Source organism: Paenibacillus sp. J22P15 (genome assembly GCF_056269345.1).
The window spans coordinates 172,865-229,829 of the sequence record NZ_JBWDNT010000004.1 but is presented as its reverse complement, the minus strand read 5'-3'; the positions used below and the strand labels follow the sequence as shown (position 1 = coordinate 229,829).

At 44.2% G+C, this 56,965-nt stretch carries 60 protein-coding genes and 1 other RNA gene (2 of these 61 cut by a window edge); 18 read left to right on the top strand and 43 right to left on the bottom strand.

Translation table 11 applies throughout. From position 1 onward, the window contains the following. From AC0YN6_RS12135 to AC0YN6_RS12125, 3 genes are all read right to left on the bottom strand, one after another. Positions 1-715, bottom strand: the 5' portion of a protein-coding gene (locus AC0YN6_RS12135) for a GNAT family N-acetyltransferase (RefSeq protein ID WP_475747103.1). The gene continues 485 nt to the left of window position 1, outside the view; the window shows 715 of its 1,200 coding nt (coding positions 1-715); it begins with the start codon at positions 713-715; the stop codon falls past the left edge of the window. A gap of 144 nt (positions 716-859) precedes the next feature. Continuing rightward, positions 860-1,162 (bottom strand): hypothetical protein, encoded by a 303-nt coding sequence (locus AC0YN6_RS12130; RefSeq protein WP_475747102.1) that lies wholly within the window; start codon positions 1,160-1,162, stop codon positions 860-862. A gap of 65 nt (positions 1,163-1,227) precedes the next feature. Further along, positions 1,228-1,422 (bottom strand): YwbE family protein, encoded by a 195-nt coding sequence (locus AC0YN6_RS12125; protein ID WP_475747101.1) that lies wholly within the window; start codon positions 1,420-1,422, stop codon positions 1,228-1,230. Positions 1,423-1,549: 127 nt separating this feature from the next. Between AC0YN6_RS12125 and AC0YN6_RS12120 the strand changes: the two genes are divergently transcribed. Next, the gene (locus AC0YN6_RS12120; RefSeq protein ID WP_475747100.1) at positions 1,550-3,334 is read left to right on the top strand and encodes a DEAD/DEAH box helicase; all 1,785 of its coding nucleotides are present in this window, start codon (positions 1,550-1,552) and stop codon (positions 3,332-3,334) included. Between the two features lie 132 nt (positions 3,335-3,466). On the opposite strand, the gene AC0YN6_RS12115 is transcribed toward AC0YN6_RS12120, so the two are convergent. From AC0YN6_RS12115 to AC0YN6_RS12105, 3 genes are all read right to left on the bottom strand, one after another. Then, entirely contained in the window at positions 3,467-4,264 is a 798-nt protein-coding gene (locus AC0YN6_RS12115; protein ID WP_475747099.1) for a Cof-type HAD-IIB family hydrolase, read from the bottom strand. A gap of 73 nt (positions 4,265-4,337) precedes the next feature. Continuing rightward, entirely contained in the window at positions 4,338-5,090 is a 753-nt protein-coding gene (locus tag AC0YN6_RS12110; RefSeq protein WP_475747098.1) for a pseudouridine synthase, read from the bottom strand. Then, positions 5,091-6,740, bottom strand: coding sequence for an RsmB/NOP family class I SAM-dependent RNA methyltransferase (locus tag AC0YN6_RS12105; protein WP_475747097.1), 1,650 nt, complete (start codon positions 6,738-6,740; stop codon positions 5,091-5,093). A 143-nt stretch (positions 6,741-6,883) separates the two neighbouring features. Between AC0YN6_RS12105 and AC0YN6_RS12100 the strand changes: the two genes are divergently transcribed. Together AC0YN6_RS12100 and AC0YN6_RS12095 are read left to right on the top strand one after the other, a co-directional pair. After that, a complete protein-coding gene (locus tag AC0YN6_RS12100) occupies positions 6,884-7,399 on the top strand; it encodes a thioredoxin family protein (protein WP_475747096.1) in 516 nt (171 codons plus the stop codon). Then, positions 7,396-7,932, top strand: coding sequence for a PCYCGC motif-containing (lipo)protein (locus tag AC0YN6_RS12095; RefSeq protein WP_475747095.1), 537 nt, complete (start codon positions 7,396-7,398; stop codon positions 7,930-7,932). The genes AC0YN6_RS12100 and AC0YN6_RS12095 overlap by 4 nt, the downstream gene beginning before the upstream one ends. A gap of 185 nt (positions 7,933-8,117) precedes the next feature. Here AC0YN6_RS12095 and yjbM read toward each other — a convergent pair whose 3' ends face one another. Further along, a complete protein-coding gene (yjbM, locus tag AC0YN6_RS12090) occupies positions 8,118-8,921 on the bottom strand; it encodes a GTP diphosphokinase (RefSeq protein WP_475747094.1) in 804 nt (267 codons plus the stop codon). Positions 8,922-8,938: 17 nt separating this feature from the next. Next, positions 8,939-10,036 carry a quinone-dependent dihydroorotate dehydrogenase gene (locus AC0YN6_RS12085; RefSeq protein WP_475747093.1) on the bottom strand — a complete coding sequence of 366 codons (1,098 nt, stop codon included), beginning with the start codon at positions 10,034-10,036 and terminating at the stop codon, positions 8,939-8,941. A 762-nt stretch (positions 10,037-10,798) separates the two neighbouring features. Between AC0YN6_RS12085 and AC0YN6_RS12080 the strand changes: the two genes are divergently transcribed. Then, entirely contained in the window at positions 10,799-10,939 is a 141-nt protein-coding gene (locus AC0YN6_RS12080) for a hypothetical protein (RefSeq protein WP_475747092.1), read from the top strand. A 5-nt stretch (positions 10,940-10,944) separates the two neighbouring features. Here AC0YN6_RS12080 and AC0YN6_RS12075 read toward each other — a convergent pair whose 3' ends face one another. The 3 genes from AC0YN6_RS12075 to AC0YN6_RS12065 form a co-directional block, all read right to left on the bottom strand. Further along, positions 10,945-12,345: a L,D-transpeptidase gene (locus tag AC0YN6_RS12075; RefSeq protein ID WP_475747091.1), complete on the bottom strand. Its 1,401-nt coding sequence runs from the start codon at positions 12,343-12,345 to the stop codon at positions 10,945-10,947. A 156-nt stretch (positions 12,346-12,501) separates the two neighbouring features. Then, complete coding sequence (locus AC0YN6_RS12070) at positions 12,502-12,738, bottom strand: ferredoxin (RefSeq protein WP_475747090.1); 237 nt, start codon at positions 12,736-12,738, stop codon at positions 12,502-12,504. Positions 12,739-12,794: 56 nt separating this feature from the next. Continuing rightward, positions 12,795-14,081 (bottom strand): DNA polymerase IV, encoded by a 1,287-nt coding sequence (locus tag AC0YN6_RS12065; RefSeq protein ID WP_475747089.1) that lies wholly within the window; start codon positions 14,079-14,081, stop codon positions 12,795-12,797. 203 nt (positions 14,082-14,284) lie between these two features. On the opposite strand from AC0YN6_RS12065, the gene cimA reads away from it, so the two are divergent. After that, positions 14,285-15,901 carry a citramalate synthase gene (gene cimA, locus AC0YN6_RS12060; RefSeq protein WP_475747088.1) on the top strand — a complete coding sequence of 539 codons (1,617 nt, stop codon included), beginning with the start codon at positions 14,285-14,287 and terminating at the stop codon, positions 15,899-15,901. Between the two features lie 113 nt (positions 15,902-16,014). Here cimA and AC0YN6_RS12055 read toward each other — a convergent pair whose 3' ends face one another. Then, the gene (locus AC0YN6_RS12055; RefSeq protein WP_475747087.1) at positions 16,015-16,554 is read right to left on the bottom strand and encodes a TlpA family protein disulfide reductase; all 540 of its coding nucleotides are present in this window, start codon (positions 16,552-16,554) and stop codon (positions 16,015-16,017) included. A gap of 248 nt (positions 16,555-16,802) precedes the next feature. Here AC0YN6_RS12055 and AC0YN6_RS12050 point away from each other — a divergent pair, with 248 nt between their 5' ends. Next, complete coding sequence (locus tag AC0YN6_RS12050) at positions 16,803-17,270, top strand: M67 family metallopeptidase (protein ID WP_475747086.1); 468 nt, start codon at positions 16,803-16,805, stop codon at positions 17,268-17,270. On the opposite strand, the gene AC0YN6_RS12045 is transcribed toward AC0YN6_RS12050, so the two are convergent. From AC0YN6_RS12045 to AC0YN6_RS12035, 3 genes are read right to left on the bottom strand one after another with little or no spacing between them, the layout of a single operon-like run. Beyond that, the gene (locus tag AC0YN6_RS12045) at positions 17,256-17,990 is read right to left on the bottom strand and encodes an exonuclease domain-containing protein (protein WP_475747085.1); all 735 of its coding nucleotides are present in this window, start codon (positions 17,988-17,990) and stop codon (positions 17,256-17,258) included. The two genes, AC0YN6_RS12050 and AC0YN6_RS12045, sit on opposite strands and share 15 nt — an antisense overlap. Before the next feature lie 12 nt (positions 17,991-18,002). Further along, positions 18,003-19,070: a DUF294 nucleotidyltransferase-like domain-containing protein gene (locus tag AC0YN6_RS12040; protein WP_475747084.1), complete on the bottom strand. Its 1,068-nt coding sequence runs from the start codon at positions 19,068-19,070 to the stop codon at positions 18,003-18,005. A gap of 43 nt (positions 19,071-19,113) precedes the next feature. Further along, entirely contained in the window at positions 19,114-20,478 is a 1,365-nt protein-coding gene (locus tag AC0YN6_RS12035) for an ammonium transporter (RefSeq protein WP_475747083.1), read from the bottom strand. Between the two features lie 436 nt (positions 20,479-20,914). On the opposite strand from AC0YN6_RS12035, the gene AC0YN6_RS12030 reads away from it, so the two are divergent. Next, positions 20,915-21,340, top strand: a complete 426-nt coding sequence (locus AC0YN6_RS12030) for a MerR family transcriptional regulator (protein WP_475747082.1) — start codon at positions 20,915-20,917, stop codon at positions 21,338-21,340. Positions 21,341-21,377: 37 nt separating this feature from the next. Continuing rightward, positions 21,378-22,058, top strand: a complete 681-nt coding sequence (locus AC0YN6_RS12025) for a zinc metallopeptidase (protein ID WP_475747081.1) — start codon at positions 21,378-21,380, stop codon at positions 22,056-22,058. Positions 22,059-22,152: 94 nt separating this feature from the next. Here the strand turns inward: AC0YN6_RS12025 and gltC are convergent, their stop codons facing one another. After that, complete coding sequence (gltC, locus tag AC0YN6_RS12020; RefSeq protein ID WP_475747080.1) at positions 22,153-23,046, bottom strand: glutamate biosynthesis transcriptional regulator GltC; 894 nt, start codon at positions 23,044-23,046, stop codon at positions 22,153-22,155. Positions 23,047-23,080: 34 nt separating this feature from the next. Continuing rightward, positions 23,081-23,728, bottom strand: coding sequence for a rhomboid family intramembrane serine protease (locus tag AC0YN6_RS12015; protein WP_475747079.1), 648 nt, complete (start codon positions 23,726-23,728; stop codon positions 23,081-23,083). A 102-nt stretch (positions 23,729-23,830) separates the two neighbouring features. On the opposite strand from AC0YN6_RS12015, the gene tpx reads away from it, so the two are divergent. Continuing rightward, positions 23,831-24,349, top strand: a complete 519-nt coding sequence (tpx, locus tag AC0YN6_RS12010; protein ID WP_475747078.1) for a thiol peroxidase — start codon at positions 23,831-23,833, stop codon at positions 24,347-24,349. An 83-nt stretch (positions 24,350-24,432) separates the two neighbouring features. On the opposite strand, the gene AC0YN6_RS12005 is transcribed toward tpx, so the two are convergent. The 4 genes from AC0YN6_RS12005 to cshA all read right to left on the bottom strand — a co-directional run bounded on the left by AC0YN6_RS12005 (position 24,433) and on the right by cshA (position 27,722). Further along, complete coding sequence (locus tag AC0YN6_RS12005) at positions 24,433-24,816, bottom strand: DUF1499 domain-containing protein (protein WP_475747077.1); 384 nt, start codon at positions 24,814-24,816, stop codon at positions 24,433-24,435. Between the two features lie 113 nt (positions 24,817-24,929). Further along, a non-coding RNA gene (gene ssrS / locus AC0YN6_RS12000) (6S RNA) lies at positions 24,930-25,112 on the bottom strand. A 47-nt stretch (positions 25,113-25,159) separates the two neighbouring features. Beyond that, positions 25,160-25,936 (bottom strand): YesL family protein, encoded by a 777-nt coding sequence (locus tag AC0YN6_RS11995; RefSeq protein ID WP_475747076.1) that lies wholly within the window; start codon positions 25,934-25,936, stop codon positions 25,160-25,162. Between the two features lie 184 nt (positions 25,937-26,120). Next, the gene (cshA, locus tag AC0YN6_RS11990; RefSeq protein ID WP_475747075.1) at positions 26,121-27,722 is read right to left on the bottom strand and encodes a degradosome RNA helicase CshA; all 1,602 of its coding nucleotides are present in this window, start codon (positions 27,720-27,722) and stop codon (positions 26,121-26,123) included. A 194-nt stretch (positions 27,723-27,916) separates the two neighbouring features. On the opposite strand from cshA, the gene AC0YN6_RS11985 reads away from it, so the two are divergent. The 3 genes from AC0YN6_RS11985 (at position 27,917) to AC0YN6_RS11975 (ending at position 30,476) form a co-directional block, all read left to right on the top strand. After that, on the top strand, positions 27,917-28,717 hold the full coding sequence (locus tag AC0YN6_RS11985; RefSeq protein WP_475747473.1) for a YitT family protein: 801 nt from the start codon (positions 27,917-27,919) through the stop codon (positions 28,715-28,717). A gap of 144 nt (positions 28,718-28,861) precedes the next feature. Beyond that, positions 28,862-29,050 carry a hypothetical protein gene (locus tag AC0YN6_RS11980; protein WP_082360949.1) on the top strand — a complete coding sequence of 63 codons (189 nt, stop codon included), beginning with the start codon at positions 28,862-28,864 and terminating at the stop codon, positions 29,048-29,050. A gap of 229 nt (positions 29,051-29,279) precedes the next feature. After that, complete coding sequence (locus AC0YN6_RS11975; RefSeq protein WP_475747074.1) at positions 29,280-30,476, top strand: putative glycoside hydrolase; 1,197 nt, start codon at positions 29,280-29,282, stop codon at positions 30,474-30,476. A gap of 79 nt (positions 30,477-30,555) precedes the next feature. On the opposite strand, the gene pfkA is transcribed toward AC0YN6_RS11975, so the two are convergent. The 3 genes from pfkA to AC0YN6_RS11960 are packed head-to-tail and all read right to left on the bottom strand — an operon-like array spanning position 30,556 to position 32,979. Continuing rightward, positions 30,556-31,524 carry a 6-phosphofructokinase gene (gene pfkA, locus AC0YN6_RS11970; protein ID WP_475747073.1) on the bottom strand — a complete coding sequence of 323 codons (969 nt, stop codon included), beginning with the start codon at positions 31,522-31,524 and terminating at the stop codon, positions 30,556-30,558. Positions 31,525-31,553: 29 nt separating this feature from the next. Then, positions 31,554-32,636: a tetraprenyl-beta-curcumene synthase family protein gene (locus AC0YN6_RS11965; RefSeq protein WP_475747072.1), complete on the bottom strand. Its 1,083-nt coding sequence runs from the start codon at positions 32,634-32,636 to the stop codon at positions 31,554-31,556. A 25-nt stretch (positions 32,637-32,661) separates the two neighbouring features. Continuing rightward, on the bottom strand, positions 32,662-32,979 hold the full coding sequence (locus AC0YN6_RS11960; RefSeq protein WP_475747071.1) for a hypothetical protein: 318 nt from the start codon (positions 32,977-32,979) through the stop codon (positions 32,662-32,664). Positions 32,980-33,113: 134 nt separating this feature from the next. Here AC0YN6_RS11960 and AC0YN6_RS11955 point away from each other — a divergent pair, with 134 nt between their 5' ends. Continuing rightward, positions 33,114-34,301 (top strand): MFS transporter, encoded by a 1,188-nt coding sequence (locus AC0YN6_RS11955; protein ID WP_475747070.1) that lies wholly within the window; start codon positions 33,114-33,116, stop codon positions 34,299-34,301. Positions 34,302-34,383: 82 nt separating this feature from the next. Here the strand turns inward: AC0YN6_RS11955 and AC0YN6_RS11950 are convergent, their stop codons facing one another. The 3 genes from AC0YN6_RS11950 to AC0YN6_RS11940 form a co-directional block, all read right to left on the bottom strand. Then, positions 34,384-35,103 (bottom strand): YebC/PmpR family DNA-binding transcriptional regulator, encoded by a 720-nt coding sequence (locus AC0YN6_RS11950; RefSeq protein ID WP_475747069.1) that lies wholly within the window; start codon positions 35,101-35,103, stop codon positions 34,384-34,386. 167 nt (positions 35,104-35,270) lie between these two features. Beyond that, complete coding sequence (locus tag AC0YN6_RS11945; protein WP_054024152.1) at positions 35,271-35,468, bottom strand: cold shock domain-containing protein; 198 nt, start codon at positions 35,466-35,468, stop codon at positions 35,271-35,273. Between the two features lie 84 nt (positions 35,469-35,552). After that, on the bottom strand, positions 35,553-36,254 hold the full coding sequence (locus AC0YN6_RS11940; RefSeq protein ID WP_475747068.1) for a class I SAM-dependent methyltransferase: 702 nt from the start codon (positions 36,252-36,254) through the stop codon (positions 35,553-35,555). 146 nt (positions 36,255-36,400) lie between these two features. On the opposite strand from AC0YN6_RS11940, the gene AC0YN6_RS11935 reads away from it, so the two are divergent. The 3 genes from AC0YN6_RS11935 (at position 36,401) to pepF (ending at position 38,939) form a co-directional block, all read left to right on the top strand. After that, positions 36,401-36,634: a hypothetical protein gene (locus AC0YN6_RS11935; protein WP_054024150.1), complete on the top strand. Its 234-nt coding sequence runs from the start codon at positions 36,401-36,403 to the stop codon at positions 36,632-36,634. Between the two features lie 134 nt (positions 36,635-36,768). Then, positions 36,769-36,951 (top strand): hypothetical protein, encoded by a 183-nt coding sequence (locus AC0YN6_RS11930; RefSeq protein ID WP_475747067.1) that lies wholly within the window; start codon positions 36,769-36,771, stop codon positions 36,949-36,951. 197 nt (positions 36,952-37,148) lie between these two features. Then, positions 37,149-38,939, top strand: a complete 1,791-nt coding sequence (pepF, locus tag AC0YN6_RS11925; protein ID WP_475747472.1) for an oligoendopeptidase F — start codon at positions 37,149-37,151, stop codon at positions 38,937-38,939. Between the two features lie 90 nt (positions 38,940-39,029). On the opposite strand, the gene AC0YN6_RS11920 is transcribed toward pepF, so the two are convergent. The 11 genes from AC0YN6_RS11920 to AC0YN6_RS11870 form a co-directional block, all read right to left on the bottom strand. Then, entirely contained in the window at positions 39,030-39,626 is a 597-nt protein-coding gene (locus AC0YN6_RS11920) for a GNAT family N-acetyltransferase (protein ID WP_475747066.1), read from the bottom strand. A 1,059-nt stretch (positions 39,627-40,685) separates the two neighbouring features. After that, positions 40,686-41,549 (bottom strand): DUF92 domain-containing protein, encoded by an 864-nt coding sequence (locus tag AC0YN6_RS11915; RefSeq protein WP_475747065.1) that lies wholly within the window; start codon positions 41,547-41,549, stop codon positions 40,686-40,688. A 42-nt stretch (positions 41,550-41,591) separates the two neighbouring features. Then, positions 41,592-42,335 (bottom strand): glycerophosphodiester phosphodiesterase, encoded by a 744-nt coding sequence (locus AC0YN6_RS11910; RefSeq protein ID WP_475747064.1) that lies wholly within the window; start codon positions 42,333-42,335, stop codon positions 41,592-41,594. 27 nt (positions 42,336-42,362) lie between these two features. Further along, a complete protein-coding gene (locus AC0YN6_RS11905) occupies positions 42,363-43,679 on the bottom strand; it encodes a CapA family protein (protein WP_475747063.1) in 1,317 nt (438 codons plus the stop codon). A gap of 100 nt (positions 43,680-43,779) precedes the next feature. Continuing rightward, positions 43,780-45,228 carry a protoporphyrinogen oxidase gene (gene hemG / locus AC0YN6_RS11900; protein WP_475747062.1) on the bottom strand — a complete coding sequence of 483 codons (1,449 nt, stop codon included), beginning with the start codon at positions 45,226-45,228 and terminating at the stop codon, positions 43,780-43,782. A 5-nt stretch (positions 45,229-45,233) separates the two neighbouring features. Next, on the bottom strand, positions 45,234-46,187 hold the full coding sequence (hemH, locus tag AC0YN6_RS11895; protein WP_475747061.1) for a ferrochelatase: 954 nt from the start codon (positions 46,185-46,187) through the stop codon (positions 45,234-45,236). Next, positions 46,180-47,250 (bottom strand): uroporphyrinogen decarboxylase, encoded by a 1,071-nt coding sequence (hemE, locus tag AC0YN6_RS11890; protein ID WP_475747060.1) that lies wholly within the window; start codon positions 47,248-47,250, stop codon positions 46,180-46,182. Before hemE ends, hemH begins: the two co-directional genes overlap by 8 nt. Positions 47,251-47,462: 212 nt before the next feature. Further along, complete coding sequence (locus AC0YN6_RS11885; RefSeq protein WP_475747059.1) at positions 47,463-48,152, bottom strand: hypothetical protein; 690 nt, start codon at positions 48,150-48,152, stop codon at positions 47,463-47,465. Positions 48,153-48,154: 2 nt separating this feature from the next. Beyond that, the gene (locus AC0YN6_RS11880; protein WP_475747058.1) at positions 48,155-48,757 is read right to left on the bottom strand and encodes a hypothetical protein; all 603 of its coding nucleotides are present in this window, start codon (positions 48,755-48,757) and stop codon (positions 48,155-48,157) included. Continuing rightward, positions 48,754-49,797 (bottom strand): type IV pilus biogenesis protein PilM, encoded by a 1,044-nt coding sequence (gene pilM, locus AC0YN6_RS11875; RefSeq protein WP_475747057.1) that lies wholly within the window; start codon positions 49,795-49,797, stop codon positions 48,754-48,756. Before pilM ends, AC0YN6_RS11880 begins: the two co-directional genes overlap by 4 nt. A gap of 35 nt (positions 49,798-49,832) precedes the next feature. Further along, positions 49,833-51,782, bottom strand: a complete 1,950-nt coding sequence (locus AC0YN6_RS11870; RefSeq protein ID WP_475747056.1) for a bactofilin family protein — start codon at positions 51,780-51,782, stop codon at positions 49,833-49,835. Positions 51,783-51,855: 73 nt separating this feature from the next. On the opposite strand from AC0YN6_RS11870, the gene AC0YN6_RS11865 reads away from it, so the two are divergent. Beyond that, positions 51,856-52,311, top strand: coding sequence for a prepilin-type N-terminal cleavage/methylation domain-containing protein (locus AC0YN6_RS11865; protein ID WP_475747055.1), 456 nt, complete (start codon positions 51,856-51,858; stop codon positions 52,309-52,311). A 20-nt stretch (positions 52,312-52,331) separates the two neighbouring features. Next, positions 52,332-52,838, top strand: coding sequence for a PulJ/GspJ family protein (locus tag AC0YN6_RS11860; protein WP_475747054.1), 507 nt, complete (start codon positions 52,332-52,334; stop codon positions 52,836-52,838). On the opposite strand, the gene AC0YN6_RS11855 is transcribed toward AC0YN6_RS11860, so the two are convergent. The 5 genes from AC0YN6_RS11855 to AC0YN6_RS11835 all read right to left on the bottom strand — a co-directional run. Beyond that, positions 52,835-53,608, bottom strand: a complete 774-nt coding sequence (locus AC0YN6_RS11855; protein WP_475747053.1) for a prepilin peptidase — start codon at positions 53,606-53,608, stop codon at positions 52,835-52,837. The genes AC0YN6_RS11860 and AC0YN6_RS11855 overlap by 4 nt on opposite strands. An 84-nt stretch (positions 53,609-53,692) precedes the next feature. Beyond that, positions 53,693-54,034: a prepilin-type N-terminal cleavage/methylation domain-containing protein gene (locus tag AC0YN6_RS11850; protein WP_475747052.1), complete on the bottom strand. Its 342-nt coding sequence runs from the start codon at positions 54,032-54,034 to the stop codon at positions 53,693-53,695. A 149-nt stretch (positions 54,035-54,183) separates the two neighbouring features. Further along, entirely contained in the window at positions 54,184-55,395 is a 1,212-nt protein-coding gene (locus AC0YN6_RS11845) for a type II secretion system F family protein (RefSeq protein ID WP_475747051.1), read from the bottom strand. Between the two features lie 34 nt (positions 55,396-55,429). Continuing rightward, a complete protein-coding gene (locus tag AC0YN6_RS11840) occupies positions 55,430-56,467 on the bottom strand; it encodes a type IV pilus twitching motility protein PilT (protein WP_475747050.1) in 1,038 nt (345 codons plus the stop codon). 34 nt (positions 56,468-56,501) lie between these two features. After that, positions 56,502-56,965: the 3' portion of a GspE/PulE family protein gene (locus AC0YN6_RS11835; RefSeq protein ID WP_475747049.1), read on the bottom strand. The gene runs 1,204 nt beyond the window's last position; the window shows 464 of its 1,668 coding nt (coding positions 1,205-1,668); the start codon falls outside the window, past its right edge — the gene reads right to left on this strand; it ends in the stop codon at positions 56,502-56,504.

Below are 56,965 nucleotides of genomic sequence, written 5' to 3'. Positions count from 1 at the left end.
TCGCCAGCTCATCATCTAGAGTGGCTGGCAGGCTGAAGGGTGATATTTTGAACACTGGTCGAATGCCTTTCCGCTCGTATAAATCCTCACAGGCTCTTATTTTCGCATCCAACTCCAGCGTGTGGCCATATACTGGATTGATCGAATTAGAGCGTTTTGTATATCCTTCCGCAAAACGAAGAAGCCAACCATCATACACGACGGTTTGTAAAGCTGGCCAGCCATTTAGACTCATTTCCTCCATTCGAAAATGAAGCATTTTGTTAATCGGCTGAATGTGATGCTGATCATGCCAAATAAAATCGTACAAGTACTGCTCCACTTTAAACGGATGCCCGTCCGCATCCACATAGGATGCATCATATTGCTCATTTGATAAATTCGCTATTGTGTCCAGAATCCGCTGCCGACTCTCGATTGCGTTTCTGACTAATTCATCTATGGAAGCAGAGCTCGCATATGCTTTCGCTATTTCGTTAAACTCATCAAAATTTAAGTGCTGTACCGTAAGCGGTAAGCCTGCTTGCACCTTTTGAATCGCCTCTGCAAAAAAATAATCATCCCACCGCAAAATATGCGCAACGACCTCACGAACCTGCCACTTGCCGACTGTCACGGATTGATTCCAAATCCGCTCATCATAGCTTGCCAAATTCGTTACAAACGTAATCCATCCACCAAAGGTGCGAAGCAGCTGCTCTTTCTCAGTAGACATTTGCAATTCCATCTCCTTATATCAATTGGTAAACTCATCCATACATTTATTTATCATACGAAATAAACCAATGAGTAGCGAGATGTTTTTGTTCCCTACACGAAAAAATAGCCGCCTAATCGGCAGCCGATTATGAATCCTATTTCATAACATTCCAAATCGTTCAAGCTGGTCAAGCTGATTTGCCTTCTTTAGTATTTCACGCTGCATCGGCCCTAGCAAATCAAAGTGTGGATACTCCGACCTAGCGTGAATATATCGAGGGTTAAGTCCGTTATCATAACACCAACGCGAGAGCTTCTCCATATCGGAGCAGCCTACCTTCGTCACCGTACGCATATCTGGAAATCTTGGGTCCAGCCAGTAATGCGTCAGAAAAGCAATCTCACCGCGAGCAACCGCTTCTTTCCATTGCTGCATCTCTTTTCTTTTTATGCCGAATGCCATACTATCTCGCTCCTTAGCGCTTAGACATTTCAGATCATGGTGAAACCGGTCATCCTTATGATTCTTTAGGCTAGAATGTTCTTGACTCTGCCAACTTGGCCATCTGCTAGCCTTACTTTAATGCCGTGTGGATGCTTGGGCGAATTAGTCAAAATATCTTTCACGACACCTCGTGTCAGCTTGCCAGTACGTTGATCCTGCTTTAAAACGATGTCTACCTGTAGGCCCGCTTTGATCGCGGAGCGCTCTGTTCCATTCATATTTATCATTCCTCTGCTGCTCTAATGTCGGCTTTTAGCATAGCATAAGCAAAGTAAAGATGCACATTATAAGGACAGCTGTTATACTTAACATCAAAAGATGTAAACGAAATGAGGAAATATATTAATGTCTAACGGATTTAACTCATTGGGTATTATTCCCAAGCTAAGCGAATTGCTTCACCATGATGGAATTATCGAACCGACTCCGGTTCAAAAGCAAGCGATTCCACTCCTGCTTAATGGGCAGGATGTCATTGCGCAAGCTCAAACGGGCACAGGCAAAACGATTGCGTTTGCTTTGCCTATTTTGCAACGTATTAATATAGAGAAAGAGCAAGTACAAGCTCTCATATTAACACCTACAAGGGAGCTTGCTATTCAAATTACGAGCGAGCTCAAAAAGTTAGTTCCTGCTGTTGGCGTAAGCGTGCTTGCTGCCTATGGCGGCCAAGACGTTGATGCTCAAATTCGCAAGCTGCAGCGCTCGCCGCATATCGTCGTAGCTACGCCAGGTCGTCTAATCGATCATATGAAACGTGAGACCGTCAGCCTTGGCAAACTGCAAATGCTCGTACTCGATGAGGCCGATCAAATGCTTCACATGGGCTTCCTGCCTGATGTAGAAAGCATTATTTCACAAACGCCTAAGGCTCGTCAAACGATGCTCTTCTCCGCAACAATGCCGGATGCGATTCGTAAACTGGCAGCGGATTATATGAAAACCCCTGTCGATATTCGCGTACGCAGCACAAACGTAACATTAGACAGCATCACGCAAATCGTATATGAGACGACAGATAGAAACAAACAACAGACACTTGTACATTTGCTTGAGCGTCATCAGCCTTATTTGGCCGTTATCTTTTGCCGGACGAAGGTACGCGCTAAGAAACTTAACAAAGAGCTTCAAGAAATTGGCATTGAATCGGATGAGCTGCATGGCGATCTGACGCAAGCCAAACGTGAGCAAGTCATGAAGCGCTTTAGAGATGCTAGGCTGCAAGTTCTCGTAGCGACCGATGTTGCTGCCCGTGGACTAGATGTTGAAGGTGTAACTCATGTTTACAACTATGACGTTCCGCAGGATGGTGAGCTGTACATCCACCGTATCGGCAGAACAGGACGAGCTGGTCAAGATGGCGCAGCAATTACACTAGCAACACCTTACGACAAAAACCATTTGCTCCTTATTGAACAGAGCATAAATGCTAAGCTGACTCGTCGTGCGATCGATAGTGAAGGTGTGGAAACATCTGTGCGGGCCCAATTCGGCGATCGGCCTGAGCGTGCTCGCAGCGCAGCTGGCAAAGGCGGTTCACGCGGTTCGAGCGGCAAGCCGTCCGAAGGTGGACGTCGCGGCGGTCGTGACCGCTCCGCTTCATCTGATCGCAATGCTAAGCCAGGCGGTCGTAGAGGCCAACGCGAGACTTTCCGTCCTGCAGCTGGCAAACGTAACGGTCGCACAGCTGAGGTTCGTGGAGAAGCTTCCGAAACAGCTGGCGAGAGCACTGGCTGGGCAGCACGTCGCGGTGAGCGATTCGAAAGTGCAAGTCCAGCTCGCGGCGGTGAACGCTCCGAAGGTCGCAGCAGTTCGGCTCGCGGTGGTCAACGTCCCGAAAGCCGTGGAGGCTCCGCTCGCGGCGGTGCAGCTCGCAGCGGCGGCTTTGGTGCCCCGCGCGGTGCTGAGCATGTTGCAGGACGTCCAGCTTCCAAGGTAGACAGCCCATGGGAATCTACACGCAACGATGCTAACAGAGCAAACAACCGCGGCGAACAACAAAGCACACGCGGCGGCAAACGAGGCAAACCGTCTCCAGGCGAGCGCAGCAGTGCACCATCAGGCGGCAACAGAAGCTCACGCGCTGGAAGCACATTCAATAAACCACGCGGCGGCGGACGCAGTAGGTAATCCGCGAACAACAGCGATCGGAAGAACATTCGACTGCGTAGTGAATTTGGGAACCAAATAGATCTGAATAGAAAGGGGCTATCCCATCGTCATCTTTGATGACTTTTGGGACAGCCCCTTTTTTTGTTGTTTCTAACTCCATGCGTGTTCATAAAGTGCTCTTGCCACGCCGTCCTCGCTATTCGAAAGCGCAACTGCATTAGCAGCGAGCTTAACTTCATCTGGCGAATTTCCCATTGCGATGCCCATGCCTGCAAATTGCAGCATCGTAATGTCATTATGATAATTGCCGATTGCGAGAATTCGGCTTCGATCTATACCTTTAATTTTTGCAAGCTGCTGCAATGCTTTGCCCTTATTTGCTTCCGTATGATGAACGTCAATAAAAAAATCACCGCTGCGAATCGAATGAAGATGCTTTGGCCATTCTGCCCATTCTGCTTGCACAACATCAATCTCTTCCTTGCTTCCGAATACTGTGAATTTCACGAGCCCATTCGGCAAGCCCGAACTAAAATCTTGAACTAAAGGATTTGCATTAAAATGACCATACATAGCTTGCGCTTCCGGCGTTACACTTTCGACCATCATGTCAAAAGCTGTGTTCAAATCAAAATGAATCGCATTTTCTCGGCAATATTGAATAAAACTTAATAAATGTTCAGGAAGCATATCAAATTGGTGGATCACTGAGCGATCATCCGCATTAATCGTTGCCGCTCCGTTATGAGTAATCACTGTCCCGCCAAGTCCAAGTTCCTGAAGCACCGGAAGTGCGCCAGACGGCCCTCGGCCTGTACATAAAACGATTTGAGCGCCGCGATCTGCTGCCTCTTGTACTGATTCTTTAATGGCCTTTGTCAGCACATGATCATCAGTCAGCAGTGTACCGTCTACATCCAAAGCAATTAAATCATAATGCAAGCTCATGTCTTCACTCCCGTTCCACTCTCTTTATAAGTTTCTCTCTATTTCGATACTACAGAAGAAATGATTAAATCTATTATTCTGAGCGATGCTTGTGTGTTCGAAGAAGCTCCACTTCCTCTTCCGTCAGCTCTCGATATGAGCCTTCAATGAGCGATTCATCTAACTTAAGCGGCCCCATTGCGACTCTCTTTAAGTATACGACCTTTTTCCCTACTGCTCCAAACATTCTTTTCACTTGGTGAAACTTACCTTCCATAATCATAAGCGATATGCTCGAGTAGACTTCATCTTCTCGCTGCTCTTTACTAATGATTTGCAGATCTGCAGGCATCGTAACATACCCATCATCCAATGTAACACCAGCTGAGAAAATTTGCTTATCTTCATCGCCGACATCGCCAAGAACTTGCGCTTCGTATGTCTTCGCAACATGTTTGCGAGGGGACAACAGCTCGTGAGCAAGCTGACCGTCATTGGTAAGCAACAATAAGCCCACCGTATCCTTATCCAGTCGTCCGACCGGAAACGGTTCCCGCTGCCGATCACTTAGCTCCAATAAGTCGATTACCGTCCGCTCACGACTATCCTCCGTAGCAGAGATAACATCTGTTGGTTTATTCATCATAAAATATACGACGTCTCGGTAAACGACTGGCGCTCCGTCAAATTCCACCTTCGCGATATCCGGGTCAACAATTAGACCGCTGTCCTTCACTAATTTGCCGTCGACAACTACTTTGCCGAGCTTGACTGCTCTTTTTATTTCACTGCGCGTTCCTAGTCCCATATGGGCGATTAGCTTATCGATACGAATTCGTTTACCCATTTACATCCATCTCCATCCTGCTGGCAGTTCATTTTTGATCATACCACTGACGTATTTCCCCCAACCTACTGGGAATCCATCTGTACAAACTAATACGTAACCCTTTGACGATACACCTTCATGCACCATGATTTCAGATTCTTCTACAAATAAGGTTTCACCTTTGAGATAACGGATAGTCCGTTCATCATCTGAACTCCAATTTACCGAACGGACTGCTGACTCGCGCGTTAATCCCATCGCAAGCGGATGTGAAGGCTCGAATCGGCCGCGATTTGCTTCTCCCACATACCATCCGGCTCTAGATACTCGCAATCCATCAAGCGAGGGTAGCTCAGAAGGCTGTATATATACGCGGGAACCATAGGCTACCACGCGCCCCGGCCAGCTAAGTGCATCCGTTGCAAATTGTTCTGCATATTGCTGCCACAACTCAATTGGACTAGCTTCCCTCGCAGCGTGCACCGACGCACCATCACGACTTTTACCTGCTGTTCGTTTATTTGCTGGCTGCACCATTCTTGCCCAATCATTTCGTGTTTGGCGCTTGCCTGCGTGCCGCTCATCTCTATTAGCTTGTTTATTGTCTGATCTTCTCCCGTCACTATACCCTGACTCGCGTTTTAAGCTTCCACTTACCGATTGCGTTTTTGCGTGATCATTTGACGCTGCAGCCCATATTGTGTCCGCATGCTCGATCACCCGCTCACCGCTGCGTCTTAGCACAGCTGCATAATGCCCTTCCCCTTCAACTAAATGCGGCCATAGCCTGATTGTACCTTCAATCGTTTGCAGCCGTTCAGCTTGAAGCTGTGTCGTCCCAGCAGCTAGATCCGCTCTGCCCGCTCGCCATCCGTATTGGAGCGGAATGGCTTCGACAATAAAATCATCATGCTCAGATAGGAAAAGAGCAATTTGCTGCTCATTCTCCTCAGGGGAAAATGTACAAGTTGAATAAACAATACGCCCTCCCGGCGCAAGCATCGCTGCCGCATGCCGCAAAATATCGCGCTGCATGACAGAACATCTCTCAATCGAGTGCTTCTCCCATTCCGCAATCATTGAATCATCTTTACGGAACATGCCTTCGCCTGAGCATGGAGCATCGACGAGAATTCGATCGAACCATTCATGAAACACAGCTGCGATAGCCTCAGGCTCCTCGTTCAGCACTACAGCATTGCGTATGCCGGCAAGCTCTATATTTTTGGCCAAAACCTTCGTTCTTTCCTTCGCGTTGTCATTGCTAATTAACACACCTCTACCTTGCAGTTTTCCTGCGATCTGTGTTGATTTGCCGCCAGGAGCTGCGCATAAGTCAAGCACTCGTTGACCGGGCTGCACATCAAGCAATTCAACCGGAGCCATTGCACTCGGTTCCTGAATATAATAAAGACCAGCATGATAATGAGGGTGTTTGCCTGGCCGCTCGCCATCCTTGTAATATAGACCATCTGGCGCCCATGGAATCTTACGAACCCCTTCGCCCATCGATGATAATACTTTCCATTGCTCGACCCCTAGCTTCAAACGATTGATTCTTAGACCATAAACTCTTGGAGCATCATAGGATGACATAAATTTGTCATATTCGTCCTCTAGCAGTTTTTCCATTTTTTCTGTGAAATTACGCGGCAAATTGCCGATCATGCTCAATTCCTCCTGCCAAATATGAACGATTCCAATGCTCTTACATACTCATGCTACTTTGTTATATAATATATTTAAGTAAGGACATGCCGCTCATCAAAAAACATGCCCACTAAAAACTTGTTTTGGAGGTATTCACGCAAATGAAGAAGAAAAAGAAATTCAAAATGATTTATGTGTATATCGGAATTATTGTTCTATTATTTGGCTTAATATCTGTACTTAACAACAGCGGCAAGGTAAACGCCGTCTATGGAAAACCTGTCTCCGATCTTAACCCAGAGACCCGAAAGCTGCTTGATGATCCTAATTATCAGAATATCATATTACCGGCTGAATTAGACAAGAAGGTTGCTGACAAGGAAGATTTCTTCGTTTATCTATTCGCTTCTGATTGTTCGCATTGCAAAAGAACGACGCCACAGCTTATGCCGCTAGTGGACGAGCTGGGCATTGATCTGCCGCAATTCAACTTGAGAGAGTTTGAAAGCTACTTCAACAAATATAATGTTGAGTACACACCTACGCTTGCCTATTTCCAAGATGGTGTTCAAATCGATAAGTTAGAGGGCGGCCTTGCTGAAGAAGGAACAACAGGCTATACACTAGATGATTTCCGAGCGTTTTTCAATAAACATTCAGGAGCTGAAACAAAATGATGAAGCGTCAGCGCCAATCAGATGAACAGATCGCCGAGGAGCAAAGAAACTCCCGCGTTCGCGGTATCATGTATGCCTTGCTGCTCGCATTTGCATTCATCACTTTCCTTACCGCATGCGGCTTAGCGGATGACGATAAGGCAGGCGCTGAGCATCAGCACGGCTCTGAAACCTGGCAGACAACCTCATCGTATGATGAAATGCCTAGTTTTTTATCGGACTATACACCGTATACGAGTGAGATGTACAAAGCAGTCCATGACCATGCAGATATCATGAGCGGCATCACATGTTATTGCGGCTGCTCGGATGGGTTAGCCGTTGAAACCCCTCATGACTCGCTTCTTCGATGTTATGTAGCCGAACATCCAGCAGATGACGGCAGCGTCACTTGGACCAACCATAGTACCGGCTGCGGCATCTGTAAGAAAGAAATGGAGCAAGTAATCGCCTTAAACAAGCAAGGCAAGACCACGGATGAAATCCGCGCTGAAATCGACCGTTTGTATAAGCCAAAGAAAACAAGTCAATAGTTTTCCGAAGTAACAAGCAGTAACAGCAGAAGCTGTCCTGCAGGGCCAGAATTGGCCTTGCTGGACAGTTTTTTTTATTGCTGCTTTCCTATCATAGCTGTAACAAAAAAAGTGCCTCGGCAGCATAATCGCTCCAGAGACACCTTTACTTCAACTCGTTCCAGCCTCATTAATCACATATCATGCTAGCTTTGGCTTGCTTTCTTAGCTTTACCAATTGCAGCTTGTATATCTAACGACAGCTGATTAAGCTCATGATAATCCTCTTTCTCAAACTTCTCATTAAATTTCATTTGAAATTGAGCAGCTTCACGAACCCGATTATAGAAATATAAGTCTTGAATGCCTTTAAGCGCCTTTGAGACCACATTTGATTGTTCCTCGAATTCAGTTTGCGCATCCAGTATCTCTTTGCGTATGCTAGTCATTTCCGTATCGAGCTGCGATGCAGCCTCCGCAGCTTTTTTCAGCCGCTCACGGACATCCTCCGGTAAGCTTTCCTTAAACTTATAGTTTAAGGAATGCTCGATCGTTGCCCAAAAATTCATCGCTAACGTGCGAATTTGAATTTCTGCCAACACGATCTTGTATCCAATCGCCGTTTGCACCGGATATTCTACAATCATATGGTAACTGCGGTAGCCGCTGACTTTGAAATTTGTTATATAATCCTTCTCGTATACAAGGGTAAGATCCTTCCGTGTACGTATCAGGCTAGCAACGCGGTGAATATCATCCACAAACTGACACATAATGCGAATACCCGCAATGTCCTCAATTCCAGTATCGAGCTGGTCCGATGGAACGTTCAGTCGCTTGGCTTTTTCCAAAATACTTGAAACTCGTTTAACCCGGCCGGTGACGAATTCAATAGGCGCGTACGCCTCTCTTATTTTCAGTTCAACCCGCATAGTCTTAAACTTTACTTTCAGTTCTTCAACCGCTTGTTCATAAGGCTGCAAAAAAAGATTCCAGTCTCTACCGTCCATCCGGCCGCCTCCTGTTCTTAAACGTGATCTGCACCAACTGCTTCGGCAATATTGCGGTAGCCATCTTTGCGTAAACATTCCTTTAGGCCATTCGTAATCTCACGGAGCACACCCGGCCCTTTGTAGATTAGCGCTGTATAAATCTCAACTAGGGAAGCCCCCGCGCGGATTTTATCGTATGCATCCTGTGCAGTAAAAATGCCGCCTGAACCAATAATCGGCAGCTTTCCTCCCGTCTGACGATACACTGCGCGAATGACCTCAGTTGAACGATCACGTAGCGGCTTGCCACTAAGTCCGCCTGCTTCACCAGCGTTAGAATGCTGAAGACCCGTTCGTGATAGTGTTGTATTCGTTGCGATAATACCCGAAACTCCGCTTTCCATTATGGTAGCCACAGTTAGTTCAAGCTGTTCATTCGTCATATCTGGAGCAATTTTGACGAGAACTGGTTTTGCTTTCGCTCCTATTTTCGCCGCTTGAGAGTTTATTTCCTCTTTTACAGCGCTAAGTAGATTTCTCAGCTCTTCTCCATGCTGTAAGTCGCGCAAGTCTGGCGTATTTGGAGAACTAATGTTGACGACAAAAAAGTCGCCATATGTATACAAATCCCGTATGCATGTCTGATAGTCCTCATGAGCGAGTTCATTTGGCGTCGTTTTATTCTTCCCAATATTAACAGCAATCGGAATCCGATTTATTTTGCGACGCGACAATTTCTCTGCCATTGCAGCTGTTCCATCATTGTTAAAGCCCATTCGATTAATGAGCGCTTCGTCAACTGAAAGACGGAACAATCTCGGCTGTTCATTACCAGCTTGTCCTTTTGGCGTTACTGTCCCAACTTCGGCAAAACCAAAGCCTATACTGGAGAACCCATCTGCTGCTTTACCGTTCTTATCTAGTCCAGCAGCTAAGCCCACTGGATGCGGGAAATGTAAACCGAATAGATCTGTAGCAAGCTCAGGCGACTTTGCTACGCCGTACATTGCATGCATTAGACCATTCATTCCAGGCACGACACCACCTGCGGCTAAGCCGTCAATAACAAGATGATGAGCCCTCTCTGGGTCCATTCGAAAAAAAATAGGTTTTAAAATTGAAGAATAAAGCAACTTACTCACTCCGATCTCAGATGTATGTTCTATCTGACAGTTTATCGTTTTTGCAGCAAAAAGAAAAGAGAGGCCGTCTCAAAAGGGGTAAACTTTTTAAGTTAATTACGATTGAGTCGCCTTGAAATATCACGAAAACGGCCCTGCAGGTCTAAGCCCGCATGGCCGTTTTTGGATTTTATCGATCGTCCATCCACGAACAACAGCGATCGGAAGAACATTCGACTGCCTAGTGAATTTGGGAACCACATTCTGAATAGAAAGGGGCTATCCCATCGTCATCTTTGATGACTTTTGGGACAGCACCATTTCCCTGAAAACGATCAATTCTACACAAATAGGTCTAGAAACTAGATCTATCATGCTGCACATTCCGCCAAAGTGCCTCTAAAGCGCCGGATTATTAGTAATAGGTCTAAAAACTAGACCTATTTCCCTGAAAACGATCAATTCTACACAAATAGATCTAGAAACTAGATCTATCATGCTGCACATTCCGCCAATGTGCCTCTAACGCGCCGGATTATCAGTAATAGGTCTAGAAACTAGACCTATTTCCCTGAAAACGATCAATTCTACACAAATAGATCTAGAAACTAGACCTATCATGCTGCCCATTCCGCCAATGTGCCTCTAAAGCTCCGGATTATCAGTTGCCTCTACTTTAGGGATACCCACATGCATTGTATTGCGGCTTGTCTAGAAAACGATTACAATGAGAACATATTATTTATGACTATGAAATAGAGAGGTTGATTGTCGATGAGTTCACCAAAAAGAAGACCGGCAACAATGAAAGTAAAGCCGAAGGAAGAAGTGAATAAAAAAGCACTCATTTGGATTGGTTCAATCGTAGGCGTAGTTGTTGTAGCAGTTGCGCTGCTTCTTATCTTCACTTCGTAAGCAGGCTACGTCAACCATTTATAAATTTTCGAGGGATTGGTTTCGTTCTGAAGCGGCTCCAGCTTAAAGCGTTCGGTTGGCTGCTGCACTTTAGTCGGAAGCGTCCCATTTTTTATTTTTACAATAGTGCCGAGCGGCACCATATCAAATAGCTCTTCAACATCCGCTTTCCCCATACGAATACAGCCTAGTGATTCGTCTTTACCAATACTACCCGGCTCATCCGTTCCATGGATAGCATATAAAGTGTTTGATAATGTCATGCCTCGACTTCCAAATATGCCTTCGTCTCGCCCATTCGGATTTCTTACCTTCTCACTAATATAAAAGCTTCCCTCTGGTGTCTCATCGCCTCCAAGCCCCACCTTATAGCTGCGTACAATTATATCCCCTTGAATAATGGCAAGCCTATAATTCGCTTTATCCACAACAATCTCCAGCGGTCGGCTCCACTGTTCATCCAAAATCCCGTTCGTCCCTACAATCGTGCTTATTCTTGGTTCAAGAGCCTCTTGCGGCTTAGTTCCTTCCACATTTGTTTGTACTTGTCCTGCTGCCTCACGCTTCTTTTCTTCTTCCACGGTCTTCAGCTTGCTCAGTACCGCAGAGAACATGAAGCGCATGCCTCCTCTTTCCCCGGAGAGAACATTATTTGGGTATGAACGAATGAGGTCATCCAGCTTCTCCGGCCATTTTTTGTTTCTCTTCTCGTATTGGTAAATTCCGCTTGCAAGCGTCCAATGCATCTCCTGCTGCTTGATCCACTCCTCATATTGCTTAACAGTTGAGGCTGCATCTGAAGGCTCACATTTGCAAGCTAGACGATCAAGCATATGTACATCTAGCTTACCGCTGCCGCTTTCCTTCTCGATGGACATGAGCAGTCTTGTATTACCTGACCATTTGCGCCAGCCAGCATCTTCCTCCAGTCGTGCTGCGATGGTGAGCAGCGGAGCTTGTTTCCCAGCTGCAATGAGACTATTCCATGCACTGCCGATCGGATTTCGTTCCTTGCGCGGGACAAATACAACGCCAATAGGAGCCACTTCACCAAATACAACCGCTGTCGGCTGATCAGCTTTCTCCTTGAAAATTGCACCGTCCGCTTGCGCAAGAACAATAAAGAGTAGAAACAATAGCGCTAATGCACTTCTTTTACGCATGAACTTTTTTTTCTTCTGCTTCAAATCCCAATCCTTTAGCAATTGCAGATGGTTTTCCGATAATGGATGACTTTCATGCTCGAATGCATCATATACCTCGCCCGCCTGCAAGAAGCAATAATTTGCTTTGCCATCTTTGCCGGCAAGTTTGTATTGCTTGCCTAACAAATACCATCCCATTTGGTTATCGGGGTGCTGCTTTACAAATTGCTTCAAATAAAACATGTCTTCTAGAGAGTCCATCCCCCATCCTCCCAACATCTGGTATACCCTCTTTATCGGCAGGTATGGAGTTTGTTTGTATCCCCCGCTCCCATTTCATTCATCTAATAAACAAAAAAAAGGCTCCTCCCCCACAGCATAAGCTGGTAGAGAGAAGCCTTTTCACTTGATAAAAAATTAGTAATTGAAAGGAACATCTGCGATTTTGATCGAATCTGTCGGACAGCCATCAGCTGCATCCTGCAAATCATCATACAAATCTTCCGGAATTTCTGTGTTGCCTGTATTGCCATCAGCTTTATAAATAACCTCTGCAATACCTTCGTCATCATAATCATAAATGTCAGGCGCAGTAGCTCCGCAAGCTCCACAAGCGATGCATGTATCTTTTTCTACCCAAGTAAACTTACCCATGGAAATTCCCTCCCCAATAAATAAACGGAATAATCTCGTTTTAGTACAGTCAAGCTTCATTCATCAATATATAACAAACTGTCGTCCTTTTGCAAGGATGTTCCTCGAATTCGCTTATTCCTTATTAAGGTTGAAGGATCATCTCCAAGCATTCCCGCCGTCAAAACAGCGTCCTCTCCATACTTATCACGGAGCAGATCCATCGCCTTGGTCAACGCTTCCTTACGCGGTTGTTGCTCGTAGCTGAATATATCGAGCTGCAAAGCAGTTTCCGCAAGCAAACTCAGGTTCTGCAGCGTTACTCCCAGTAAGCGAATCGGCTCGCCTAGCCTCCAATGCCTATCGAACAACTTGCAAGCTTCCCTGTAGAAATCTTCAGACGCTTGTGTCGGTGCAGGGAGCGTATGAGAGCGGGAAATCGTCGTCATATCCGGTTTGCGAATCGTAATCTGAACGGTTGTCGCGACCATCTTCTGCCTTCTTAGCCTGCGTCCTGTCTGATCCGCCAAATTTAGCAGCACTCGGTAAACATCTTCTCGCGATGTGATGTCACTCGGAAGCGTCGTCGTATGTCCAATTGATTTATTTCTTTCCCGATTTGGATTAACCTCGGAATGGTCCAGTCCGTGTGCTGCAGATTTCATCCAGGAGCCAACGACGCCGAAATGCTTATTCAGCATTATTTCATCCGCAGCTGCCAGCTGACCAATTGTACGAATGTTCAGCTTTGTCAGCTTATCAGCTGTTTTTTTTCCAATCCCAAACAAATGGTCGCATGGTTTATCCCAGAGTACCTTTTGTACATCTCGAATCCGTAACACAGTAAGTCCATTAGGCTTTTTCATATCTGAAGCCATCTTCGCCAGCAGCTTGTTTGGAGCAAGACCGATCGAGCAAGGAAGTGACCACTCGGATTTGATGCGCGCCTGAAGCGACTCAGCAATTTCAAGCGGAGTACCGAACATTTTCGATCCCGTAATATCCATATAACACTCATCTATGGAGACAGACTCTACAAGCGGAGTATATTGTCTTGCTATTCCCATAAAGCCATGTGAATATTTGCGGTATAACGAAAAATCAGGTTTTATTAGTATAAGCTCAGGACATAATGTTAGTGCCTGTCTGACCGTCATTCCCGTCTTTATTCCCCTGCTCCTTGCAGCATACGAACAAGTGACAAGGATACCCTTGCGCTGCTCGACACTGCCAGACACTGCGGTTGGCCTGTCCTTGTACTTGTCCGGCTCCTCTGCCTCATGAACGGAACAATAAAAAGCATTCATATCTAAATGAATGATAACGCGGCCCTTGGCCGGATAGAACTCATTTGCATTCGTCATATTCGCGTGACACACCGCCTAATCTAAGCCATAAGCTAACATAAGCTTATTCACCCCAAGCATACAATTCCACTAGGGTCAAGTCAACGAAGTGCTCACAAGCTGACAAAAATTCCTTTTGCCCCCTCTACTTTCAAGGCGACAAGTGTTATAATGTTAAATTATAATTTGAAAAGGCATTCAGTGAAGGAGGCGTCCCGTTAATGACAAAAAACATTTCTATATTCGATACGACGCTGCGTGACGGTACTCAAGGTGAAGGGATCAGCTTGTCGGCAGATGACAAATTAAAAATTGCCCAGAAGCTCGACGCGTTGGGCGTTCATTATATTGAAGGCGGCAATCCTGGAAGTAACAGTAAAGATATTGAATTTTTTCAACGGATCAAAGCATTCAACCTGAGCGCCAAAATTACCGCTTTCGGCAGTACCCGTCGCAAAAACAGTCTGGCTGAGCATGATGCCAGCCTTGTTCGCATCGTAGAGTCCGGTGTACCGGCTGCTACGCTTGTCGGCAAGTCTTGGGATTTCCATGTACATACAGCCCTGCAAACCACTTTAGAAGAAAATATGTCGATGATTTATGATTCGGTTGCTTTCTTGAAACAAAACGGCATGGAAGCTTTGTTCGACGCCGAGCATTTTTTCGATGGCTACAAGAACAATCCGGAATATGCGATCTCGGTGCTGAAGAAAGCACAGGATGCTGGCGCAAATTGGCTAGTCCTTTGTGATACGAATGGCGGTACATTGCCTAGTGAAATCCATGAGATCGTTACCCGTATCAAACAGGAATTAACGGCTCCTATCGGCATCCATACTCATAATGACTGTGAGCTTGCTGTCGCGAACTCATTAGCAGCAATCGAAGCCGGTGCCCGCCAAGTGCAAGGTACGATTAATGGATATGGAGAACGCTGCGGGAACGCAAATCTATGCTCCATCATACCTAACCTGCAAATCAAAATGAAATATGACGTTTTGCCCGAGGACAAGCTTCGCACATTGACTAGCACAGCCCGCTACGTCAGTGAAATTGCTAATGTACACATGCCTGTCGGTCAAGCTTATGTCGGCAATGCCGCATTCGCTCACAAAGGCGGTATTCATGTTTCTGCGATTATGAAGGATTCAAAAACCTATGAGCATATTCAGCCTGAGCTTGTTGGAAATAAACAACGCATTCTTGTCTCTGAGCTCGCAGGACAAAGCAACATTATTTCAAAGGCGAAAGAGCTTGGACTCGACGTTAACGCAAATAATGAAAAGACAAAGCTTATCATGGATCAGATTAAAGAGCTCGAGCATCAAGGTTATCAATTCGAAGGTGCCGATGCATCCTTGGAGCTATTGCTTCGTGAAGCCTTCGGCTCCGAGACTAAAGAATTGTTTAAAGTTGAATCTTTCAAAATGCTCGTAGAAAGAACAAACGGGCAAATGATTTCCGAAGCCATCGTAAAAATCAACGTTGGCGGTCAGCAGGTTTATATGGCTGCTGAAGGAAACGGGCCGGTTAACGCGCTCGATAACGCGCTGCGCAAGGCACTGGTGCAGTTTTATCCGAAGATTGAAGGAATTCATCTGTCCGATTATAAAGTCCGTGTAATCGACGAGAAGGACGCTACAGCCGCTAAGGTTCGTGTTTTAATTGAGTCCACTGGTCTCGATAATACATGGAGTACTGTCGGTGTATCGAGCAACGTTATTGAAGCAAGCTGGGAAGCTCTCGTAGACAGTATACGTTATGCTCTGCTTAACATGGTCAAAGTCGATAGCGTTCATGGGGACTCACACGACCGCATCGGACTTATCAATCATTAACTAGAACGAAGCTGATGATGCGTACACAACAAAAAGAGTCGAACAGGTTATCAATACCTGCTCGACTCTTTTTGTTCGTTCAGAGCTGCTTTAGCCCAAGTACGATTCATATGCTACATCCACTTTTCAATGAGACGTTCCCATTCCTCATATGGAATGACACCATTGATTCGCTCACGTATAACACCTTCACTGTCAATCAAGAACGTTGTCGGAAACGTATCTACTTTATATTGCTTCGTTACATCCCCTACACGATCCATCAATATCGGAAACGTAAATTCATATTCCTTCACAAATTCCCGGGCAGCACGTTCTTTATCATACTTAGTAGCATTGACGCCATAAAGTGAAATGGCATCTCCATATTGCTCATGCAAGCGCTGAAGATCCGGTGCTTCGAGCTCACATGGTCCACACCAGGAAGCCCAGAAATTAACGAAGCTGAGCTTGTCCTTCTTACCCCCTATTTCATAGGATTGCTCATTTAAGTCCGGCAGACTGAAGGTCGTCGCTTCAAATCCCGCTTTAGGCTTAAAGCCTTCCGTAGTTGCCGCTAAAGTTACGGAGTCAGAATCATCATCTTTATATTGAAAAAAAGCTAATCCGGCAAACAGCAATGCAATGGTGAAAAGAGCTGCAACGCGCTTCATGAAGTTCCTTCCTTCTCTCACAATATCATCATGCTCATATGGCTACATGGTATCATGCACCGTATAGAAGCTCAATACACAGGACAAATTAGCCATAAAAACGTCATTTTTCAAAAATAACTTTTGAGTTGTCGCTCTTCCTATTATCGGTTAAATGAATGTTGTTCATACTCCAAAAGTTAGGAGTTAGCACCCATGCACTTATTTCGTTATACTTAACTCATTCACATTATTCAGGAGGCATTAATATGGAATCGCAGCAAACGAGTGGTTGCATAACCAAGATGGCATACGAGCGACTAATACAAATATGTATGGACACTCGTCCTTTAGAGGCATGTGGAATTTTGGCAAGCAGCCAATCATTACCTAATCCTTCCTCTGATCAAACACATGAAAAAGATACCGTCGTAATAGATATCGTTATTCCCATTTCAAATATACATAACGATCCTCAACATTCATTTTCATTTGATCCGACTGAGTGGACAACTGCATATTTTGAAATGCAAAAAAACCGACAAACGCTTGTCGGCTTATTCCATTCTCATCCTAGTACTGAGGCAGTCCCGTCTTCTAGCGACACTCAGGGTTTCTTACCAGCATCGGAACTTTCCTATTGGATTGTTTCATTGCTAAACAGCGAAGCGCCTGTCGTAAAGCCATATCGCCTCTCAGAGGGTTCATTTATCCCGCTTCAGCTAGTGCTTACTTAAATAAGCATATAAATCGCCAAGCGTCGTAATGTTTCTCTCCAAGATACGGTTCAAATAGTTCCGCCAGAGCTTTGCTGTCATCATTGAATCTTGCAATGCATGGTGCCGATCCGTTATTGGAATACCGCAGCTCTCAAGTAAATCATCGAGACTGTATCCATCAAGGGTCGGCTCCAGCCATTTGGCTACCATCATTAAGTCCAGCACCCTGTGGTTTAAACTAATTTTTGATGTTCGCCAGAGCGCAGCATTTAGAAATTGCTTATCGTGTCCAGAAGCATGCGCAACAAGCAATCGTCTGCCAACAAATTCCATGAAATCATGAAGCACCTGCATAAGATCAGGAGCATCCTGAACCATTTCATTTGTAATTCCCGTTAATTCAATAATTGCTTTTGGGATTGTACGTTTGGGATTAACGAGACTATAGAAGGTCTCATTCTCAACAAGCTCTCCACCTCGAAACAAAATAGCGCCGAATGAAATAATCTCATCACCGTTATTCGGATAGAAGCCGGTTGTCTCCAGATCAAATACAATAACCTCCAGCTCTCGAAGAGGCATATCGAACATCGATTGCTTACGCTGCTCTTTATTTGCATTACGAATAAACGCCATTTGCTGTGCGTTTTGTGAGCCTAGCATAGAAGCGATGGCAGGCGTAAATCCTCCCATTTTATATAGGTTCCACATGCGACCGACGCCTTTTTGATCCTTCATTTCTCCACCGCCTTACTTAAGCCTGCCCATTGTTTGCTTAAAAACCGCACGCTGCAGCTTCTTACCAAGACGGAGACCGCTCTTTAATTCATCCGTCATTTCCTTCGTTAATTTACGGCTCGACAGCTTGCCATTATTGGCATACATTCCATCTTCATTCTGCTCAGTTGTCATTAATCGAAGCCGAAGGAAAATGCGAAAGGCCTGATCGTAAATGACCCCATCTGACTGTGACAGCTTCCCAGCTTTCACTAGCATTTTAATTCTCTCTAGCGTAGATGTTTCACGGATGCCTGCTTGAATGGACATCAATCGAATTGAATTCACCAAAGGTATATAGGCGCCATATTTAATATCAAGACTGCCGGCTTCTTCGCCGTACTGCTCCTTCAATAATTGACCAAAAAAACCTAGCAGTACCTTGTGACGCATTGTATTTTCGAGCATCCGCTTTAAAATAATCTGATGATTGAGCATATCGATAAAAAACAAATCTTTAAGCTTATCAACCAGCTGTTGATCACCATAAATACAGCGGCCGTCAGCTATGATCAGTAAATACCGAACCGCCTCCCACGCAGGCTCCTCAAACCAGTGATTCAGTTTATTTCCCCATTCTGATAAGGACAGACACCATTCAGTGTTGCTGCTCAGCACATTCCCCTCACAAGGCGGGTATCCCGATCTCTGAAGATTCTGAACAATAAATGTACACAATTTCAAAAAATAACCCTTTACTTCTCCCGAATCAGTCACTGGATCCTGATAGACAACTCCGCTGTCTTGATCGCTTGACAAAGTCTGCTCTTTTCGACCGCCGCTGCCGAACAATATATATGCGTAAGGCACGGGAGGAGAACCTATCCCCATCCGTGCCATTTCCGCTTCTGCGAGGATAATCGAGCGTTGAATTACCGCATCGTGCACCTCATTCAGATGTTCATTAAATTGTTCGACTGAACGCGTTGGGAGAAGAGCTTCCATATGCTCGTGAACCTGATCCCGTAAGTTTCGCAGCCTATCCACATGATCGGCTGAACCAATCTGCTTGAGCAGCTGCAATCGCACCGGATCATTCATGCGTCGCTCTCTCCCTTCGGTCAGGCCATCTTCTTTTTCACAATTAACCTTGAATATTTTGACCAGCTTTTTTCATTTGCTCAGGATAACCATAAGCCCCATGCTCACTTAGGTCAAGACCGATAATTTCTTGCTCTTCCGTAACACGGAAGCCCATAATGAGCTTCATCAGACCAAGAACAAGGAAGGATGCTGCGAGCACGAATGCGCCAACAACTACAACGGATTCAAATTGAACCCAAAGCTGCTTCCAACTGTCCGTATCGATCAAACCGCCTGTGCCCACTCCTACTTTATCTGCAAGTTCTTGCGTTGCGAAGATACCATTAGCAAGCGTACCCCACACACCAGCTGCGCCGTGAACAGACAAAGCATAAATCGGATCATCCACTTTAATTTTCTCGAAAAACTTCACGCTGTAGAATACAAGAACGCCTGCAACTAGACCAATGACGACTGCTGCCCAAGGATCAACGAATGCACATGATGCTGTAATGGCAACAAGACCAGCAAGCGTACCGTTAAGCATAGTTGTAATATCCGCTTTACCTGTGACTGCCCAAGAAATAAGCAATGCTGCAACGCCGCCTGCACCTGCTCCAAGCATCGTGTTGAATGCTACGTATCCGAAGAACCCATCACCAATAGCAACTGTGCTTCCTGCGTTGAACCCAAACCAACCGACCCATAGAAGCAATACGGAAAGTGCTGTAAATACTTGGTTATGTCCCAAAATTTCGTTTGCAGAACCATCTTTGTTAAATTTACCGATACGCGGTTTAAGCAGCACGGTTGCAACAAACGCTGCTAGAGCACCTGTTAAATGAACAACTGTGGAGCCCGCGAAATCTTGTGCCCCATCTTCAGCCAACCAGCCACCGCCCCAAATCCAGTGTGCAACTACAGGATAGATAATTGCAATAAAGAAGATTGTAAATACAATATATGCAGATAGTTTAGCTCTTTCTGCGAAACCGCCCCATGCTATGGACAGCGATACAGCTGCAAAGGCTAATTGGAATAAGAAGTATACAGTGCTCGGATAGCTATCGCCTTCTCCAGCAGCAAGTGCTGGATCAAAGAAGAAATTCCCCCAACCTATTAAAGCATTTATTCCGCTGTCTCCGCCAAAAGCAATGCCGTAGCCGAATGCCCAATAGATAAGTGCTGCCAATCCTGTTGTGAAGATTGTTTTGCCGGCAACGTGACCAGCATTCTTCATGCGTGTAGAGCCTGTTTCAAGAAGAATGAATCCGCCTTGCATAAGAAGTACGAGAATAAATGAGAGCATAACCCAGAGTGAGTTGAGACCCATGTTCAACGTTCCTGCGGATGGATCCTCTGCAAACGCCATTACCGGGAACAATAAGGTAAAGATTCCTAAAGCTAACATCGTTTTCTTAATCATTACGACCACTCCCTGAATGTTATGTTTTCTAACATGTTTTGAAAGACTTAATGTCATTATAGTCAGAAATCCTCAATTTGACAATACGTTTTATCTGCTTTTACAAAAAAAATCAAACGTTCGGCATATAATCTAACACGAACGTTAAGAAATAGGGCATTTCCGTCCCAAAACACCTCACTGCCGCACCAAATTCTTCGCATTTTTATTGCTTATAGGCATTCCTTCCTACTGTTATAAGAACAAACACGAGAAACCTAACATGGAAGTTTACTGTTTCATGTGACTTTAAATGCGTTATATAGTAGAAGCGAAAATAAAAAGCATTATAGATACGAATTTGATGCAATAATTGTATAACCATGTAACACGTTTGACTGTATGGTTACTTTCCTATTATCATTAGAGGTAAAATGAACGAATGGAGGACTTGAAAATGTATCGTATCGGAGAACTTTCCAAACTAGCGCAAATCAGTCCACGAACAATTGATTATTACACTTCAATCGGTCTAATAGAGCCTGCAGAGCGTTCTGCCAAAAACTACCGCCTCTACTCCGACGAAACCTTGCAGCGCCTGGAACGTATTGAACAGATGAAAAAAGATAAATATACATTAGATGAGATTAAATCCGCTATTGATAGCTGGAGCAAAATAACTCCTGAGGAGCAGGTCTCTCGCAAGCTGACGGACTTACAGTATCATCTTAGCCAGCTGGAGCGTGAAGTGAAGGAACTAGAGCCTGTTATTAAAAAGCTCAAGCCTCGTCAAGCTAATCACCTCTACACCCGTCTCATGCCGCAGACTGCAGCATGTATCGAGGCACTTATGCTTCTCATCAACAAAAGCTCCCTAATGTAGCTGAATATTTCATCATAAAAAACGGAGGAATGACTCAATGGGATTTATTTATGTTTTAATCATACTTGCTTTTATACTAACAATTTGGGCTCAATTCCGGGTCAAAGGAACATTTAAGAAATGGACATCCGTTCAAGCTCACAGCGGTTTAACCGGCTACCAAGCAGCAAGGCGAATGCTTGATTCCAACGGTCTGCACGATGTGCCGATCGAGCCTGTACGCGGAACCCTTACTGATCACTACGATCCGATTCATCGTGTTGTACGTTTATCGGAGCCTGTATATTATGAAAACTCAATCTCTGCGGTTTCCGTCGCTTGTCATGAGGTCGGCCACGCTATCCAGCATGCTGAACATTACCCGATGCTCGTACTGCGCCATCGCATTTTCCCAGTCGTAAATTTCGCTTCCGGCATAGCCCCATTCCTTTTCATTGCCGGCATCCTTTTCTCAGCAATGAATCTAATTGGACTAGGTATCGTCTTCTTCTCGGTAGCAGTAGCTTTTCAAGTAATTACACTTCCGGTCGAGTTTAATGCCAGCAACCGCGCTAGGGACATCATGATTTCAGAAGGATTCATTACGAATGATGAAGAACGCGGGGTTGCAAAGGTGCTTAATGCAGCAGCATTAACTTATGTAGCAGCAGCCCTCTTATCGTTACTGGAGCTAGTTCGATACATCTTAATCTTTGTAGGCGGCAATCGTCAGGAATAACATAGCTAAATAAACAAATAAAAGAGGGGCAGTTCCCGATCGGTCTTAATCGACCGATCGGAGCTGCCCCTCTTTCGTTTCATTTCACTGTCTGCTACTTATTTTCCTGAAAATAACGTAGCAGAAAGCCATGAAACACTTTCGCTACTAAGGGTAATTTTTCATTTGATCTCTGAATAAGTCCAATCGTTCGCGTCACTTGCGGCTCTATTACCCGTACCTTAGTTGCTTGCAATGGACCTGTATAGTGCAGCGCCATCTCCGGAAGCAGACTCACGCCCATTCCCGCAGCAACCAACCCGCGAATCGTATCCGTTTCTTCACCCTCAAATCCGATCGTCGGCGTGAAACCAGCCTCTTGGCAAGCGTCCCAGACGATTGGTCGCAGCGAGTACCCTTCACTAAACAATACGAACGTCTCCTGCTCCAGTTCCTTCAAGGCAATTGATTCTCTGTCCGATAAACGATGTCCTGGCGGAATAATTGCATAAAGCTCTTCTGTCAGTAAAACCTCGCCACAAACAGATTCATGTTCATTAGGAAAAGGAGATATGAATGCCAAGTCAATTTCACCTTTAATCATGTCACGAATGAGCGAGGGGTACATACCCTGTTTAAATTTAAATTTTACATTCGGATGCAGCTTGCGAAAGGCTGCTACAACCTGTGGAATTAAGGATATCCCTAGACTATGCGGGAAACCAAGTCTTATCTCACCCTTCTCAGGATCAAGAAATTCATGTATTTCAATAACAGCACGCTCCAAATCGGCCAAAATAACTTCAGCACGCTTTAGAAAAAGCTGACCGACGGGCGTGATCTGTAGATTTCTTCCTTTTTGAACGAACAACTTCACACCAAGCTCTTCTTCAAGCTGGTGAATTTGGCGACTGACTGCAGATTGTGCAACATGCAGTTCTTCCGCTGCTTGTGTTACATGCTCTTTTTTTGCTACTTTTACAAAATAATAAAGCTGACGAAGTTCCATACCGGTTAGATTCTCTCCCGTATATACATAATTTTTAAGAGTATCGCTGTTTCTTTTGTCTCTTTATCCGGTCAAAGCCGTTATAAAGCAAGAAGCCAGCCAGAGCACCACCAACATGTGCCCATAGATCAACTTTTGCAACAAGAAAGGAATAGATAACCCCAAAAATCAATATCGTGTACACCGTCTTACGCGAGCCCTCATCGAGCTCTGCCTTACGGAACAGAGATATATACAGAAACGCACCATACACGCCATAAATCGCACCTGAGGCCCCTACACCTACATGACCGTAGGGATCATCTTGAATCACATTGACTAAAGCGCTCATTACATTGCCAGCAACCCCGCAAAGCAAATAAAACATAATATATCTGAATGATTTAAGTAGATACTCAAGTGGAGGTGCGAATACCATCAAAGCAAACATATTGTATAACAAGTGTTCAAATCCTGCATGCATGAACATAGCTGTGAAATATCGCCATGGCTGCTGCAGCCCAAACGGATCATTAACAGGGTCAGTAGCAAATGCGCCAAACTGATACGCATGCAAATAATCGTTAGGATTGCCATTCAAAATGATCACAATAAAGTAAATGATATTTAAAGCAATCAAGGTTGAAGTTACCGGATAAAGCTTCAAATAGGAGCGAAAGCTCTCATAGCGTAAGAAGATCATTAGATCCTCCCCTTTCTCGATCCAACAATTGGACAAGTTTGTTTCATAACGATTATAATAAATCTGGTATTGAACATACAATTTAGAGGAGGAAATTCACAAATGACACAAGAACGTAATGGAGCTGCTACTTTCAAGGGCAATCCGATCACATTAGTTGGACCAGAACTAAAAGTAGGAGATCAAGCACCAGATTTCAATCTTAACAAATCGCTCGTTGAGAATGTATCTCTTAAGGACTACTCCGGTAAAATTAAACTAATCAGCGTTGTACCTTCTATTGATACAGGAGTTTGCGATGCACAAACTCGTCGTTTCAATGAATCTGCAGATTCACTCGGTGACAACGTTGTCGTGTTGACTATCAGCGTTGACCTTCCTTTCGCACAAGCACGCTGGTGCGGAGCTGCTGGAATCGACAAAGTCGTGCTGCTTTCTGACTACAAGACACATAGCTTTGGCGAATCATACGGCGTATATATAAAAGAGTTTGGCCTGGATCACCGCGCGATCTTCGTTATCGATGCTAATGACACGATTCAGTATGTTGAATATTTGAGCGAAATGACTGAGCATCCGAACTATGAACAAGCAATTAATGCAGTCAAAGCGCTCGTGTAATTCGAACAACAAACTTTTTTTGTAAATATTGCAAACAAAGCGAGTGAAGGATACCCTTCCTCGCTTTGTTTATGAATGAATGATTAAACTTTAAATGCAACCAGCTTCTTATCTAGTGTGCGGTATAAATCCAAGATGACTCTGTAATTAGAACCAAGATCCCCCAGCGAGCCGCGAGATGCTGAATAAATATCAACAGCTGATTGCAGCGGATTTACGCTAATAACCGATACGGTAATGTCCATCGTTCTTCCAAATGCCGTGCGCTTCTCCAGCACAATCTCCCCAACGGATTGCACTTCATGCAACACCTTATATCCTTGCATTTTCTTAAGAGTCGATATCACTTCTTCCCAAGCCTTATCTTTCGACAGTTTGTAGAAATGAGATTTGAGCATTGGATCCTTAGCCCTGTCACCAGTCTGTTCATGACTGCGCAGCAGCCCGATCAAGGTCCGCTTCAACAACAACGATCTCCCCCTCCGGCATCTATGTACATTACTCTATATGATACCATGATTTGTCCCATGAAAAAAGAGCTATCACTGGATTTTACCAGCAAATGCTCTTTATTTGAAAATGAGAACCCGCCTATGCCGTCCGACTCACATGTTTCTGAACCCGCTTACGCAGGTGGGTGACCGCAGAACCGCTTTTGAGATCCCCTTTCGGGGGCATGTCAGCTGCGTCTCGATATTGGTCTCCCGTGAAACAGCCATTGGTTCAAAACAGCGTAAAGCCGTAACGAGCATCGCAGGAGGTATTGCTATTATAGACTGAACAAATGAAAAAGTAAACTTTGATGGGCTGTTATTTACTGGACCCGCTCGAATCTTCTTTAACCAAATCGATCCGATCAAGCTCAGCTGCCTTCTCCGCTTCTTCTTCCTCAGCCAAACGCGCTTTCTCCGCTTGGTCCTGCAGCTTTTGATAAATCAAGTTGAAGTTCCAAAACGCTAAGTATGCAATGATACTTCCCATGAAAAACGGGATAAGAAAAGTGAATTTTGTACTGAAATACATCACCGCACCGCACATAAGCGCAGTCGATAACGACCGGAAAGGTTTACCAATCGTAATCAAAACAGCGTTTTTCAGTAATTGAAACGTTTTCATATGATAATGGACAAGCATCGAGAAAAAATTAAATAGCGATACAGTAAGCAGCAACAGAAACGCTATGAAAATGTATGAAAGCAAATTCAATTGTTCACGATATACAATAAAGTCAACAATCATAACCGCCAGCAGTAACGTATAAATAATACCGCCAAGCATACTTTGTTTATAATTTTCTTTGTAGCCGCGGAAATAAGTTTTGAATAGAGGGACATCAACCTCGCCCATCACCCATTTGCGGGCAACCGCAAACATCGCTGCAGTAGCCGGAAATAAACAGAACGGTGCAACAACTGCCATTGCAATTAGAGCGGAATAGATTTGATTAACATCCTGCGATAAAAGCAATCCCAATGAAAAAAAAGCGAATGGAATCGAACATATCAACCACAAAACATTAATAACGGCTAACCTCATGATCCATTCAGAAATTTTGTAAAACCCACCCATTAGCCCTCTTGGTTCCATCGGATCTGCCTCCAGAAAAGTAAGATTACTCCCACCAGACTACATTGCATAGCGGAATTAGCATATCTGTTTTGTATTATGACTCTCAATACAATAATATTAAAAAAAATCGAGGTCGTCCAGATGCCCGTTAGGGATCACGGACTTCCTCGATTTTTTTTGGATATACAAGGGTAACGATTTATTAGTTATTTACATAACCATCGGAAGAGCTTTTCGGACGACGGTTTTCTGGACGTCCTTCGCTGCTTCTTTTACCTGCATAGCCGCTGCCGCTGCTGCCGCCACGGGACTCATAGCCACCGCGTGAGCTGCCGCCAGTACTGCCGCTGCTGCGTCTGTCATCGCGTCCGCGATATCCACCGCCGCCGCCAGTGCTGCTGCCGCGATTGCCGCCGTATGATGATGAGCCGCTGCGGTTGAATGGACGACCATTCGAACGAATATCCGGCTTGCGTTTTTTCGCACGAAGCGGATCTTCCGGTGTCAATTCGATTTCTACGTTTTTCTTCTCGCCAGTCAGCAATTTGATTGCTGCGGAAAGCAAGTGAACGGAATCATATTGCTCAAGCAATTGAATAGAAATCGCTTTGTACTCCGTGAATTCTTCGTTTTGAACGACTTCAAGAAGACGCTCAGCAGTGATGCGTTGCTTGCCTTCAATCGCTTCTGCAATGCTTGGAAGCGGCTTACGGTTCATCTTCTGACGCGTAACTTTCTCGATGAAATGCAAGTGATCCGTTTCACGAGGTGTAACGAATGACCAAGCTGTACCTTCTTTACCTGCACGACCTGTACGACCAATACGGTGAACATAGCTCTCAGGATCTTGCGGAAGGTCAAAGTTGATAACATGTGTTACGCCCGACACATCAAGTCCGCGAGCAGCAACGTCTGTCGCTACCAAAACGTCGATGCTGCCGTCACGGAATTTACGCATTACGCTATCGCGTTGGTTCTGCGACAAGTCACCGTGCAAACCATCTGCAGTATATCCGCGTTTTTGAAGAGCTTCACTAAGCTCATCAACCCGGCGCTTAGTACGGCCGAAGATGATTGCAAGCTCAGGGGATTCCATATCAAGCAAACGGCTAAGAGCTTCAAACTTTTGACGCTCATGCACTTCAATATAAGATTGCTCGATAAGTGGAGCTGTGATTTGTTTCGGAATAACTGAAACATGCTCAGGGGTTTTCAGAAATTGATGTGCAAGCTTCTGAATGTTAGTAGGCATAGTTGCAGAGAACAACATGGTGTGACGCTCTTCTGGTACTTGCTTCAGGATGGATTGGATATCCTCCATGAAACCCATATCAAGCATTTCATCTGCTTCATCCAAAATAACAGTTTGTACATCTTCAAGACGAATCGTTTTGCGGTTGATATGATCAAGCAAACGTCCTGGTGTACCAATAATAATTTGAGGTTTCTTCTTCAATGCACGGATTTGACGACCAATCTCTTGTCCACCATAAATCGGCAACGAGCGAAGACCTTTGTACCTTGTTAACTTCCCGATCTCGTCAGCCACTTGAATAGCGAGTTCACGGGTTGGCGTCATTATTAATGCGACAATGCGTTCCTCGCTTGTCGGAATTTTGTTAATGAGCGGAATTCCGAATGCCGCTGTCTTTCCTGTACCCGTCTGTGCTTGGCCAATTAGATCTTTCCCTGCCATAGCAATAGGGATAGCTTTGTCTTGAATCGGGGTAGATTCCTCGAATCCAAGTTCGGTAATTGCTTGCAACACTTTTGGTTCCAAGCCAAATTCAGCAAATGTTTTCAAACTTTTCTCAAACTCCTTTTATCTGCAGCCTACTTAAGAATATCCAAATCATTATAGCACACAATCAATCGTGAATACCAGTAAACCAATTAAAGCCATACTAAGCATGCCAAAATTAAGGAGTTAAACAAGTCGGTTGCATTGGAGCGATAATATTGAATCCGCATTCCCTGCGTTACCTTTTCACCATACCTATGATGACCATAGGATCCTTACTTATCGCACTAGGCTTCAACTTTTTTCTTATTCCGCATCAGTTGTTAAGCGGTGGAATATCTGGCATTTCCATGATGATCGGCTATATTACCGGTGGTAACATCGGATGGCTTTATTTTATCCTCAATTTACCGGTTTTAGTATGGGGATGGTTCGTATTAGGTCACCGCTTTATTTTATGGAGCGTCTACACTGTTGTCGTCTCTACCTTGTTCATTCAGTTGGTTCCAGTCGTCAAAATTGCTGATGATCTTGTACTCGGCGCAGTATTCGGCGGCCTTATCATCGGATTTGGCAGTGGATTAACACTGCGATACGGCGGCTCCTCTGGCGGTTTCGATATTATTGCCTCCATTGCAACACGAAAACACGATTGGCCAATAGGAATGATCATTTTCTTATTAAATGGTGTTGTCATTGCTGTATTGGTCATGTTTACACAAAATTGGGATTTAGCATTGTACTCACTTGTGGCGATTTTTTCTGCTGGCAAAGTAATAGATCTCATCCATGTAAGGCATATTAAGCTAACAGCATTCATCGTTACAACGAAGACCGATGAGCTGCTCTCAAAACTGCTCTCCCACCCCCGCGGAATTACAATAATAAAAACACGCGGTGCTTATTCATCGGTCGAACGAGACATGCTGATGACGGTTAGGACAAAATATGAGTTAGCTGAGCTAAGCAAGACAGTAACCACAATCGACCCGCAAGCGTTCATTAACATCGTAGAGACGGTTGGTGTCTTTGGCGATTTTCGCAAACCAAAAGACTAATCCATATACGCAAGTATGGATTTTACGCCGTATCCCTATGTTTTTGAAAATGATCCTGCTATAATATTTGTATCCCGTAGTTTGGTTTCTTGCCATATGATTTCCCCTAAACATTAGATATGAAAGGGTGAGGCTCAAGTGGATATGGAAACGGTCAAATTGTCTCAAATTGTAGAGAAGCTTGCCCCAGAGCTCAGTCCTTTTCTTACGAAACGCGAATTGGACATTAGCATTGTGCTGCGTGATGGACTTGCATTACTCGAGCCAGCTGACGCAATGGAAATTGTGCAGCATAGTATTTGCAATCAGCAGAGAGAAGCTTTGTTACAATGACAATGCGGGACACACGGATTATTTATGCGCCAGTCGAGACAAACTCGGCTGGCTTTTTGTTTATTCTATAACCATTTCGTATTGAATATCATCATTAGCGAAGCACCTTTTTTTCAGTCTACAGTCAAATAATTACCTTTAATTTTATTGTTTTTTCAAAAAAGTTAATGACCCAGACCTGCCATCTGCTTTATAATTTGAACAGAATAGCTAACGGGGAGAGAGCAAAATGGACATCATCATCTCAACATTGCTGCTGCTATACAGCTTACTCACTGGTAGCGAAGAGCATAATATCGCAGTGAAACAACTTGCAATTGCCTATGTAAATTCCGCAGCTGGTCAAACGATCATTAATCCGGATGTGAGCGTAAACGGGAAGGAGTTTTCTGGAGTCGGTCAAGTTGGGAGCGTTAAGAAAGATCCACAGCCAGATACACCGCCAATCAAAGGAATTTATGTTACGGCCCATAGTGCCGGCGGAACGCGTATGGAGTCATTATTAAAGCTAGTGGACGATACTGAACTGAACAGCATGGTCATCGATATTAAGGACGACAACGGCTTCATTACATATCCTACTGAAACACCAGAGCTTCAAGAGGTTGGCGCATCAAAAAAATATATCCGAGACATCAATGCACTTATGCATACTTTAAAAAATCATAACATCTATCCGATTGCTCGAATTGTTGTTTTCAAGGATACTGTGCTTGCTCGCAAGCAGCCAGAGCTCTCATTTCTTCATCAAGACGGGACGATATGGAAAAATGGCCGCGGGGAAAGCTTCGTAAATCCTTACCGCAAAGAGGTATGGGATTATAACATCGCTGTCGCCAAGGAAGCAGCCAAACTCGGATTTAAAGAAATTCAATTCGACTATGTAAGGTTCCCTGAAGGCTTTGAGAACAAGTCGGACTCACTTACCTTCAGCAAAACCGAACTAAGCCGTGTTGACACGGTCGCTAATTTTGTTAAATATGCCAGGGAGCAGCTCGAACCGCTTGGCGTACGAGTATCCGTAGACATATTCGGATATGCGGCATCCGTCCCCACAGCTGAAGGAATCGGCCAAGATTTCGTCAAAATATCAAATGATGTACATGTTATTTCACCTATGGTATATCCTAGTCACTACAGCACAGGATGGTTTAAGCAGAAAGATCCTGACAAAAGTCCTTACGAGACCATTAAAGGCGCCATGCTTGATACGCATAAGAAGCTTGATCCAAACAAGGATACAAAACCGATCATACGTCCATGGATACAGGATTTCACGGCAAGCTGGCTAGGTAACGGCCATTATATGAAATATGGCAAGGCTGAAGTCGAAGCTCAAATTAAAGCATTGCAGGACACGGGTATTAACGAATACTTACTTTGGAATGCGGGCAATAAATATTCTCCAAACGTAACTTATAAGTAGCCTCACGGTTTATGGATAAACACAAAAAAAGTCCACCTTCGCTGCAGCAGCGTAGGTGGACTTTTTTCTTAGTCATTATTTATTGGGATAGACGAAGAGCCAATTCATACATGCTAATGTCAAAAGGTTTCTTAGTGTTTACAACAAGATCAATATCCGTCGTTACCAGCTCACCTTTAATGACGCCGCATCCTTTGCCTGAATCGCCTGCCATTAGTTGTCTAACCGCAAAATCTCCAAGTCGGCTTGCCAAAATACGATCGATAGCCGTTGGCGTACCGCCACGCTGAATGTGTCCAAGAACAGTTACACGAGGCTCAATACCGCTATTAGCTGTAATTTGCTGTGCAACCTCCTCGCCTTTACCAGCGCCCTCTGCTACGACGATAATACTATGACGCTTGCCTTTGGCAAAATTCGTCTTCATACGCTCAGCAACCTCAGTCAGCTCGAAAGGAACCTCTGGTACAAGGATCGTTTCCGCACCGCTTGCAAGTCCAGCATGCAGTGCGATATCGCCGCAGTGGCGGCCCATTACTTCGACAACCGACGAACGCTCATGCGAAGACATCGTGTCGCGAATTTTGTTAATGGCATCGACAACGATGCTCACTGCCGTATCAAAACCGATTGTAATATCCGTGAACGGGATATCGTTATCGATCGTACCTGGAAGTGCCATCGTTTTGATTCCAAGCTTACTCAGCTTATTAGCGCCATGATAAGAGCCGTCGCCGCCAATTACGACTAGCCCGTCGATTCCTCTAGAGCGAAGTACCTCCGCACCGCGCTGCTGACCCTCAGGAGTCATAAATTCCAAACATCTTGCTGTTTGCAAAATCGTACCGCCGCGTTGAATGATATCGCCAACGCTTCTCAAATCCATTTGTCGCAAGTCATCATTAATAAGTCCTTGATAACCGCGTTGAACACCATAAACATCTAAACCGTGAAATAATGCACTCCTTACGACAGCACGAACGGCTGCGTTCATTCCTTGCGAATCTCCTCCGCTTGTCAGTACTGCGATTGATTTGACTGCAGACATGGTTCATTCCTCCACTTTGTTATTTATAGTTAAGCCTGTTGTTTCCGAATCCAGATGCTGTTAATAAAGAAAAAAAGACGCGTTAGCGGGCTATTCTTCATTAGTCTCTTTGATACATCTTTAACATCCGCCTGATGACGGACCTTCGGGTCTGATAAATATAAGGCTAAGAGCCCTTCAATAATCAAACGATGAAAACGAGATGCAGGAAGCTGCTTCACATCCTCACGCGCTCGGCTTACAATGGTGCCGAGACGCTCAACAAGCAAGCTTTCATTATCGTAATAATTGCAAAAATTAAGATCTCCGCCGACTTTGTCCTCTTCCTGATCGATTAAGTAATCGAGCAAAATATGAAGTCCGCATACATGCGGAAAATAAATCTTCTTGATCTCGGCTGCATCCTGCGAGGATAAACAATCTTCGCTTGCGGCAAGAAACAACATGAACATTCCAAGCGTAGAACCTGACGCAGCAGCAAACTCATTCCACTTCAGGTTTGGATAGTCCCCGCGATGCTTCTCCCACCAAGCAAATAAATGCTCTTCTCGAAGCTCCTTACGAATATGCTTGTACACTTGCAAATCGTTATATAAAGAGACAAGCTCGGTCACATGCTTCTGAACACTTCCATAGGAAGGCAATTGCGCAATTTGGATCTGACATGTCCGAACGAGATGATGCAAATAACCCCCATCATCTTTTTCATTACGGAATGCATAATAATCCTGAAGCTGGGCTTCGGGATTGACAGCATCGAGCATCGATTGATGCAATAATCGGAAGTCATTCGGATCAAGGGAGGTGCTGCGATCACATAAGTTATCCAAATAGTCGCTAATCGTCTGCAAAGCAACGATGAGCGGGATGAGCACATGTCTGCGCTCTAAGTTCGCTGCAGCGTAAACACCGCCGCCTTGGCAATGAAACTTCTTGCTGTCCATGCTGCCAAGAGCCTGCGTTCTCAGCTCACGATCTGGAATCCTTAATGCGAGGACGCGAAGCTTCCCAAGCTCACTTGCTACTTCGGGAAGGACATATTTATATACGCGATGCATGAGCTTTAAGGGGCTCTGGGGCACTCGGTGGCCTGTCAAAGTCGTCAATCTCATGATGCACCTCTCCTTAAAATCTTGTTCATGAATGTCGGCGCGATTCTAATTGCTGTTCAGTTCGATACCAAATATGAAGATCGTTAATCCTACTTGCATAATCGGCAATTTCATAGTTTAGTATACAGGATTGCTCAAAGCTTTCTTCTTCAAACAGTTCAGCCTGTTTTACATTAATGAGCTGTTCAAATTCTTTCACGCGATCGGGAATCGTTCCTCGAATGAGTTCCCACTGCAGAACGATCTCAAGCTGTACAATAGCTGCATACTGCTCCCATTCCATTTCCAGCACGGGAATACGGATCCGAAGCCGTTCATTCCAGTCAAAACGATAAGCTCCCATTGTAAACCTCCGCATCTAAATGTATCATCTCAGCTCATAATAATCCAGCTTCAAATCTCATTGGTGCGATTACTATTCCATGTTATACTGGAAACCATATTGTTTATGAAAGAGATGGAGTGAGCTTATAAAAGATGGACATACCTGAGATAGCACCAATCGAGCGCTCTGCAACTGCACGTAAGGAAACTGCTTCGTTGCGTATTTACAGCTTCTCCGCTTATTCTACCGCGGCGATGGTTGTCTCCTTTATTCCGTTATATTTCCTGGATAGAGGGTTCTCTGAGCAACAAATCGGAATTATTTATTCGACCGGACCACTCATATCGATCTTTGCCAATATCATACTTGGAATTGCTAGTGATAAATACAGAACGATAAAAAAACTGCTAATGCTGCTGCTGTTCGGACAATTCGTAATGATTTCACTGTTGTTTCCCATTGAAAATTTTGCGCTGATATGCCTCGTCATGATGGGCTTTTATTTTTTTCAGACACCGATAAATCCGTTAAGCGACAGCTTGATATTGTTATCGAGCCAATATACGGGAACCCCATACGCCCTGATACGAATATTCGGATCCCTCGGCTTTGCTGTAACAGCCTATACGTTCGGACTCATTCTAAAAGAAATTGGTTCGCAGTGGACACTTCCTTTAGCCCTTAGCACTATTGCTATTACACTCGCTTTGACGACACGAATCAAGGATTATCAGGGGAGTGCTCGCAAAATCAACTTCTCTGGTTTCTTCAAGCTCATTCGCCAGCGGGATGTCCTATTATTCTTTTTGATCATATTGACCATATCCATACCGCACCGCATGTACGAGGGTTTCCTTGCCGTCACTATGCGTCACATGGGGGCAAGTGACTCGCTCGTTGGACTTGCTTGGCTCGTATCTGCTATGAGTGAAATACCGATACTCTTCTTACTCGGCAAGTACGGCCATAAATTTAAAGAGCTGCCGCTGCTCATGATTGCATCCATCATGTATGCGATAAGGCTTTGGCTGCTTAGTGATATTCAAGATCCAAGATGGGTTATTGCAACACAACTGATGCACAGTGTATCGTTTGGCATTTATTTCTCCACTGCACTGCGTTACCTCTCTCGGCTCATTCCTGATGAATTCCGCGCGTCTGGACAAGCTGTTTATGCCGTCGTTTGGACAGGACTAGCAGGTGTAATCAGCGGTATGTTCGGCGGATATGTATATGAACATTTTGGTCGAGAAGTGTTCTTTCGCATGGGTGCATGTTTCGCGATTGTAGCAGCGCTTGCATTCCTTACACGATACTATTTTAGTCGAACGGACCGTTAATCAGCTCCAGCTAGCAAGCAAAGGCTGCTCCCAGCGTATAGTGTACGCTGGGAGCAGCCTTTTTTTATCATACAAGCAGATGCTATTCTGCAATTTCGAAATTAGAATATACATCCTGCACATCGTCATTGTCTTCAAATGCGTCCATCATCTTAAGGAGCTTGTCCGCATTCTCACCTTCAACTTTGACAATCGTTTGCGGAAGCCAACGAACTCCTGCATTAACGAACGTATATTCCTCTTTCTCAAGAGCATTCTTTACTTGTTCAAACTCATGCGGATGTGTCAAAATTTCATAGCTGTCGTCATTGACGATGACATCCTCAGCGCCTGCTTCAAGTGCAACCATCATCATTGTATCTTCGTCAGTCTCATGAGCTTCACGATCAACGACTAGTAATCCTTTATGATCAAACATATAGCCTACGCAGCCGCTCTCACCCATATTTCCGCCGCGCTTGTTGAACGCAGAGCGAACGTCAGCTGCCGTACGATTCCGATTATCGGTCAAGCATTTTACCATAATAGCTACACCGCCTGGACCATAGCCTTCATACATAATATCATCGTATTCGACGCCATCTCCAGCGCCGGCAGCTTTCTTAATCGCTCGCTCGATATTATCATTCGGCATTTGCTCCGCTCTAGCATTAGCAATCGCTGTTTTCAAACCGAAGTTTGCGTCTGGGTTAGGTCCGCCTCTTCGAGCTTGTACGTAAATTTCACGCCCGAGCTTGACGAACTTGTTATTTTTAGCCTGATCGGCCTTACCTTTACGGTCTTTGAACAATTTAAATTTCATTATGCTCGCTCCCCTGACAAAGTTTCCAGTCAACAGTTTATCATCGCAAGTAGGTCTTGGTCAATGAAAGTGAAAGCAAATCCCTTATAAATAATAGGCGAAATATCAATAAAAAAAGCCTCCTGTAACCAGGAGGACTTCTTCAATCGTTCATTCGCACATTTTTACTATAGTTTAATGACGTTGGCCGCTTGAGCACCGCGGTTACCTTCAGTAATGTCGAATTCAACCGCTTGCCCTTCATCTAAAGATTTGAAACCATCGCTTTGAATAGCTGAGAAATGTACGAAAACGTCTTCTCCACCCTCTGTTTGGATGAAGCCGTAGCCTTTCTCTGCGTTAAACCATTTAACTGTTCCTTTCAATTGAACAACCTCCTAAATATGACCGCCGTTCTAGTTGAACGAGCGAGTAAAATTATTATATCCATCCAAAATCCAAAAAGCAATTTAAAGTAAAATATTCAAATATTGACTTGAATTGCAAATGAAAGGAAGGTACGAGGATCTTAGTTCCGCTTTGCCTCCGTTAGCCGCGATCGTATCCAACAGCTGATCTAGCTGAGGATAAGGCTCTTGGTCGAGCGAAATAAGCGGATAAATCCGAATTTGGCCGCCTGGCTTGCAGATACGCATTAACTCCAGAATGGCTTGTATATGAAATTCATGCCCGTATTGGTTAGCATATAAAAACATAAAATGGCTGCATAAAATAAGTGAGAATCGATCATCTGAAAACGGCAGTTCAGGAAGCTTCCCATCTATGTACAACGATCTTTGCTCACTGTTCAAAACACTAGCTTTAAACCGTTCAATCGAAGCTTCACGACCTGCTTTATGGTTTTCAATGGAACCATAATAGCTCCAATCAAACAGCTCCTGAATTTTTGAAATTTTTTCTGTTGATGTTTCAATTTCCTGTGCAGCCTCTGAAATCCACTGTTCAATCCCTGCTCCATAGCGCGGATCAACTGCAACAGCTGAGTATCCTGCCGCTTGTGCATCCGCTGTGAAGGAAGATCCGCCAGCTGCAACATCGAGAATCTCTCCGTTTTCCAGGTCCGTCTGCTGCAAATCAAACATCCGTAAATACTCCTCGTAGCTTCTGCAAGTCATAGCGACACCAATTTGTTCATAGCGCTGTTTACTCATTCTTGCCCTCTCCTCTGCTCGTCTCTTCTCATCTTTTCTCGTCTCAACTATGCTTCCTTCTTACGGTGTCGTATTGATTACCGCAGCCATAATGGCTATGATAATAAGAATACCATAATCAAAACTAAAAGGGTGGAAAATTTAGTATGTTTAAGAAACACGAAATCTATAAGACCGACAAGTACAATATGTTGACGGTTGAAGTACAAGGCAAGACGCTTATCGTTCGGGAAATTTCCGATCAATGGGGTGAAGACACTCATACTTTCATTAGCCGTCCAGAGATGCTTCATTGGGCACAGAATCGGTTCCGTGCAGCCGACTTTGTTGGACGTGAAGAAGAGCTTGCTTCCATTATGAGCGCATTAAAGGAAGTTTAAGAACGGAATTTCTACCCTGCCAGCAGGATATTCCAATCTATACGGCGAACATATCGTTACGCATTTGTGCATAGGTACAATTAGAATGCTGCCTTTTTTTCAGCCAGCTTACAATCAGGAGGACTTACCTTCAAATGGATGCTACAGCTTCAGTTATTTTCATTATTTCAGCCTTTGCACTTGGAGCTATCGTTATTATGAAACGAGACTCCTTGCCCTCCGGTTTGCGCCGGGGTCTTGCACTTGTATCCGTTGCATTTATTGCGTTTGCGTTTTTTCTAATCGTATATGCTTTTTTTACAATGGGTAAAGCTTAGCCAGCAGGCTGCTGAATATTCGATATCCCATACGGACATAGTAGAAACAAACTGTGTCCTGAGGTGATAACTGGATGAAATGGCTCCCCTTGCTGCTTGCTTTAAGTCTCGTGCCTGGTGGTGCTGCTGCTTCAAATGGTACAGCACGACAAGCCGAGCATGTCTCACCAACCTTATCCATACCTAGGAGGAATTCGATGAATCACGTACCTAAACGTTCAGAATCCGCACCTGAGACCCGCTGGAAGCTAGAGGATATTTTCCCAAGCCAAGCGGCATGGGACAAGGAATACGCAGAAGCTAAAACACTAATCAAAAAAATCTCTGAATATCAAGGCAAATTAGCTGATGTCGCACAATTGAAAGCATGCTTCGAGCTTGAAGATGAGATGTCTTTGCATGTTGAACGCCTTTATGTATATGCGAATATGAAGCATCACGAGGATACAGCAGAGCCTGTATTCCAAGCGCTTTCTGATAAATCCAAAAAACTAAGTGTTGAATCTGGCGAAGCGCTGTCATTCATTACACCTGAAGTGCTCAGTCTTTCCGATGAGAAGCTCGATGAAATGATAAACAATGAATCGGTTGCCAAATTCCGCCACACACTCGAGGAAATGCGTCGTCAGAAAGCACATATCCTTTCAAAAGACGAGGAAGCACTGCTTGCTCAAGTAGGCAATATGAGTTCCGCATCTGGTACGATCTTCAGCATGTTGAACAATGCAGACCTCAAATTCCCTAAAGTAAAAAATGAAGACGGCGAATTGGTTGAACTTACACACGGCAGTTACATACAATTTCTTGAAAGTAAAAACCAAGATGTGCGCCGCGAAGCTTTTAAAGCGGTATACGATACGTATGGCAAGCTGAAAAATACGCTAGCTACTACGTTGACTGCAAATGTCACAAAAAATAGCTTTTACGCAAAAGCTCGTAAATACGATTCTGTTCTCGATATGTCCCTTTATGGTGACAATATCCCGAAAGAAGTGTACACGAACCTCATCGACACCATTCATAAACATTTGCCGCTTATGCATCGTTACATGGATCTTCGCAAAAAGCTGCTTGGATTAGACGAGCTTCACATGTACGACTTGTTCGCTCCGTTAGTCGACGAGTTCAAGATGGACATTACGTATGAGGAAGCTAAAAAAACGGTAAGCGAAAGCTTGAAGCCGCTGGGCGAAGATTATTTGAAGGTACTGCAAGATGGCTTCGACAACGGCTGGATCGATGTATATGAGAATGAAGGTAAGCGAAGCGGTGCGTACAGTTGGGGCGCATTTGGCACACATCCTTATGTCCTGCTTAATCATAAGGACAATTTGAATAGCATGTTCACGTTGACACATGAGATGGGTCATGCACTGCATTCCCACTATTCAGACACAAATCAAAACTATCGCGATGCACAATATACGATTTTCCTTGCTGAGGTCGCTTCAACGTTAAACGAAGCTTTGCTGATGGATTATCTACTCAACAAATCGACCGATCCAAAAGAAAAAATGTATTTGCTCACGTATTATGCGGATCAGTTCCGTACAACCGTATTCCGCCAAACGATGTTTGCAGAGTTCGAGAAAATTATACACGAGCGTACGGAGCAAGGCGATTCACTAACGCCGCAAGAACTTAGCAAAATTTATTACGATCTAAACGTACTGTACTATGGTAAAGATATGGTAGTAGATAAAGATATCGAAATGGAATGGGCACGTATCCCCCATTTCTATAACAGCTTCTACGTGTACAAATATGCAACAGGCTTTTCTGCTGCTACTAGCTTCTCCAAGCAAATTTTGGAGGAAGGCGAACCTGCAGTTGAGCGTTACCTTGGCTTCCTAAAAAGCGGAGGTAAAGACTTCTCCATTAACATCTTGAAAACAGCGGGCGTCGACATGTCTTCACCTGAGCCGATTGAACAAGCAATGAGCGTCTTTGAAGAGCTTATTGGACAGATGGAGCAGTTGACGAAGTAACTCAAAAATAACTCAAACCAATGAACGATATAGAAATGGGCTGTTCCTCAAGTAGATTAACCTGCTTGTAGGAAAGCCCATTTTTTCTTTTCATTGATTACACCATCTTAGCTTATTGTATTTGTAGTGGTTGTATATCTCATCTTCAATTTCCAGTGTGTTTAGAAAGTCAAAATGACACTTTTGCATGACTTTATTCGAGCCAATGTTATGAAGCAAAGCTATTGCATTCAGCTCTTCTACATCGGTATTTTCAAACAAATACTTCAATAAGCCTTTAACGGCTTGTGAGGTATAACCTTTTCTTCTGTGATCTTTGGATATTGCAAACATAATTTCTCTATTCGGAAGCGGCAGCTCATCTTTTATGCCTGTGCAGCACCAACCGATAACACCGCCTGTCTCTTTGGAAATAATGCTGAGGCACAAGCGGAGCTCTTCAATTTTCCCGCATTCTGCTACCGCTTTTAGAAATTGCTTGTTTTCCACGATTTCATAATTGACCATCCAATCTAATCGTTGCTCCATAGACACGTTCCAACCAGGCAAATACTCATAAATTTCCGGCTGCCACGTAAGCGCGTGAAACTCATCCAAATCCTGAACACTATACTCTCGCAAAATAATATCTTTACACTCAATTTGAAATAAGGGTGCTGGGCTCTTATGTTTAGAAGTAGAATTCATTGTATTCCTCCACCTTCTTCTAGTAAATGAACTGCTCACGATTAAAATATAGAACACTTTCAATTTCCTGCTAAATCTCCAAATATATCATTTGACAATTCGAATTACATAATAACATATTTTTCCCGTTATAATTTGTATTTTATATGAAGGCTTTTGCTATAGAGACGCTTCTTTTCCAACTTATGATGTTATGTGGAATTTTTCTTTTTGTGGTAGATAAAGAATATTCGGATTGCTAGTGCTGCTTTGGTGAGCTGTTCGGGGCGGCTGCATTCTGTAAGCACGTATAGGTGCTTACAGAGTGGTAGATTGGTTACTTTGAGTGCTGTAAGAACACATACGTGCTTAATGGGTAGTTTGGCAAGTGTTGGTGTGCGGACTTCGGCTCTGTAAGAACGTATGTGTGCTTACAGAGTGGAAGATTGGTTACTTTGAGCGCTGTAAGATCATATACGTGCTTATTGGGTAGTTTGGCGAGTGTTGGTGTGCGGTCTTCGGCTCTGTAAGCACGTATGTGTTCTTACAGAGCCGTGGATTTGTTACTTTGAGTGCTGTTAGAGCACATACGTGCTTATTAGAATGTTTTGTGGTGGGGGGTGTGCGGGTATTTTGCTCTGTAAGCACGTATGTATGCTTACAGAGTGGTAGATTGGTTACTTGAGTGCTGTTAGAGCACATACGTGCTTATTAGAATGTTTTGTGGTGGGGGGTGTGCGGGTATTTTGCTCTGTAAGCACGTATGTATGCTTACAGAGTGGTAGATTGGTTACTTTGAGTGCTGTAAGAACACATACGTGCTTATTGGGTAGTTTGGCAAGTGTTGGTGTGCGGACTTCGGCTCTGTAAGCACGTATGTGTTCTTACAGAGACGTAGATTGGTTACTTTGAGCGCTGTAAGAGCGTATTTGTGCTTATAGGTGGTTTTAGATGTGAGGGTGCAACCACTTTCGTCTCTTGCACCACATGTTCCACGGGAGAAGACGAATAGAAATAAAAAAAGACTGTTCAGGTTGATTACTTCATCCTGAACAGTCTCATAATATGCGCCTCGTTCGGTCATAGAAAAATATGACCGATACCCCATGCTAGCGCGCCTGCGAACAACGACGACAGAAGGTTCACTCTGTCGTTGTCCAGCCAGGCGAAGCCGCGCACTTTCTCCGCCGCGCTGCCGCAATGCGCGGCGCGCTCGATCTCGCTGCCGCATACCCGGCAGCGATACATGGCCTGGCCGGTTGCGCCGAGCAAAGAGTCGGCGAAAGCCCCGGCCAGGCCGGGGGCGGCCGCCGGGGCGATGCATACCGCCGCGGCGGCTCCGCCGCCAAGCGTACCCGCAGCAGCCTCTGCAGGCTGCGGGGCCGCAAGCAGCGCGGCTACGGCGCCGATGAACACGGCGCCTGCCAGCGCTGCTGCACTGCCGAGCGGCGTAACACCGCCGCTCGTTCCTGCCGCTACCGGCTTGCCGCTCGTCACCGATCGCGGCGCCGTCTTACTTAAGGCACCGATCTCGGTGGCCCATGTATCCGCGTTTACGGCAGCCATTACGCCGATGTACGCGAATAGCCACCCCTGATCGGGCCACAGCGCATTGGCGGTGCACAATAGAAGTCCTACACCGCCGTTAGCCCACACTTGACCAGCATCGCGGCGTCCGGTCTTCTCGTATTTTGCTTCAGCCGCTTTCTTCGCTCGGTGATTTCGCTTCCACTTTGACCAGAAAGTAGAGGAAATAAAGAAACCGATCAACAATCCAAACCAGACAGGCTCCCCAAGGGTCACGAAACCAGTTCCCATAATGATTGCTGACCAAGCGCCTGATCCGGACAACGAGCGAACGCGATAAGCAGCTCCAGCAGCTAGTACGCTGCCTATTAAGCCGATAATGAGCCTTAACCACCATTCTTCTATCCAACCTACCATGTAACGAGCGACCTCCTGCTAATGCAAAAACCGCATTAAAAGCTAAATTTTTATACTGCTTTCAACGCGCAGCTCATGCCAACGTTCCGGGTAATTTGTACAAATTAATATTTCTGGATCTAATGCTGCAATTTTACGGATTGCGCGTTTCTCATTAATCGTCCAAGCCATAATTTGAATGCCTGCGTTTTTGAGCAGCTCGACTCGATCCTTGTTTAGCTTTGAGTAGCTAATCGACAAAAAATCAGCCCCAAGCTCCGCTAACTCCTTCGGCAGCGAATTACGCCAGCCATCAATAATAAGACCAGTTCGAATCTGACTTGAAAGCTGCTTCATTCGATATAATGTCCCTTCATGAAAGGATGTGATCACCACTTCATCCTCAGCACGATAGGCCTGTATACATTCAAGTACCTTTTGCTCGATCAGCGGATACCGGATACCATCCGTCTTCAGCTCAATGTTGAGCTTACAGTGACCAACCGCTTCTTTCAGCACCTGTTCAAGCGTGGGAATTTTCTCACCTTGATACTTTTGCGAAAACCAATTTCCCGCATCCAGTGCCGTAAGCTCTTCTGCTGTCCGTTTTTTAACATCGCCTTTACCATCTGTTGTCCTGCGCAGCGTATAATCATGAATGACCATCGGCACATGATCCTTTGACAGATGAACATCAATTTCAATCCAATCAATTTCCGGATCAGCAATCGCCAATCGTATAGCTGCCATCGTATTTTCCGGCGCGCGGCTTGACCAGCCTCGGTGCGCAACGCACGGATTTTTCATGAAACGATCATCCTTTCACTCGGCTAATTATTCATGTGCAATTCGTCCATCTTCATTCAGCTTTACGCCAAAGGAGACCGACGTCAGCCGATCGAGTAACGCTTTAGCTTTCTCTCCCTCTAACGGAGTTGGCTGTGCATTAACTGTAAACATCGGATGAAATGTCATCTCACAATCCCCATTTTTCGTACATAAAGCGTCAAGCACACCTGTCTCGCCCGCAGTCTCCTTGGGATACGAGCTAAAAATAAAGTTTCCTAAACTGTATGCAATCCATTTGCCTTTATACATTTCAAAGCCCTGCAACACATGTGGATGACTCCCGATCACCAGATCTGCACCGGCATCGATATATTGTCTGCCAAAATCTTTCTGATAAGGCTCCGGCTGATCAACCCGCTCCTTGCCCCAATGCACCATCACGACAACGATGTCCGCCTGCTTCTTTGCCTTTGCAATCGCTTCTGTCGCGCGCCGAGTATCATAGCTTTCAGCTAATCCAGGTACATTTTTATCCGCTTTCCACGAAGCGAACGGCACTACTCTGCTGAGGCCGATGTAAGCAATCTTAATTCCTCGAACCTCTTTGATTACAGGAGTAAAAGCCTCTGTATCGTTATTACCCGCACCCATATGCGATATTCCAGCTTCATCCAAATATTTCATCGTATCGAGCATGCCCTCAACGCCTTGATCAAGCGCATGATTATTGGCAAGACTCATAATATCGAAGCCTGCATTACGAATCGAAGGCAGTACATCCGGCGAGCCTTTAAAAACATATGGCGTTCCTTCTACTGGAACACCTCTCTTCGTTACTGGAAATTCTAAATTTCCAGCCGTCAGATCCGGCTCACTTAAATAGAGTAGAGAAGGTTGATAGAGATAATCATAGCCTTCACGAGCTGTGATGGCACTTACATATTCAGCAACCAATAAATCTCCTACAAAAGAAAGACTAACTTTTTCTTCCTCACTGCCAGCTGCGCCGGGCTCTGTTGTTGCGAGGTGCTCGTCCTCATCCTTACCCTCATCAGGCAAGCTGGAACCCGCTTCATTGCTGCCCCCTATTTCTTCACCTGAAGAATCCCCGTTGCCTACTGCTTTCGATTCATTTTCAGAACCCTTGTCCTCCGGTTTAACACTTACATTTTGCTCCTTATTCTCACTGCTTGCAATGCTGAACCAGTCTTTTAGCTTATCTGAATTTTCTGCTGCAAGCCATGCTCCGAACACCACTATAATAATGCCAAGCAGCGTGAGATTAACGAAAAGAAGTCTGCGGAGCCTTTTTTTACGTCGTAGCTTGTCCTGCTGGTGCGTTTCTGAACGTGATACATGCATAGAAGGTGGCTCCTCTATAATAGATTTAGAGTCCATAAAATGATAGACTCCTCCATTATAGCAATGAACCACCTTCACGGGGAAAACAATTATTCTTAACTTATTTTAATATTGCTTGGGCAGCTTCTTTACCCTGCCTAATACAATCCGGAAGACCAACACCATCGAATGCTGCACCCGTAATCCATACACCTGGCAGCTCCCGTTCAAAGCGATCCCTCAGCTGCTTCATATTTGTAACATGTCCGACAGGATATTGCGGCATTGAACGAGGCAATCTTGTAATCTCAACAAACAAAGGATCGGCTTTAATCCCCATCGTCTCTTCAATATCTCGGCGTACAGCCTTAATCAGATCTGCATCTGGCAGTCTGACGCTTTCCTCATAGCCAGAACGACCGACGTAGCATCGCAGAAGAACCTTATCATCCGGGCTCGTATGCAGCCATTTGTTCGATGTCCACGTACACGCCGTAATTTGCAAACCTTCCGAACGAGGCACCACAAATCCCGATCCGTCAAAATCAAGCCCAAATGTCGCTTTATCAAACGCCAGCACCACGTTCGCAACCGAAACATAGTTAATTGCTCGAAGCTCACTAACATCCGTCAAAGGCTCAAGCAGCTCTACTGCATTATATGCAGGTGCTGTCATCACAATTTGATCTGCCCATAATCGCTCACCGCTATCAAGCATAATCTCATAAAGCGCTCCTTCACCCTCTGGTGAAGCTCCATGATCTGCACAACGTTTAATTTCCATAACCCTTGTGCCAAGACGTCTCTCCACCTTGCTTAGCGCCTTATCAAGCGCGTTCACAAGCGTAGACAATCCACCTTTAAACGTCAAGAAAGTACCTCCCTTCGCAGCAGCTGGAAGTGCTCCAGCAGCAGCGGTAACCTTTCGGTTATGCTGCATACCGCGAATAAGGCTGCCATGCTTGCGCTCGGATGCTGCAAATTGCGGGAATGTCGCATGCAAGCTTAACTTCTTCAAGTCACCTGCATAGATACCTGCGAGCAGTGGTTCCGCAATGCGTCTCATGACTTGATTGCCCACTCGGCGCTCCAGAAAACCGCCAAGCGATTCATCACTTTCCTCCTTGCGTACTGGAATCACCAAATCCATTAATGCCCGAAATTTACCGCTCCATGATAACAAGCCTGTTTTCACGAAAGGTCCAATTTCAGTCGGTACTCCAAGCACTAGCCCCGCAGGCATCGGAAACAGCTTGCGCTGATGCAAAATATATGTTTTTTTCGCTCCCGGATTCGTAGTCGTCAGCTCGTCTTCCAGACCAAGCTCCTCCGCAAGATCAATAATAGCAAGCTTGCGCGCGAGGAAAGAATCCGGTCCTTTCTCAATGACGAATCCGTCACGCTGCAGCGTATTAATTTTTCCGCCCAAGGCAGGAGCTCCATCTACAATCGTAATTTCAAGCTCTCTGCCTTGCCGCTCCGCTTCCCGCTGCAAATAAAAAGCGGAGCTCAGTCCGCTGATTCCCCCGCCAATAATGACAATTCGATCAGGTTTTCCGATTCTCCGCATCTCATTCATTCCTTCCCTTCGCCGTCCAAAGCCTCGATGACTGATTCCGCCAACGTTTCCATATATAAAGGATCACGATTCAGCATCGCAATTCTATCCAAAGTCAGATTTAACTCCTTCGCAGCAGCCTGCGCTTCAATATCAAGATCGTACAACACTTCCAAATGATCCGAAACGAAGCCTACCGGTGCTACAAGCACTGCTTTCACGCCTTCTTCTGCAAGTACAGGCAATGTTTCCAAAATATCTGGCCCGAGCCAAGGATCTCTCGTCCGACCTGCGCTTTGCCAAGTAAACTGCCAATCCTTCACATTTGCTGCTTTCGCAACCGCTGCTGAGGTTTCAAGCAGCTGCTGCTCATAAGGATCACCAAGCTCACGAATTATCTCTGGCAAGCTATGTGCGCTAAATAGCACCTTCACATTCTCTTCACCATCCGTTGCGGCGTCCAAACGTCCTAATCCTGCAACAACTCGATCAGTTAGCGCTTGAAGAAGCTTCGGATGCATGTGATATTGCTTCACGAAAGTCATCGCAATACCAAGCTCATTCGCTTTTTCCTCCGCACGTTTGATATAGCTGCCTACACTCATTGTGGAGAAATGAGGCGCAAGCACGATCCCTACCGCTTCCGTGATGCCATCCTTTGCCATTTGCTCAATACCGTCTTCAATATACGGTTTTGCATGCTTTAAGCCCTGATAGCAAGTTAACTTACCTGGTGCGATCTGCGCCAGTTTATCTTGAAGACCAGCAACCTGTCCGTTTGTATTCTCCCTTAGCGGAAATACGCCGCCTACAATTGCTTCATAACGCCCTTTCAGCTCTGCAAGCAGCTCAGGTGTCGGCGCGTTTCCCCGGCGAATATGCGTGTAATAAGTTTCTACATCATCCATCGACTCCGGCGTTCCGTAAGACATCACGAGTACGCCTATTTGTTTCGCCTTATGCTCAGACATGACTAGTCTCCTTATGACTGCGTGCAGAGATTGCCTTTTTAGAATACGATTGTACGAATGCAGTTAATTGCGCTAGCTTCTCCAGTGACGCTTCTGGGAACAAACCATGGCCAAGGTTAAAAATAAAGCCTGGCTCATCAATTCCGCTATCAATAATCTCTTTCGCATAGGACTCAATAACGCTGATTGGCGCTGTCAGAATCGTAGGATCAAGATTGCCCTGTACCCCAAAGCCTTGTTCCAGTCTACGACGGCCTTCTGCGATCGAAATCCTCCAATCCAGACCGATAACATCCGCTTTTACATTCAGCAATTCCGGAAGAAGCTCTCCTGAGCTTACGCCTGGGAAATATATTTTCGGCTGCGGCAAATCCGACAGCTCCGAGAAAATACGCTCGATGGTCGGCAATACGAATTTCCGGAAATCAGCTGGCGTCAACGCGCCTACCCAGCTGTCAAACAATTGAAAAGCTTTACCGCCAGCAGCGATATGCGCGCGCAAATAAGTAATGACCATGTCGCCAAGCTTGCGCATCAATTCATGCCATAGCTCAGGTTCACTGTACATCATTTCTTTCGTACGCAAATAGTTTTTGGAAGGTCTTCCTTCAATTAAGTAACTGGCAATGGTGAATGGTGCACCCGCAAACGTAATCAGCGGTACTTCAAGCTCTCTATCTAATATACGGATCGTTTCAATGACATGGCCTAGATCACCTTCCACATCAATAGGCTTCAAACGTTCAATATCAGCTGCCGAACGAATCGGATTCGCGATAACCGGTCCAATATTAGCAACGATATCAAAATCAATTCCGATCGAAGCTACGGGATTCATAATATCTGAATACAAAATAGCAGCATCCACGCCCAGCTTGCGAATCGGCATCATCGTAACTTCAGCCGCAAGCTCCGGCTGCTTGCATATTTCAAGCAATGAATATTTTTCTTTTATTTTGCGATAATCAGGATCATATCTTCCCGCTTGTCGCATGTACCATACAGGTATTTGATCTACTTGTTCCTTCTGGCAAGCCCGTATGAAACGGTCGTTATAAGTCATTCCCGTTCCCCATTTCTATGTATTTTCCTATGCTTCCATTATGCCCTTTTTCGGCAAACCTAACAACCGCCGTCACTGGGCTTCCTATGACAATAGTATGACAATCATCTGCTGCTTGCATGAAGGACATATGAAAAAAAAGATGACTTCATTAAATAGAGCATGAACACTCTATTTAAAAGGTCATCTTAATTATCTCGCACCGATTAGATTTAGTCTAACTTGTGCTGAGTTTCCTCTGTTTTGCTTCCTTTACTAAAAACGTCTGCGTATTGGGGAAAAATATAGGTTTGAATGTTCATTCGCAAGGAATGAATTGCTTTATCTTTCATAATGAAGGGATGCGAATATAAATCAGGATAATCCTTATTAATCGTTTCTTTCGTTAATTCCGTCAAGTTCCATTTTTGTAATGTAAACAATCGTTCATGCTTCTGCATATTGTCGATATAGAGCAATAGACTAGGAAGATGACCAACTACAACCACTTCGAGGTTATTCGTAATAGTATTTAAACTAGGTACAGCGGTCTCAGAGGTTTGTGAATTATTTTCATCTTCAGTCGATTGCTTTACATAAGCTAGTGGTGCCGTAGAGAGCAGCGCTAACTCATTGAAAAAAATAAGGTTATCTGAATCAGCTCTCTTTACAGGTACACGGCTCGTTAATTGTTCTATTTCTTTCTCTGATATTTTCTCATCAGAGAATTCGTTTCTCACACTTTGCAGCATCAATTCCTTCTGTTTCGACACTTGTTTAGCCTGCCTCAAGTTCTCTAGCTCAGGGAATAGATATACAAATAAAAATACTGTGTTCACTAATATTAATAAAGCTATTCCGATTATAAAATAAATCTGAAATTTAGTAAGCGACGGCTTCGTAACTTTTAATTTGATCTCCATATTTATTGAGCTCCTTTTTCCTTATAAAGCTCAATGACTAAATTTAACTTATAAACTTCTTTTCTTTTCGTTTCTATGACCGTTTCGCCATTTATACCAGAAGAAACAGCTTCCGCTGACGTTTGCTCATCCGCTTTCTTATAGAATGAAGATAAAACAACGCCTTGAAGCTTAGCATTATCTTCTAAGTCCTTCATATATTGAATCCCCTCAGAAGCATTCTCGAAATCGAGCTCCATACTTATTTTCAAATCGTCACTAGCGGAAATCGTCACTATTTTTGTTGTTAACGGCAAATTCTGAGTAATGGCTGACAAATAAGACTTCCATTCCGTACGATTAAGCTCTAATTGGGTTATCATTTGCTCAGCTTGTTTATATCCATCCACCTTTACCTTCAATTCGCCATTATTACGAATATTGTCGGCTTCCTGCTCCGATCGTAAGCTATCCTGTTGATGTCCTCTAGCTTCCGCTTGCCAAGTCTTCGTATAGTACAGCTGAGCTCCTAACAAAATAATCATTAACAACAGCAGCAGCGGCAGCAGCTTTGGATTTTTGGAGTTCGATTTTTGCTTTACAGGCAGTAAGTTTATTGATTTCATGTTTCCTTCCCCCTCAAAGCTAAACCAAGCGGCACGGCATACATTGGAACACTCCAGCTGCTATCATTTCCCGCTTCAGATAATAGATCCAAATTCAGTAACGCTACAGGCGGAGTTATACTATCCTCCATTAAGGAAGCTAGCTTATCTAGTTGTAAAATATCGCCTGAGACTAGAACTCGGCTGAATGTACGTTCACTCTTATTGATATTGTAGAAGTAAAAATTCATTAACCGCTCTAGCTCAGCAATTAAATCCTGTGCAGCATTCAAAAATAATTGCTCAGGATTTGAGTAATTATCAAGCCAAAGATTTTGTTCAACTTCATTTTCTGTAACTAAGGATTTGAAGGATACCTCAACATTACGAGTAATTTTGAAATGTCCATCTTCAATAATAGTTATCTCACTGTTTAGCTCATTTACGTTAACGATGATATTAATCCCCTCAACATCGATATGTCCCCATTCTACTAGCCGCAGTAGAGAGAATGACTTAATTTCAATGCTGCAAGGAATTAATTTCAGTTGCTCAAAGACATCTACGTAGTCCTGTAGTATGCTCGTTGGAGCAGCAACCACCAATACTTCGCACAAATTCGCTTCTTCCGATGGAAGCTCTACTTGAGAATTAACCACCTTTGGCAGCTTGATGAAATCGTAATAAGGATCGTCAAATGCCATACTTAAGTTATTTTCCACTTCGAACTGTACAAGCTTCTTAAGCTCAACATTTACGATATCCGGCATCTTAAGACTTCTTACCATCACTCTTTGACTCGGAATGGCGAAATGAACGTATCGACTTCCAAAGCGTCTTGAATCCAACACTATTTTCAATACAGCTTGCAGCTTTTCTTTATCTACGACCTTTCCTTCGTCTATTACACCGACAGGCAGTTCTCTTGCGGAGTAGTTCATTAATTGAACAGCTTTCTTGCCCTTTTGTTGAATCTCACACACCTTAACATGGCTATCTGTAATTTCGATGCCAAGGGTTTGATGACCATTAGCTAATTTTCTAAGTATGGACTGATTCATCTCTCTCATCCCCCTCGCGGCAGTGCAAATTGTAGTTACTTAATACAAATACTTTCTTGTTGTTGTCCACTATCAAGTTTGTCTGTATACCAGCTCTGTTCGTAATTGGGATGAAATAAAGTTGTTCCTCCTACATAAAAACCTTTCATCTGGTTTTTCCTCCAATCTTTGCCTATCTCATGGAGTGTAGCATTCTTAAATACCAAAAACATGCCGCCAATATCGAGACTTCCCATAAATGTCGAGTTTCCAAAGTTTAAATCTGTTTTAGAAATTAGATTTTCACCAATCTTGATTACCGCATCAGATTTTATAGTATTTTTGAAAACTATATTTCCCTTTGATACTAATGAGCCTTTAATATTAAATATTTTCTCGATCGTGCTATTAATAGTAAAATCCCCTTCAACAACCACGTTGCCGATAACATTAAAATCAAAAACTGTATTTGCTAATAGCAGATTCCCTTTAATATGAACAGAGCCACCCACTTGAAAATTTTTCTTAATGACATCATTAATGATTAAATTTTGATTAACAATGACATCTCCCGCGACGACAAAGCCATATACCGTGTTCTTAATTTCAAGAAGTCCCTTCACCTTCAAGGATCCTCCAATGGAGAACAGTCCTATTACACCATCTCTTGATTCAGCAATAGGATTGTTAAAGCTCATCCCGCCCTGCACAATAACATCCTTTTTCACATCAAAGCTCGTAATACCATTCGTTGCTTTTATACTTCCCTTTACAACCATACCGCCGTTGACATGCCATCTTAGCACGGTGTTATTATATTCGATGTCACCATTCACTATAATATCGCCTGTCACGTAGAAGTTTTTCAGTGTATTTTTTACCACTAAATTACCATTTACGATCAGATCACCATCAATAACGATAGTGCCATTCGTTCCCGTATCACCAATAACTACATTTCCTTTTACAAGTACATCTTGTTTAAAAGTTATCGTTTTGTCATATGCGAGTTCTCTAAACCTCAAATTCCCACCGACACGTACGTCACCTTTAAACAGGATCTGTGCTTTGATGATATCCTTGAAATACAAATCTCCATTTGCCACAACAGAATTTCCGCTACTATCGGATTCAATAACTACATCTTTTGTAATATTGTGACTTGACGTTCCGCCTATATTGACATTTCCCGCATTGATAATTGCAGGTCCTGACTCATATTTTGACAATTCAATTGATGTGACTTTACTTTCCAATGCAACAACCTCACTAAATCGTTTATCCGAGAATACATTCAGGAATGCGTCCGAGATCACGTTAAAAGAATGATTGATATAATAATCTGCTGTTGCAGCAAACAAATCTTGAAACAGAGCGTCCGTATAGCCATTTAAAATATGCGACGTCGGCAGTGCTTGTCCCGTTTCAGGCAATATGAAGCATGCTGCAAAAATTTTATTGTTTTTATTATCCTTATCACCTGGAGTGTTGTTACTATTTTTCATTATGACCTTTTTGTCAGTCGTCGGAACCGGCGGGGTTGGTGATGGTGTAGGACCTGGAGTTGGGGTTGGTACAATAGGAGGCGCCGTAGATTCATGAAGCGGAACTAAATTATACTTTAGCTCGCTTGCACGAACCTGATTTCCATTTCCGTAATTTGCTGTAAAGACTACAGCAATCGGCTTATTATCGCTGCCATTCACAATTTCCGCTTGAACATTTAATTGGTCCATTTCATTGACAATCTGAACCAAACGATCGATGTTTGGCAATGTATTGTTCATTTCATCCATCTTTTTCATATCCTCGTACATTCTGGCGAACACGGTCATACCCGAATGAGCATCTGTGAAGGACTTCTCCGAATTTGCGTTTGTTTTGGCCTGCAGCAATCCGACACTCGTACTCATAGCAAGCGGAACGATTACAATGGAAATCATAACGATAAATCCAAAAACAAGCATTAACGTTCCGCCTTTTTCAGATTGAAAAGATTTAATCATTGCCTTTTCCCCCTTGAGCATATTATTCTATAAGTAATTCGATCCGATTACTTAACTATAAAGGAGCTGCCCGATGCGCAATCAAAAAGGACTAACATTGATAGAAGTTTTGGGCTCCATCGTCTTATTAGGCATCGCAGTTTTAGGCATCATATTTATTTTGCAGCAAACCGCAATAGATACCAGATCCAATGAAAAATCAGATGAAGCTGTTGTTGTTGCTAGAAATGTGATGGAAGAAATCAAACACAAACTAAAAACGAACATTGTACAAACTTCTGTGTATGGACAAGACATCTCACTAGAGAAGCTACGAAATCTTGCCTCAACTACTATTTATTATCCGGATGCTCTTGATCGGCGGTATGAACTGCAAATTCAATCTCATTCAGCTTCGTTAGGGACAGTATCTCTTACAGATACAGCAATATCCGACTTAGACTCCATATTCCGCCGAGTTACCGTCAATTGTATTGAGGTCTCTTCTTCGAAGAAATTCGAATTAGAAGCGTATGTTGAATACAAATAATATCGATTGAGGTGAACGGAATGAGATATTTTCTGAAAAATGAAAAAGGACTGACACTTGTTGAAGTTACTGCCGTTCTTGTTCTTTCGGTCATTATTTTAGGCTTCTTAATCTATCTGCTAAACTATTCAAATATGAGCCTAAATCAGGTATCTGCTAGAGAGAAAACACTCCAACAGCAAAGGGATATTATGAGCCAAGTTGTGAAAACTGTCCGTAAAGGCTATTCGCCAGCACCGCTAGAGAGTAAATCTAGCAATTTGCGGCTTGTTAGTTCTGATAATGATGAGGCAGTCGATTACACATATGACAGCTCTTCGAAATCACTTACAGTCTCTTATAAACCAATTGTTGAGAACGTTGTATCCGCAACCCCAACCTCAAGCTTCACATTCTCTGATCAGGTAGAAAGTATTCTATTTGATGCCAAAGACGGTCGAATAGAGATTACGCTTGAGATGAAGCTGCCTAACGATTCGATCAAAAAAACATCAACCGTTGTCTATACTACTCAGCGAATCAGTTAAAACTGAAGCAATGATAAATACCATCCAATCAAACCGTTCCCCCCATAATAAGCTGCTAACGCACCTGCAGCGATATAGGGTCCGAACGGTATCGTTTTGCCTCTGGACTGTGCCCCTGTTGCAATTAAAGCAAGCCCTCCGATTAATCCAAATAAACTGGCGAGAAACAAACAAAGCAAGGTGAGCTTAACGCCTAAGATCAAGCCTATGAATACATAAAGTTTGATGTCTCCGCCACCCATCGTTTCTTTCTTCAACACCTTATTTCCAATGATACCTATCATTAACAACGCCCCGCTGCCAACAAAAGCAGCGATGCCATAATTCAATATCGGAAGCGGGTGAACGAATAGTCGAATGCATACCGCCCCGATTACACTAACAGCCACCACTTTATTTGGAATAATCATATCGGTAAGATCTGTTTGCACGATGATAACTAAAATACTGATGAAGAATAGAACAGCAAACAGTTCGAGCTTCCAGCCTATGGAATAAGCGGCATGAGCAAACAAAACGGTCGTTATAAGATCGCCTACGGGGTATCGCCACACAATAGGCTTGTTACTTACTGTCTTTTTGAGCGACAAGAGTAGTACAGATAGCAATGGTACTGCAGCATACCATTTCGGTTTCACTTGATTGTTTAGTTCGTATGTAGGTGGATAAACAGAAAGAAGCCGTTCATCCCATCGGATTGCAACAGCGTTAAGCACACCGCTAAGCAGCAACCCAAAAAGCGCGAATGCGATGATAGCTGATGTGGTCATTTTTACCCTTCTTTGCTTGGGAAATTTATAGAAAGGCAACCTTGGGAGGTTGCCTTTCTAATGATTATGGATTTAAGATGTTGGTCATTCTACTTTAACTGTCCATCCACTTGCACCTTTGGTAGCAGTTATAGTTCTTTCTTTTTTGTCATTAAATACAATTTTTTCGTTAAGGTATCCCGCAGTCACAAGTTGATCCTGAGTATAAGTAGTAGTACTTGTTGCTGGCTCAGGCTCAAGTTCAATAACATAACGTAATGCCGCCTCTTGTATCATAAGCTCACTCGCAGTATCTGCTTTCTTCTTCGATTTTTCAATTGTCCCGCCAATAGCTGGGACAGCAATCGCAGCAATAATTCCCACAATAACTAGTACCGCAAGCAACTCGATAAGTGTAAGACCCTTTTGATTCCGTTTCAGTGCCATCAACATAAACATTCTCCTCTCAATTTTTAAAGCATGTTTAAAAACAAGTAAAACCAAGGAACCAGTGCGACATATAACAGCTCTGAGCAAGGGGTACATCTATGCTCAGAATGAATACGGTTTATTCTCCGTAATTTAGTATCATCAAACTATAAATAGCTTTGCATCATCTTAAAGGTTGGCATCATGACCGCCATAACGATGACACCTACTACTCCGGTTAGCAAAACAATCATAAGCGGCTCTAACAGCGCCTTGAGACGATCCGCCATCTGATCAACGTCTGACTCATAGAAATCAGCAACCTTATCCAGCATGTCATCAGTCGATCCTGAACGCTCGCCGATTGCCATCATTTGAATAACCATTGGCGGAAATAGACTGGATTGTTTAAGTGTTTCTGACATCGTCTCTCCACGTATAACTTTTTCCCGAACATCAGAGATTACCTTCCCCATTGCCTCATTTCCTACAACATTCGAGACGATAGATAAGCCTTGCATAAGCGGAATAGCAGCAGCTATAAGTGAACTAAACGTTCTTGAGAAACGGGCAATCGCTTGCTTATGCCACAATGTGCCGAATACGGGAATTCTGAGCAGAAAGTAGTCCAATTTCTGTCTGCCAGAAGCTGTACGTCTAAATAGCTTCCATAATAAGCTAGGCACAAACATTGCTGCAATTACGATATACCAGAAACTCTGCATGAATTCACTTATTGACATAACGATGCGCGTCGGCAATGGCAGTTCGATTCCCATTCCCGCAAAGCTGGTCACATATTGAGGAATAACAAAAAGCATCATGAAAATAACGACGAGAACCATCATTACAAGCATCACCGTCGGATAGACCATTGCTGACTTTACCTTTTCTCTTGTGTTGCGCTCTTTCTCGAAGAAAACAGCCAACCGATGCAGCATCGTATCCAAATTTCCCGCCACTTCACCCGCCTGAACCATGCTGACAAATATGGGAGAGAAAACGGTAGGGTATGCGGACACTGAATCAGAGAACTGCTTGCCGCCACGCATCTCTTCAGCAATGGCTGCGAGCAGTTTGGATAAGGTTTTGCTGTCGGTCTGTTCACTCAAAATTTGAACAGCCTCTACTAAACTAACACCAGCTCGATACAGAGTAGCCAGCTGCCTGCAAAAGACAGTAAATTGATCCATCTTGACTCGCGGCCCGCCAAACGATATATCCTTATATAGCATCGTTTCGTTCGTATCTAATAGATCCGTAACCCACAAGCCCTTCTCACTCAGAGCCTCGCGTGCGCGCTGCATCGTATTCGCCTCAAGAATTCCAATTGACTTCTTGCCACTGGAAGTAATCGCTTTGTACCGATATTTCGGCATTATTACCCACTCCAATGAAACTCGAATGTTAAAATTATAGCTCGCCGAATCCGAATAACACTTCTCGCGCATCTTCTATTCTGACCTGACCTTGCTGGACAAGTTCCCGCAGCGCATATTCCATCGTCTGCATGCCAAGCGCCTTGCCAGTCTGCATAACTGAACGTATTTGGTAGATCTTCTCCGTACGTATCAGATTGGAAACAGCAGGTGTATTAACGAGCACTTCAAAGGCAGCCGTTCTTCCTTGACCGTCGGACTTTGGCAATAGACGTTGCGAGATGACACCTAGTAACACGGCTGCCAGTTGAATTCGAATTTGCGCCTGCATCGCTGGCGGGAAAACATCAATAATACGATCTATCGTTTGCGGTGCGTCCGCAGTATGTAAGGTTCCAAATACGAGATGTCCGGTTTCTGCTGCACTAATTGCTGTACTTATCGTTTCTAAATCTCGCATCTCACCTACGAGTACAATATCTGGATCCTGTCGGAGCGCTGCTCGCAAGCCATCAGAGAAGGACGGCGTATCCAGACCAACTTCACGCTGATTGACCATCGATTTCTTATGATCATATATAAACTCTATAGGGTCCTCTAGTGTTATGATATGCGCATTTTCCGTTCGGTTCAGATGGTCGATGATGGATGCTAATGTGGTAGACTTCCCGCTTCCCGTAGGTCCAGTTACTAGTAGTAGACCCTGTGGCTTCTTCGCAAACTCAGACGCCATCCGCGGCAGCCTTAGCTCCTCCATGGAAGGAATTCGGCTGGGCACGATTCGAATAGCAAGTCCAACGCTGCCTCGCTGCTTATAGGCGTTTATTCTAAATCTGGCGAGTCCCGCAACGCCGTAGGAAAAGTCAACGTCACCATTTTGTTGAAGCGCAGCATAATGTTCTTCCTTCATGAATTGCTTAGCGAGCTCGAGCGTATCAATCGGCTTTAACAACTCATCGTTTATAGGTATTAATTCTCCGTGAATCCGAAATATAATAGGTGAATTAACTGTAATATGAATATCGGATGCTTGTTTGGAATGAGCTAAGCGAAGCATTTCCTCTGCCTGCATGAACAGCCCCTCTCTGGCATTAACTAACTAGACTTTATTCTCCATGTCCTAGCACACGGAAAACTTCAGTAACCGTTGTAAGCCCTACTGCTGCTTTACTTAATCCATCCACTACAATCGGTATCATTCCTTGCTTGAGCGCATGCTCATAATACTCGTTGTCAGATCGCTTAGAAATAATGAAGGAGCGAAGCTCATTATCTACTAGCAGCACTTCATGAATGGCTAATCTGCCTTTATAGCCGGTACGACCGCATTCTCCACAGCCTGCACCTTTGTATAGGTAATCCGTTCGGATGCCGTAGCTTGTAATAAGTTCTAATTCCTTATCAATCGGTGTATATCTCTGTTTGCAATGCTTACAAATCCGTCTAACAAGCCGCTGTGCAACGATGCAATTGACGGAAGACGAAATAAGAAAGGGCTCTACACCCATATCTATTAATCTTGTAATAGAATTGACTGCGTTATTCGTATGTAAAGTACTCAGAACCAGAT

Coding starts and splice junctions, on each gene's coding strand:
- pilM (WP_475747057.1), bottom strand. CDS start 49,797: ATGAATCAGTCCATACTTAGAAAATTAGCTAATGGTCATCAAACCCTT.
- AC0YN6_RS11950 (WP_475747069.1), bottom strand. CDS start 35,103: ATGAAATTTAAATTGTTCAAAGACCGTAAAGGTAAGGCCGATCAGGCT.
- AC0YN6_RS11860 (WP_475747054.1), top strand. CDS start 52,332: ATGAGATATTTTCTGAAAAATGAAAAAGGACTGACACTTGTTGAAGTT.
- AC0YN6_RS12125 (WP_475747101.1), bottom strand. CDS start 1,422: ATGAATGGAACAGAGCGCTCCGCGATCAAAGCGGGCCTACAGGTAGAC.
- AC0YN6_RS11915 (WP_475747065.1), bottom strand. CDS start 41,549: ATGGTAGGTTGGATAGAAGAATGGTGGTTAAGGCTCATTATCGGCTTA.
- AC0YN6_RS12105 (WP_475747097.1), bottom strand. CDS start 6,740: ATGATCGGCAATTTGCCGCGTAATTTCACAGAAAAAATGGAAAAACTG.
- pfkA (WP_475747073.1), bottom strand. CDS start 31,524: ATGTCTGCAGTCAAATCAATCGCAGTACTGACAAGCGGAGGAGATTCG.
- AC0YN6_RS11935 (WP_054024150.1), top strand. CDS start 36,401: ATGTTTAAGAAACACGAAATCTATAAGACCGACAAGTACAATATGTTG.
- hemG (WP_475747062.1), bottom strand. CDS start 45,228: ATGCGGAGAATCGGAAAACCTGATCGAATTGTCATTATTGGCGGGGGA.
- cimA (WP_475747088.1), top strand. CDS start 14,285: ATGACAAAAAACATTTCTATATTCGATACGACGCTGCGTGACGGTACT.
- AC0YN6_RS11920 (WP_475747066.1), bottom strand. CDS start 39,626: ATGAATTCTACTTCTAAACATAAGAGCCCAGCACCCTTATTTCAAATT.
- AC0YN6_RS11850 (WP_475747052.1), bottom strand. CDS start 54,034: ATGGCACTGAAACGGAATCAAAAGGGTCTTACACTTATCGAGTTGCTT.
- AC0YN6_RS11960 (WP_475747071.1), bottom strand. CDS start 32,979: ATGGGAGCTTATCGTTTTGACTGGAATGAACGGCTTCGGATCCGTATT.
- AC0YN6_RS12035 (WP_475747083.1), bottom strand. CDS start 20,478: ATGATTAAGAAAACGATGTTAGCTTTAGGAATCTTTACCTTATTGTTC.
- AC0YN6_RS11930 (WP_475747067.1), top strand. CDS start 36,769: ATGGATGCTACAGCTTCAGTTATTTTCATTATTTCAGCCTTTGCACTT.
- AC0YN6_RS11955 (WP_475747070.1), top strand. CDS start 33,114: ATGGACATACCTGAGATAGCACCAATCGAGCGCTCTGCAACTGCACGT.
- AC0YN6_RS12100 (WP_475747096.1), top strand. CDS start 6,884: ATGAAGAAGAAAAAGAAATTCAAAATGATTTATGTGTATATCGGAATT.
- AC0YN6_RS11885 (WP_475747059.1), bottom strand. CDS start 48,152: ATGGAGATCAAATTAAAAGTTACGAAGCCGTCGCTTACTAAATTTCAG.
- AC0YN6_RS11855 (WP_475747053.1), bottom strand. CDS start 53,608: ATGACCACATCAGCTATCATCGCATTCGCGCTTTTTGGGTTGCTGCTT.
- AC0YN6_RS12120 (WP_475747100.1), top strand. CDS start 1,550: ATGTCTAACGGATTTAACTCATTGGGTATTATTCCCAAGCTAAGCGAA.
- AC0YN6_RS12015 (WP_475747079.1), bottom strand. CDS start 23,728: ATGATCTTCTTACGCTATGAGAGCTTTCGCTCCTATTTGAAGCTTTAT.
- AC0YN6_RS12030 (WP_475747082.1), top strand. CDS start 20,915: ATGTATCGTATCGGAGAACTTTCCAAACTAGCGCAAATCAGTCCACGA.
- AC0YN6_RS12070 (WP_475747090.1), bottom strand. CDS start 12,738: ATGGGTAAGTTTACTTGGGTAGAAAAAGATACATGCATCGCTTGTGGA.
- AC0YN6_RS11965 (WP_475747072.1), bottom strand. CDS start 32,636: ATGAGATTGACGACTTTGACAGGCCACCGAGTGCCCCAGAGCCCCTTA.
- AC0YN6_RS12040 (WP_475747084.1), bottom strand. CDS start 19,070: ATGAATGATCCGGTGCGATTGCAGCTGCTCAAGCAGATTGGTTCAGCC.
- AC0YN6_RS11985 (WP_475747473.1), top strand. CDS start 27,917: ATGATGACCATAGGATCCTTACTTATCGCACTAGGCTTCAACTTTTTT.
- AC0YN6_RS11905 (WP_475747063.1), bottom strand. CDS start 43,679: ATGCATGTATCACGTTCAGAAACGCACCAGCAGGACAAGCTACGACGT.
- AC0YN6_RS12110 (WP_475747098.1), bottom strand. CDS start 5,090: ATGGGTAAACGAATTCGTATCGATAAGCTAATCGCCCATATGGGACTA.
- AC0YN6_RS12050 (WP_475747086.1), top strand. CDS start 16,803: ATGGAATCGCAGCAAACGAGTGGTTGCATAACCAAGATGGCATACGAG.
- AC0YN6_RS11995 (WP_475747076.1), bottom strand. CDS start 25,936: ATGGAACCAAGAGGGCTAATGGGTGGGTTTTACAAAATTTCTGAATGG.
- AC0YN6_RS12095 (WP_475747095.1), top strand. CDS start 7,396: ATGATGAAGCGTCAGCGCCAATCAGATGAACAGATCGCCGAGGAGCAA.
- AC0YN6_RS12025 (WP_475747081.1), top strand. CDS start 21,378: ATGGGATTTATTTATGTTTTAATCATACTTGCTTTTATACTAACAATT.
- pepF (WP_475747472.1), top strand. CDS start 37,149: ATGAATCACGTACCTAAACGTTCAGAATCCGCACCTGAGACCCGCTGG.
- AC0YN6_RS11840 (WP_475747050.1), bottom strand. CDS start 56,467: ATGCAGGCAGAGGAAATGCTTCGCTTAGCTCATTCCAAACAAGCATCC.
- AC0YN6_RS12075 (WP_475747091.1), bottom strand. CDS start 12,345: ATGGACTCTCTAGAAGACATGTTTTATTTGAAGCAATTTGTAAAGCAG.
- AC0YN6_RS11980 (WP_082360949.1), top strand. CDS start 28,862: ATGGAAACGGTCAAATTGTCTCAAATTGTAGAGAAGCTTGCCCCAGAG.
- AC0YN6_RS12115 (WP_475747099.1), bottom strand. CDS start 4,264: ATGAGCTTGCATTATGATTTAATTGCTTTGGATGTAGACGGTACACTG.
- tpx (WP_475747078.1), top strand. CDS start 23,831: ATGACACAAGAACGTAATGGAGCTGCTACTTTCAAGGGCAATCCGATC.
- AC0YN6_RS12045 (WP_475747085.1), bottom strand. CDS start 17,990: ATGAAGGATCAAAAAGGCGTCGGTCGCATGTGGAACCTATATAAAATG.
- AC0YN6_RS11865 (WP_475747055.1), top strand. CDS start 51,856: ATGCGCAATCAAAAAGGACTAACATTGATAGAAGTTTTGGGCTCCATC.
- hemH (WP_475747061.1), bottom strand. CDS start 46,187: ATGTCTGAGCATAAGGCGAAACAAATAGGCGTACTCGTGATGTCTTAC.
- AC0YN6_RS12055 (WP_475747087.1), bottom strand. CDS start 16,554: ATGAAGCGCGTTGCAGCTCTTTTCACCATTGCATTGCTGTTTGCCGGA.
- AC0YN6_RS11975 (WP_475747074.1), top strand. CDS start 29,280: ATGGACATCATCATCTCAACATTGCTGCTGCTATACAGCTTACTCACT.
- hemE (WP_475747060.1), bottom strand. CDS start 47,250: ATGACTTATAACGACCGTTTCATACGGGCTTGCCAGAAGGAACAAGTA.
- AC0YN6_RS12130 (WP_475747102.1), bottom strand. CDS start 1,162: ATGGCATTCGGCATAAAAAGAAAAGAGATGCAGCAATGGAAAGAAGCG.
- yjbM (WP_475747094.1), bottom strand. CDS start 8,921: ATGGACGGTAGAGACTGGAATCTTTTTTTGCAGCCTTATGAACAAGCG.
- AC0YN6_RS11870 (WP_475747056.1), bottom strand. CDS start 51,782: ATGATTAAATCTTTTCAATCTGAAAAAGGCGGAACGTTAATGCTTGTT.
- AC0YN6_RS11940 (WP_475747068.1), bottom strand. CDS start 36,254: ATGAGTAAACAGCGCTATGAACAAATTGGTGTCGCTATGACTTGCAGA.
- AC0YN6_RS11880 (WP_475747058.1), bottom strand. CDS start 48,757: ATGAAATCAATAAACTTACTGCCTGTAAAGCAAAAATCGAACTCCAAA.
- AC0YN6_RS12065 (WP_475747089.1), bottom strand. CDS start 14,081: ATGACGAATGCAAATGAGTTCTATCCGGCCAAGGGCCGCGTTATCATT.
- AC0YN6_RS11910 (WP_475747064.1), bottom strand. CDS start 42,335: ATGAAAAATCCGTGCGTTGCGCACCGAGGCTGGTCAAGCCGCGCGCCG.
- gltC (WP_475747080.1), bottom strand. CDS start 23,046: ATGGAACTTCGTCAGCTTTATTATTTTGTAAAAGTAGCAAAAAAAGAG.
- AC0YN6_RS11845 (WP_475747051.1), bottom strand. CDS start 55,395: ATGCCGAAATATCGGTACAAAGCGATTACTTCCAGTGGCAAGAAGTCA.
- AC0YN6_RS12080 (WP_475747092.1), top strand. CDS start 10,799: ATGAGTTCACCAAAAAGAAGACCGGCAACAATGAAAGTAAAGCCGAAG.